This is a genomic window from Azospirillum doebereinerae, from assembly GCF_003989665.1.
GTDB classification, from domain to species: domain Bacteria; phylum Pseudomonadota; class Alphaproteobacteria; order Azospirillales; family Azospirillaceae; genus Azospirillum; species Azospirillum doebereinerae.
Genome location: NZ_RZIJ01000028.1, coordinates 1 through 55081 on the forward strand (window position 1 = coordinate 1; position 55081 = coordinate 55081).

A 55081-nucleotide genomic window follows, 5' to 3' on the forward strand; every position below is an offset into this window, starting at 1 on the left:
CTTCGTGAAGCGCCGCCCCGTCGGTGGAGCGGGTTATAGGCGCCCCAACCCAAACCGCGCAACACCTTTTTTGCGTCCCTGTTCAGTTTTTTGGTCGGTTCCGTGAAAGCGGCAATCCGGCCGGTCAAGCGCGGTCTCTACAGAAGGCCGAGCGCCCGCAGTTCGGCGGCGAGATGGGCGGGCAGTTCATCCCCTGCCCCGCCGGCTTCCGACAGATCGCGCGGCGCGGCGTCCGGGGCGAGGTAGCGCCAGCCCTGGAACGGGCGGTGGACCGTCGGCACCACCGGCACCCGCTCCTCGTCCAGTTGGAGGGTGCAGAAGCTTTGGCCTTCCCCGTCGACCCCGCTGTCGATGGCCAGGACCCGCTGGCGTGCGGCGACGCTGCCCTTGACGACCCAGTAGAGGGAGCCGCCGGCCAGGATCTCCTCGGCGCGCTTGGGAAACTGGCGAGTGTGGAGAGGAATGCGCGGGCGCCCGTCCACGAGGACGGCGCGGCGGTCCTGGACCTCCGCCAGATGGTCGAGATCGTTGACGCCGACGGCGAGCTTGATGAGATGCAGGGGCATGATCGATGCGTTGGTGAAGGAGAATCGGCCCGAACATAGCGCAGCATGCCGGGCCGGCGCAGGCCACACTTGCGGAAATCCTGACGAGCGTCGAGGCTTGCCACCCTTTCCCCGACCGCCGCCCCACGAGTGTCTTCATGCGCGCCGCCTACGCCCAGCTTGCCCTGTCCATGATTCTCGTCGGCCTGTCGCTGCCGGCGTCGAAGCTGGTGATCGGCCACATCCCGCCGCTGATGACGGCGTGGCTGCGCTTCATGCTGATCGCGATCCTGCTGGCGCCGATGGTGCTGGCCAAGCCGTTGCGCCAAGGCGGCTGGGCGGGCTGGCCACGCGGCAAGCGGGACTGGACCAGCCTGACTCTGCTGGCGCTGTTCGGGATGGTGCTGTTCAACGTCTTCCTGCTGCTCGGCCTGAAGGAGACCAGCGCGGTCGCCGCCGGCATCCTGACCAGCACGATCCCGGCGATGACCGCGCTCTGCGCCGCGCTGATCCTGCGCGAACGGATCGGCGGAGGCAGCCTCGCCGCCATCGCGCTCGCGGTGCTGGGCATCCTGTCGCTGAACCTGCAATCGGGTGGGGAGGCCGCCGCCTCGTCCAGCGATTCGGTGCTCGGCAACGCGCTGGTCTTCGGCGCCGTGGTGTCGGAGGGGCTGTACGGCGTGTTCGCGCGTCGGCTGGGCGGCCGGGTGGCGCCGCTGACCCTGACCTTTCTCGCCAACGTCATCTCCGCCGTCCTGATGGGGCCGGCGGCCTGGGCGACGGCCGGCGGGTTCGAGCCGGCGGCGGTGCCGGCGGGGATCTGGGCGCTGTTCCTGGTGTCGGGTCTGGCCGGCGGGCTGATCGCGGTGGTGCTGTGGATGCGCGGCATCGCCCATGTCCCGGCCAGCCGGGCCGGGCTGTTCACCGGCATGATTCCCGCCGCCGGGGTGCTGGCGGCGGTCGCCGTTCTCGGCGAGAGTTTCACCGTCGGCCACGCCGTGGGGCTTGCCTGCGTACTGGTCGGCATCGCGCTCGGCACCGGAGCGATCCGGTTGCCGGGTCGCAAAGCGTCGCAGACGCCTCGATAAAACGCCTCGACAACGGGAGAGAAAGATCATGACGATTTCCATCACGCTGGTCGGCGCCACCGGATGGGTGGGCAAGGAGCTGGTGCGCGCCATCGCCGCCGCGCCCGACCTGACGCTCGCCGCCGCCGTCGCACGGCAGAACGCCGGGCAGGACGCCGGCCCCGCGGTCGGCGCGGAGGCGCTGGGCGTCACGCTGGTGGCTTCGCTGGAGGAGGCGCTCGCCACGCCGAGCGATGTGGTGATCGACTACACCGCCCCGACCGTCGTGAAGGGGCACACGCTCGCCGCCATCGGCGCCGGTCGGGCGGTGGTGGTCGGCACCTCCGGCATGACCGGGGAGGATTACGCGGAGATCGACGCCGCCGCGCGGGCGGCCGGGGTCGGGGTGGTCGCGGCGGGGAACTACTCGATCACGGCGGCGCTGATGCAGCGCTTCGCCCTGCTCGCCGCGCGCCATGTGCCGGACGTCGAGGTCATCGACTACGCCTCGGCCAAGAAGCCAGACGTGCCGAGCGGCACCGCCCGCGAACTGGCCGAGCGGCTGTCCGCCATCCGCCAGGAGCCGACGAGCCGCCCCATCGGCAGCCTGATCGGCCCGCAGGAGGCGCGCGGCGCCACGGTCGGCCGCACGCAGGTCCACGCGGTGCGGCTGCCGGGCTTCGTGCTGTCCTGCGAGGTGCTGTTCGGCGCGCCGGACGAACGGCTGTCGATCCGCCACGACGCCGGGTCGAGCGCCGCGCCCTATGTGGCCGGCACGCTGCTGGCCGTGCGTCGGGTGCGGGAACAGCCGGGGCTGCGGCGCGGGCTCGACACTTTGCTGGATTGATTTTCTGGGCTGGATTGATCTTCCGGGCCGGACTGAGGCGCCGATGAACGGCGGGGGCGGATTGGAAGGCCGCCCCCGCCCCCCCGCGTCACCAGCCGCCGGTGGCGAGCCAGCGGTCCACCATCTCGAGCCGGTCCCAGCCCCAGAAGGGCTCGTCGTCGACGATGACGAAGGGGGAGCCGAAGACACCGCGCTCCACCGCCTCGTCGGTCGCGGCGCGCAGGCGGTCCTTCACCGATTGGTCCTGCAGGGCGGCGGACACGGCGGCGCGGTCGATCCCCAGGCTGCCGAGACTCCGCGCCGCGATCTCCGCCACCGTGTCGGCCGGGCCGATGTCCCGCCCCTCGGCGAAATGGGCGTGGTAGAGCGCACGGGCCAGCAGCTTGGCCTGCTCCGGGTGCTCGTCCGCCAGCCAGTAGAAGGCGCGCGAGGCGGCCACCCCGTTGACCGGGGCGGAATCGGGGAAGGTGAAGGGCGCATTGAGCAGCCGGGCAATCCGGCCGGCGTCGAGCGTCAGGTATTCGCCGCGCAACGGCTGTTCCAGGTTGGGCTTCATGCCCGTCACCTTGAACACCGCGCCGAGCAGGATCGGGCGCCATGTGACGGTGCGGCCATGCGCCGCCGCCAGCTCGTCGATGCGCAGGCTGGCGAAATAGCCGTAGGGCGATGCGAAATCGAAATAAAAGTCGATGGGGTCCGGCACGCGCGTGTCCTCCCGGCTGGTTTTCCGGAAAGGCTAACGCGCGGCGGGGATGGCGTCCAGCGGCGGGCCGTCGACCGCCCGCTTGGGACTCAGATCGCCCGGACCTTGGCGTCGAACACGTAACCGGCGCCGCGCTCGGTCTTGATGATGCGCGGCTCCTTCGGATTCGCCTCGATCTTGCGGCGCAGGCGCAGGATCAGCACGTCGATGGAGCGGTCGAACACCTCGGCCCCGTCGGCGCGGGTGAGATCGAGGAGCTGGTCGCGGGTCAGCACCCGCTGGGGACGCTTGACGAAGGCGGCGAGCAGGCCGAACTCGGCCTTGGTCAGCTCGACCTCGCGTCCTTCCTGCCCACGCAGGCGCTGGGCGGTGAGGTCGAGTTCCCAGTTGGCGAACTGGACCACCGCGCGCAGTTCGTCGGCGCCGCGCGGCGGACGCCCCTCGCCGGAGACGCGGCGCAGCACCGCCTTGATGCGCGCCAGGAGCTCGCGCGGGTTGAAGGGTTTGGTCAGGTAATCGTCGGCGCCCAGTTCCAGCCCGACGATGCGGTCGACGTCCTGGTCCTTGGAGGACAGGATGATGACGGGGATCTGCGATTCGGTGCGGATCTGGCGGACCAGCCCCAGACCGTCGCCATCGGGGAGACGCAGGTCGCACACCACCAGATCGACCGGGTCGCCGTCGAGCGCCAGCTTCGCCGCGGCCGTGTCGGGGGCCGTGGTCACGCGGTAGCCTTCGGCCGTCAGGTAGGACGCCAACAGCTCCCGTACCGGCTCGTCATCATCGACCGCGAGAATATGCATGCGTGATACCTCCCCCTTTCTTCTTAGCCCACGCGGAAACGGCACGCAATGCGTTACAACTCCGTAACAGCCGGCCCGGAACGCCTTCCCGCGTGAATCGGCTGAAATGTCCCAGCGGGTTTGTGAAACCAAACAATCCTTCCCCTGACATTAACCGGACACACGCCGTGGTTTAAATCCTCCTATCAGGGGAGCGGGCGAAAGCCCACAGCCATCCGGCCTCCCGCCATGCATGAGGGGCAAGGCGAGTCATGTCGAACGTCGATCACTGCCTGGAACGGCTGGCGCTGTTGGACCGGGCCGACCGGTTGCTGAACGAGGTGCGGGTGTACGGCCATCACGGGGCGATGCGCGACACTCTGGCGCGGCACCGGCTGCTGTTGGGGGAGGCGCGCCGCCACCTCGATTCGGCCAACTCGGTCGGCCGCGGCGGCTGACGATCCGCCGCCATGCCCCCGTCGTCCGGACTGTTGCGCAAGCCTCCCTGCGAGGCCGCGAGAGCGGAACGGCCACATCCGGAGCGGTCGCACCGTGCCGCCGATGCCGGGCGGCGCCCGCTGGCGGGTTCCTTGGCCGGGCGGGGATGCCATCCACGGCCGGAGCCCCACCATCCGATGCGGCCGTCCAGCCTGTGGCGGGACATGATGGAACTCTGGCTGCCCGAACGGGGATGATCCGGCACTGAGCAAAGTCATGTGGGGAAGCCGTGGCTGAACCCACGCCGTTTTGCCTGAACGATCCAAAAGCGAATGACCCGGCGCCAAGGTGGCGGCCGGGTCATTTTGCGTTGGGCATACAGGAGGTCAGACGGATCGAGCGGAGACGGTGTTCGGCCCCCCCTCCGGAACGCTACAATCCAATCAGGCGGCCTTCACGTCAGCCAGGAAGCCATCGACCTCGCGGTTCAGACGGCTCGATTCGGCGCCCAAGGCTTCGGCCGTCTGCTTCAACTGGGCGGCGGCGCCCCCGGTCTCCACGGCGGCGCGGGTCACGCCGGTGATGTTGCTGTTCACGTCCTCGGTGCCACGCGCCGCTTCCTGGACGTTGCGGCTGATCTCGCGGGTGGCGGCCCCCTGCTGCTCGACGGCCGAGGCGATGGTCGCGGCGATCTGGCTCATCTCGGTGATGACGCGGTCGATCTCGACGATGGCGCTCACCGCGTCGCGGGTCGCGTCCTGCACCGAGGCGATCTGCGCCGAAATGTCGCCGGTGGCCTTCGCCGTCTGGGTGGCGAGGCCCTTCACCTCGCTCGCCACCACCGCGAAGCCCTTGCCCGCCTCGCCGGCCCGCGCCGCCTCGATGGTGGCGTTCAGCGCCAGCAGATTGGTCTGCCCGGCGATGGAGTTGATGAGATCGACCACCTCGCCGATGCGGTTCGCCGCCTCGGACAGGCCGCGCACGGTGCCGCCGGCCCGGCCCGCCGCCTCGACCGCCTGTTCGGCGATGCGGGTGGATTGCTGGACCTGGTTGCCGATCTCGACGATGGAGGCGGACAGCTCTTCCGTCGCCGCCGCCACCGTCTGGACGTTGGCCGAGGCCTGCTCGGAGGCCGAGGCCACGGCGGTGCTCTGGCGGCTGGTGGCGTCCGCCGTCGCGGTCAGCGAGCCCGAGGCCGACTGAACCTCCTGCGCGGCGCCGGTCAGGGTGCGGACGACGCCGGTGATCTTGCCTTCGAAGGCGGCCATCACCTGTTCCAGGCGCTGGGCGCGGCGCGCCTTCGCGGCGTCCTCGGCGCGCTGGAGTTCGGCCAGGCGGTCGGCCTCGATGGCGTTCTGCTTGAAGACGTCGACCGCCGAAGCCATCTGGCCGACTTCATCGTGGCGGCCCAGGCCGGGAACCGTCACGGCGCGGTCGCCGCCGGCCAGACGGCGCATGCAGTCGGTCATCAGTCGGATCGGGCGGGCTATGGCGCGGGTCAGCATCCCCCCGGCGACGAGCGCGACCAGCACCGACAGCAGCGCGCCGGCGATGGTCACGGTGTAACCGGTGGTGTAGGCGGCGGACTGCTCCGCGCGGCGCTCCTCCAGCAGCGTGTTCTCGGCCTTCAGGAAATCGGTGACGACGCTGCGGACGTTGTCCATCGCCTCCTTGCCAAGCCCCTTGGCCTCCAACTCGCTGGCGCTGGCGCGAGTTTCCGGCCGCTCCATGAGGGCGATCTCCTTCTCGGCGACCTGGGTGCGCCAGGAATCGGCCGAGCGCTTCAGCTCGTCGAGGCGGCGCTGCTGTTCGGGATTTTCAGCGGTCAGGCGCTTGGCCTCGTCGAAGTTGCGGGTGAAGCGCTCCTGGCCGCGCGTGAAGGGGCCGAGAAACGCCTTGTCCCCGGCGATCAGATAACCGCGCAGACCGGTTTCCTGGTCGATCATCGCGGCCAGCGTGTTGCGTCCCGCCTCCATCACCGCGAGCGTGTGGGATGTTGCCCGGTTGCTCGCCTGGATCGTGCTGAGAGTCTGCACCGTGACACCGCTGACGATGGCAATGATCGCGATGAGACTGGCGAAGGCCAGAGCCAGCTTTCGTGCGATGGGCAGGTTCGCAAACCAAGTCATGATGCAGCAGCTCCGCAATTGATCGCACCGCGAACCATTCGATGCGGTGCGTTCCGGACGAATCTCTCTTTCGTGCCGCAGCGCACCCAATGGCCCACCCCCGTTAAATCAGGTCGGAAACCGTTCTAACAATCGCATAAGCCCAAATTGGGAGAGGAGGGAGAGTGGCGGCACCACCTTCGCCCAGGGCGGGGTCATAGGTCATAGGGGCATCCCGTGAGGGGTAATCCTTTCGTTTTTGCTCCCGTCCCCAATCCCGCCCCATTCCGGGCCTATCCAACCGCAGATGGTTCAACAAAACGGAGACACGCCGCCATGACGACCCGCACCGCCCTGCTCGCCTCCACCGCCCTGCTGCTGGCCGCCGGCCCGGCCTTCGCCCAGGATGCCCTGGTGTTGAAGCGGGTCCTGCTGTCCACCGGCGGCGTCGGGTATTTCGAGTACGAGGCGCGGGTGAGCGGCGACGCCGCCCTGAGCCTGGAGGTGCGGCGCGACCAGGTGGACGACGTGCTGAAGAGCGTCGTCGTCTACGACGACCGTGGCGGCGTCGGCACCATTGGGCTGGCCGGGGCGGAGCCGCTGGACACCGCCTTCCGCGAGTTGCCCTTTTCCCCCGGCGACCTGTCCTCGCCGGCCGCGCTGCTGAACGCCCTGAAGGGGGCGGAGGTCCGCGCCGGCGGCCCGCGCGAACTGACCGGGCGCCTGCTGTCGGTGACCGAGGAGACGGTGCAACTGCCCAACGGCGGCGGCACGACGACGCGCCACCGCGTCAGCCTGATGACCGCCGAGGGGTTGCGTCAACTGGTGCTGGAGGACGCCGACGCGCTGCGCTTCACCGATCCGCGCGTGCAGGCGCAGTTGGACGCCGCGCTGACCGCCGTCGCCGACGAGGGCCGGCGCGAGCGGCGGCGGCTGACCGTGCGCACCTCGGGCAACGGCAACGCCGGAGAGCGCACCATCCGCGTCGCCTACGTCGCCGCGACGCCGCTGTGGAAGGCGACCTACCGGCTGAGTCTTCCGGCAAAAGACGGGGCGGCGAACGGCGCGGCGAGCGGTGCCTTGCAGGGTTGGGCCGTCCTGGAGAATCTCAGCGGGGAGGAATGGCGCGACATCGACCTGACGGTGGTGTCCGGCAACCCGGTCACGCTGCGCCAAGCGCTCTACACCCCCTATTTCGTCGATCGCCCGGAGGTGCCGGTGGAGGTGCTGGGCCGTGTCCTGCCGACCGCCGACGAAGGCACGGTCGAACTCGCCCGCCAGCGCGCCGCCGTCCAGGACGAAGCCGCGCCTCCCCGCCCGGCGGCGGCCCCGGCGCCGATGGCTGAGGCGATGGCCGGCGCTATGGCGCCGCTGGCGAAGGCCGCCCCCTACGCCCCGCCCCCGCCGCCGGCCGCCTTGCAAAGCGCGGAGGCCAGCGCGGCGGAAAGCGCCCAGGTGCTGTTCCGCTACCCGCAGCCGGTCACCGTTCCCAACGGCGGCACGCTGATGATGCCCATCGCCGCCCGCGCGCTGCCGACCGAGCGCGTCGCGCTGTACCAGCCGGGCACCCAGCCGCGCCACCCGCTGGCGTCGTTGCGCCTGCGCAACGATTCGGGCACAGCGCTGCCGCCCGGCCTGCTGACCTTCTACGAGACGGTGGGCGACGCGCCCGCCTATGTCGGCGACGCCCGCATGGCGACGCTTCCGGCCGGGGAGAGCCGGCTGCTGTCCTTCGCCGTCGATCAGGCCGTCACCGTCGACCGCGCCGAGCAGCCGAGCCGGCGGCTGGCGCGCGCCAGCATCGCCGACGGCGTGCTGCTGCTCTCGGTGACCGAGCGGCAGACCACGACCTACACCGTGTCGGGGGCCGCCGATGGCGACCGCGCCCTGGTGATCGAGCACCCGCGCCGTTCCGGCTGGGATCTGGCCGAACCGGCCGGTGCCGCCGCCGACGCGACGGCCAACGCCTACCGCTTGCCGCTGGCGGTGCCCGCCGGGAAGACGGTGACCCTGACGGCGGCGCTGGAGCGTCCGCGCCAGGAGCGGATCGCCCTGTCCGACCTGACCGCCGACCAGTTGACGGTCCAGGCCGCGTCCCAGGAATTGCCGGCAAACCTGCGCGAGGCGCTGACCAAGCTGGCGGGTTTGCGCGCCGCCGTCGCCGGGAAGGAGCGCCGCATCGCCGAGGTGGAGCGCGACCGCACCGGCCAGATCGACGAGCAGAACCGCCTGCGCGCCAATTTGGCCGCCCTGCCCGCCGGCAGCGACCTGCACAAGCGGACGCTCGCCAAGATGGGCGAGGCGGAGAACCGGCTGGACGCGCTGGCCCGCGACCTGACCGTCGCCCGCGCCGAGGCGGACACCGCCCGCCAGACCTTGCGCGACGGCATCCGCGCGCTGGCGCTGTAGGGAGCCACGGTTGTCCCCTCTCCCACGAAGCGGGAGAGGGGACAACCGTGGTTGGACTTGCGTAAAGCCTCAGAGCGTCGTGGCGCTGCAATAGGCCCAGTCTTCGCCCTGCAGGCCGAAGAAGGCGGCGACCGCCTTGCCGCCCGAACGGTCGATGACCACGCGGAAACGGCTGCCGGTGCAGCTTCCCGCCGGCTGCTTGGCGAAGGGGAGCTTGACGTGCTTGGACTTCAGGCAGCTCTCGGAGAGCTTGGGCGGATTGGCCGGCCCTTCGATCGTCTTGCCGTTCAACACCATGACGTAGTTGGTGCCCTGCCCGCCCTTCACGTCGGTCTTGATCTCGATCTTGCCGAAGCGGGACTTGTAGAGCCCGGCATCCTGCTGCCCGTCCGGCCCGCCGGGGGCGATGGTGCGGAAGGAAACGGCGGCGCAGGCGGGTGGCTCCTTCGCCTGCGCCGGGGCGGCGGCGATGGCGGCGACGCCGGCAACGGCAGCGGCGGCAAGCACGGCGGACAGACGCGGCGACGGCATGATGATCCCCTTTTCCCCGATGATGCGGCCGATCATGTCGGCAGGAGGCAAATGGTGGTCTGCTGCATCAACGCACAGTCCTTTTCCACCCCGCCGTCGATCATCGCAACCTCGATCTGGCAGACCGTCAGGGTGCGCCCCGACTTCACCACGCGGGCGCGGGCGACCATCACGTCGCCCTTGGCCGGCGCCATCAGGTTGATCTTGAACTCGACGGCCAGGACCTCTGCCCCCGCCGGCATCAGCGAGTAGGCGGCGTAGCCCCCGGCGTTGTCGGCCAGCATCGACACCATGCCGGCGTGGAAGAAGCCATGCTGCTGGGTCAGGTCGGCACGGAACGGGATCCGCATCTCGCAGAACCCCGGCTCCACCCCCGTCAGCTCGATCCCGAGCGTCTTGCAGATCGGCTGCTTCTCGAAGGACGCAAGGCAGCGCGCCTCCCAGTCGGGATCGCGCGGTTCGAAGGTGGCGCTCAAGGGATGTCCTTCCGCAAGGTGTTGATATGCCGACACCTTGCGACAGGCTTACGTTCCGATCAAGCCAAGCTGCGGGCTGGAGGGTTCGGCAAAAGCGCGCACCGGCATGCGCCCGGCCCCATGGGCGCCGCGCCCGGCGGCCACCGCGTCGCGCATCGCCGCCGCCATCCGCACCGGATCGCGCGCCTTCGACACCGCCGTGTTGAGCAGCACCGCCGCGCAGCCCAGCTCCATCGCGCGGGCCGCGTCCGACGCGGTGCCGATGCCGGCGTCCAGCACCACCGGAACCGGGCTGCGGGCGCAGATCGTCTCGATGGCGTGCGGGTTGCGGATGCCCATCCCCGACCCGATGAAGGCCCCCAGCGGCATCACCGCCGCCGCTCCGAGATCGGCCAGCTTGCGGCAGGTCACGGGGTCGTCGTTGCAGTAGGGCAGCACGACGAAGCCGTCGTTCACCAGTTCCTCGGTCGCGCGCAGAAGCTCCTCCACGTCGGGGTAGAGCAGCTCACGGTCGCCGATGACCTCCAGCTTGATCCAGGGGGTGTCCAGCGCCTCGCGCGACAACTGCGCGGTCAGCACGGCCTCCTTCGCGGTCAGGCAGCCGGCGGTGTTGGGCAGCAGCGCGACGCGGTCTCCCAGCACGTCGACGAGGCTTTCGGAATAGCCGTCCAGGCTGATGCGGCGGATCGCCACGGTGGCGAGTTCGGTGCCGCTCGCCGCCAGCGAGTCCAGCATGACCTGCTGGTTCGGGTAGCCGGCGGTGCCGAGGAACAGGCGCGAGTCGAAGTCGCGCCCAGCGATGGTCAAACGGTCGGTCATGATGGGTGTGTCCTCAGCCGCCCTGGATCGGGCGGACGATTTCCAGGGAATCGCCGGGGGCGAGACCGGTCTCGGTCCAGCGGCGGCGCGGCAGCAGGGCGCCGTTCAGCGCCACGGCCACGCCGCGCGCGCCCTCCGCGATGCCCCGGCCGGCGAGAAGCTCCGCGACGGAGCCGGCGGCCAGCGGCTCCTCGCGGCCGTTGACGCGGATCGACGCGGCGCTCACGCAGCGGCTCCCTGCGGGGCGAAGCGGTCGGCGGCGAAGGGCCGCATCACCGGGTCGGTCTCCCCGGTCAGAACCAGACGGGCGATGCCGTCGGCGGTGACCGGGGTCAGAAGCACGCCGTTGCGGTGGTGGCCGGTGGCGTGGATCAGCCCCTCCACCGCCGATTCGCCGAGGATCGGCGCGTCGTCGCGGCTGCCGGGGCGGAAGCCGGCCCAGCTCTCCTCGATGGGCAGCTCGGCGATTCCGGGCAGGGCGCGCCACGCGCCCTCCAGCAGGGCGAACTGGCCGCCCGCCGTCAGCCGGTCGTCGAAGCCGCGCTCCTCGGTGGTGGCGCCGATCAGCAGGCGCCCGTCCAGGCGCGGGATCAGGTAGGTGCCGGGCGTCCACACGACGTGGCGCAGCAGCGGCAGCCGCGCGTCCATGCGCAGGCAGAGCATCTGCCCCTTCACCGGCCGCACCGGCGGCTTCGCCACGGGTGGCAAGCCCTCCACCCCGCCCGACCAGGCGCCCGCCGCCAGCACCACCCGGTCGGCGGAGACGGTGACGTCGCCGACCCGGACCCCGGCGGCGCGGCCCTGCGCGGTCACCAGGGTGGGGCGGTCGCAACGCTCGTGGATCCGCGCCCCCGCCGCCCGCGCGGCGCGGATCAGCGCGGCGGCCAGCTTGCGGTTGTCCACCTGATGGTCTTCGCGGCAGAACAACGCGCCGGCCACGCCGGGTTGCAGGTACGGCTCGCGGCGGCGCACCTCCGCCCCGCCCAGCCATTCCACCGGCAGGCCGAGGTCGCGCTGGAAACCGTGCAGGAAACGCACCTTGGCGGCGTCGTCGGCGGTCAGCGCGATGACCATGGTGCCTTCGGTCCGAAGATCGACGGACAGGCCGCTGGCCTCCTCCAGCTCTTGCGCGAAGCCGGGCCACAGCGCCTGCGAGGCGCGGGTCAGCGGCAACAGGCTCTCCTCGCCGGGTTCGGTCTCGACGCAGGCGGCGAGCATGCCGCCGGCGGCGTGCGTGGCGCCGCGCCCGGCCTCGCCGGGATCGAAGACGTCGACGGAGCAGCCGGCGGCGGCCAGCCTCCAGGCGACGGACAGGCCGATGCAGCCGGCCCCCAATATGGCGACGGACGGCAAAACGGAACGCGATGAACGCGGATGCGGTGCATGGACCATGCAACGGCTCCCTTCGCTGGCATTACCCAGACAGGTTCGATGGGTCTGATCTCAGCCGCGCGACGGTTGCGCGGCACCCCAAGCCAATGCGCGGATAGTTCCGCTCCGCTCCGGTTTTTGCAAGGAAAAATCGTTCAGCCGGCGGATCGTTTCCGCATCACAGAAGGATCGCCGAGGCCAGCCCCAGGAAGGCGAAGAAGCCGACCACGTCGGTGACCGTGGTCAGGAACACCACGCTCGCCACCGCCGGATCGACGCCGACGCGGTCCAGCCCCAGCGGGATCAGCGCCCCGCACAGCCCGGCCACCACCATGTTGATGATCATGGCGCAGGCGATCACGACGCCGATCATCGGCCCGAACCAGATCAGCGCGATCACCCCCACCATCACCGCGAAGATCGCGCCGTTGGTCAAGCCAACCAGCAGTTCCTTGCCCACCACCCGCAGGGCGTTGGCCGAGGACAGCTCGTGCGTCGCCAGCGCGCGGACGACGACGGTCAGCGTCTGCGTGCCAGCGTTGCCGCCCATCGAGGCGACGATGGGCATCAGCACCGCCAGCGCGACGATCTGCTCGATGGTGCCCTCGAACAGCGAGATGACCGCCGAGGCGAGAAAGGCCGTCGCCAGATTGACGGTCAGCCAGCCGACCCGCGCGCGGGCGATGTCGGCGATGCCGCTGAACACGCCGGTGTCGCCCGAGCCGCTGAACTTGCGCAGATCCTCCTCGGCCTCCTCGTCGATGATGTGGACGACGTCGTCGACGGTGATGACGCCGATCAGCCGCCCGGCGGAATCCACCACCGGGGCGGAGACCAGCGCGTATTGGCGGAAGAGGTTGGCGACCTCCTCCTGGTCCATGGTGGCGGGGATGGTGTCGACCTCGTCGGTCACCAGATCGGCGATGCGCACGGTGCGGCGCTGGCGCAGCATCCGCGACAACGGCACCGCGCCCACCACACGGTGCAGCGGATCGACGACGAAGATGTCGTAGAAATCCTCCGGCAGGTCGTCGGTGGCGGCGCGGATGTGGTCGATGGTCTTGCCCACCGTCCAGAATTCCGGCACCGCCACCAGATCGCGCTGCATCATGCGGCCGGCGGTGTTCTCGTCGTAGGTCAGGTTCTCCTGAACCAGCGCGCGGTCTTCGTCCGGCAGGTTCGCCAGGATCTGGGCACGGGTCTCCTCGTCGAGATCCTCGATCAGGTCGACGGCGTCGTCGGTGTCCAGTTCGGCGACGGCGGCGGCGAGTTCGCGAGGCTCGAACCGCTCGACCACCGATTCGCGCAGGTCGGGGTTCAGGTAGGACAGCACCTCGCCGTCGAACCCGGGGCGCAGGATCTCGATCAGCTCGTCGCGCTCGGCGGAATCGACCTGCTCGATCAGGTCGGCGATGTCGGCGGCGTGCAGGTCGTCCAGCAGCGCCCGCACCGCGTCCCGTTCGCGGGCGCGCAGCAGCGTGACGATCTCGTCCACGAACTCCGGTTCGACGCCGTAGCGGCGTTCGTCCTCGGCCTCGTCGCGGGTCGCCGGGGCGGGGAGCGGAAGGTTCGGCTTCTGGGGGTCGGCGCGCATGGCGACACCCTCCCTTCGGAACGATGGCAACGCCGAGGCGATGGCGCTCGTCCCCTGGCGTTGCCATGTGGACGGACGGGCGGCGTCGTCGGGGGCTGCGAGGTTGTCGGATCAAACCCGGTGGAACGTATGGACGGTCCGGCCGGAGGCGCCCACCAGATATAGGCGCCCGTTTCGTTTGTCCAGCCCGGCCCGGCATCCGCTGCTTGGATGAGCCAACAAATTTATCGGTATTCGTTGCAAATTGATGGGATCGCGGTCTTGCGCCGCCGGGAGGCTTCGTGCTCCCATCTTGGGCATTCACATGTCTTCGTTCCGGGAACCCGCATGGAGTACGCCTTCACCGACGTGGATGGACAGGACGGCATCCTGCTGTCCGGCCGCTGCACCTACGAGGACGGGCCGCGATTCCACGCCATGCTGGGCGACTGGAACTTCGCCGCGCGCCCGATCGTGCCGCTGGATCTGCGCTTCGTGACCTTCATCGATTCGGCGGCCATCGGGATGCTGTTCATCCTGGCCAACCGCTGCCGCGAGGCGAACGGGCACATCGTCGCCATCGGCGCGTCGCCGCACGTCATGAAGTCCCTGCGCCGCGCCGCGCTGGATCCCTACATCGAATTCCGCTGAACGGGCGGCGGGCGCGGCCCGGCGGCCGATGCCTGCGCGCCTCAGGCGCGAAGCTGCCGCAGCCAGTCCGGAAACTGCCCGGTGACGGTTACCGGGCCATTCCCCGGCTGCCCGATTCTCGCGGGGGCGGTCGCGGCCCCTTCACGCGTCTCCGACGGCGCGCAGCCGAAGGCACGACGGAAGCTGCGGCTGAAATGCGCCTCGCTGGTGAAGCCGAAGGCGAAGGCGATCTCGCCGATGCGCCGACGCTCGGTGGGATCGGACAGGAGGTCGCGGATCCGCAGCAACCGCCGCCCCTGGATGTAGCGCGCGATGCCCTGATGCGGCTCGAACAGCTTGTAGAGCGCCGAGCGCGACAGCCCCAACGCCAGACACAGGCGCTCCGGCGAAAGCCCCGGATCCGTCAGATGCGCGTCGATGTACCGCCGCGCCTGCATCATCAGGGTCGCGGCGATCTGCGGTCTCGCCTGCACGAGGCGGTCGTGGGTGGGGACCAGACAGGCGGTGAGCATGCCGCGAATCGCGTGCACCACATGCGGGGCGTCGGCCACCGTCGCGGCCGGCGCGGCGCGGGCCAACGCGCGCATGTGGTCGGCCAACAGTTGCCCCATGACGCCGCCCAGCCGCGTCCCGTGCAGGGCGTCGGCCCGTGGTAGCAGGCCGGTCATGACGTCGCGGGGCACGATCACGCAGGCGCCCTGAAGCCGCATCGAGGGCAGGGCGAGCGGCTGCCCCATGTCCTTGACCAGGATTTCATCCGACGCGTTGCCGGCGGCGCCGGCCCCGTCCAACCGTATGATGAAGTGGTCCATGTGGTCGGAGCGGATCTTTGCCGGCGACCGGTGATAGGCCAGCGCGTCGACGTCCATCGTGCCCACGATCAGCGGCCCGAAATGGGCGCTGGTCGCCGTGCCCGCGAAGCGCCGGCGCGCCTCGTCCTCCAGCGGAGCGATCTCGTAGACCGACGTCATGGCTTCCCGCCACGCGCCGAAACGGTCCATTTCCGGGAGAAAATCCGTCGAGAAGCGGCGGAAGGGAACCGTCTGCGCGGTCGTCGGCGTGGTCACGGGCGGAACCAAGTTCGATCAGGGTCTTAATTTTCTTGCAGACGCCGGATCGATGGTCAAGGGACGGTTGCGGCGGGCGGGCCTTGATTTTCCAGCCCACGCCGCATGGCGACGCGCCCGGCGGATCGCGGGTACGAAAAAGCCCGCTCGGTCGGAGACCTGCGGGCTTTTCGGAGTGTCCCAATCGCTTGGGATTATGGTGCGGTCAAGAAGACTCGAACTTCCACGGGTTGCCCCACAGCGACCTCAACGCTGCGCGTCTACCAATTCCGCCATGACCGCATCATTTGGTAGCCCCGACGCTCGCTCGCGCGCCTCATCGGGTGGAGCGGGTAGATATCAGCTTCCCGATGGTCGATCAAGCGTTACAATCGTCCTTATCGAAGAAAAACGACGACAGGCTGATTTTTCCCGCGATGACCACTCCGCCCTCCGCCAGCGACGCCCTCCGCCAGCCCGCCAACCCGCCGCCCGACCAACCGGCCAGCCAACCAGCCCGCCAACCGGTCGAGTGGCTCATCTCCGACGACCCGGTCCCCTACCCCGAGGCGATGGCCGCGATGGAGGCCCGCGTCGAGGCGATCCGCGCCGGCACCGCGCCCGAACTGGTCTGGCTGCTGGAACACCCGCCCCTCTACACCGCCGGCACCAGCGCGCGGGACGAGGATCTGCTCGACGCCGGCCGCTTCCCGGTCTACCGCAGCGGGCGCGGCGGACAATTCACTTACCACGGGCCGGGACAGCGCGTGGCCTACGTCATGCTGGACCTGAAGGCGCGCGGCGCCGACATCCGCGCCTATGTCCGCGACCTGGAGGCCTGGATCATCGCCACGCTGGCCTCCTTCACCATCAAGGGGGAGCGGCGCGAGGGCCGCGTCGGCATCTGGGTGGACAAGGGTCCCTACGGCGGCCTCAAGGGGCAGGAGGACAAGATCGCCGCCATCGGCGTACGGGTGCGGCGCTGGGTCAGCTTCCACGGCATCGCGATCAACGTGGAGCCGGATCTGAGCCATTTCGGCGGCATCGTGCCCTGCGGCATCAACGAGCACGGCGTGACGTCGATGGTGGCGCTCGGGCATCCGGTGACGATGGAAGACGTCGATTCGGCGCTGATCGCCGCGTGGCCCTCCGTGTTCGGCGGGCCGCTGCGGGGAGAGGAGGAGGAGGAGGTGAAGGTGGAGGTCTAGACTACTTCTTGGCGCCGCCCGCCGACGGGGCGTTGTTCAGGAGACGGGCGTCCTGGTTGGTCATCGACTGGACGGTGCAGGCGGTCGAGTTGCCGTTGCGGAACAGGTAGATCAGCGTGCGGTCGGCCTTCTTGCCGGAATCGTACAGGTTCAGGCCGTGGCCGAAGGCGACGCTCAGCACCTCGCCCTTGAAATAGGCGCGGAACCGCATCGGTATCAGCTCGCGGAAGCGACGGGCGGCGCAGTCCTTGCTGAGATCCTTCTCGAACTTCCCGGCCTTGCGCCAGTCCTCGTTGGAGCGGATCGTCATCCATTGCGGCGGCAGCGGGTAGGCGACCAGCGGCGGCGCGATGGGCAGGTCGCGGCCGGGCGGCACCGGGGACAGGTGGCCCGGCTCCGTGCGGTCCATCGGCCCGGCGGCGGCGGGGAGGGTGAGAAGAAGGGCGAGGGTTGTGAAAACGGCGCGCGCGCCTGGGAAACGTCCCCCTCTCCCCCCGGGGGAGAGGGAGAAGAAAGCGGGAAGGAAGAGGCGGATGCGGACATGGAAACCGGCCTGTTGGTTTTCAGTCTTCACCGCCTTGGCGAAGACGCCTGCTCAGCATGCCGCCCTTATGGTTAGTGGATCGCTAACGCACCCCTCACACGGTCCCGCGCTGCTCGAAGCCCCCTTCGCCGGGGTCGCTGGCGGGTTCGGCCGTCACGGCGCGCACCACCGCCGCCGAGGGGCCGCGCCGGCAGGCTTCCAGCATGCGGTCCACGGCGTCCGGCGGCCCGGCGAACAGCGCCTCGACCGAACCGTCGGAGCGGTTGCGCACCCAGCCCGACAGGCCGAGCGCACCCGCCGTCTCCACCGTCCAGCCGCGGTACCACACCCCCTGCACCTTGCCGGAGATCCAGGCGCGCACCGCCTTGCGCGGAACGGCGGCCGTCATGCCTGCCCCCCGGCGCGCTTGCGCTCCTCCTCGTCGAGCAGCGCCTTGCGCGACAGCTTGCCGATCATCGTCTTGGGCAGCTCGCCCCGGAACTCCACCTGCTTGGGCATCTCGATGGGGGACAGCTTGTCCTTGAGGAAGGCGATCAGCTCGTCGGCGGTCAGGCTCTTGCCGTCGTCCACCCGGACATAGGCCTTCACCGTCTGGCCGCGATAGTCGTCGGGAACGCCGGCCACCACGCATTCGGCGACGGCGGGGTGCAGGTAGATCGCCTCCTCGACGTTGCGCGGGTAGACGTTGAAGCCGCTGCACAGGATCATGTCCTTGATGCGGTCGACGATGGTGGTGTAGCCGTCCGCGTCCATGATGCCGACGTCGCCGGTGTGCAGGCGGCCGTCCACCAGGGCCTGCGCCGTCTCCGACGGCTTGTTCCAATAGCCTTTCATCACCTGCGGCCCGCGGATGCAGACCTCGCCCTTTTCGCCGGGCGGCAGGACGCGGCGCGGTTCCTCCAGGCTGACGATCTCGATCACGGTGCCGGGCAGCGGCAGGCCGATGGAGCCCTTCTTCGCCGGGTGCAGGACCGCCGGGTTGCAGGTGGCGACCGGCGAGGATTCCGACAGGCCGTAGCCTTCCACAAGCGTGCAGCCGGTGGTGCGCTCGAACGCCTCCTTGACCTCCAGCGGCAGCGGCGCGCCGCCCGACATGCAGAAGCGGATCGAGGACAGATCGTACTCGGCCAGCCGCTTGTGGTGGTTGATCGCGGTGTAGATCGTCGGCACGGCGGGGAACAGGGTGATGCGTTCCTTCGCCAGCGTCTCCATCACCTGGTCCAGCTCGAAGCGCGGCAGCAGGATGATCTCCGCCCCCAGCCGCAGGCCAAAGTTCATCACCGCCGTCATCGCGAAGACGTGGAACAGCGGCAGCACGCCGAGCAGCTTTTCCTGGCCGCTGTGGTCCTGACCCTGCGCGCGCTCCTTGGCCTCGTACCACGTGGCGCACTGCACCGTGTTGGCGTAGAGGTTGGCGTGGGTCAGCATGGCGCCCTTGGGCACGCCGGTGGTGCCGCCGGTGTATTGCAGCACCGCCACGTCCTGGGTCGGGTCGATGGAGACGCGGGTCGCGTGCCCGCTCCCGGCGATCAGGCTCGAGAACGACAGATGGCGGTCGTCGGACGGGATCTTGGCGATCTCCGCCCGCTTGGCGATGGGGAACAGCCAGTTCTTCGGGAAGGGCAGGATGTCGGCCATGCGGCAGACCACCAGACGCTTCAGCCGCGTCTCGGCCAGCATCCGCTCCATCTTCCCATAGAGCAGCTTGAGGTCCAGCGTGACCATCAGGTCGATGGCGCTGTCCTCGATCTGGTGGGCCAGCTCGCGCTCGGCGTAGAGCGGGTTGAAGTTCACCACCGTGCCGCCGGCCTTCAGGATCGCGAAGAAGCAGACGACGTAATAGGGCGTGTTGGGCAGGAACAGCCCCACCCGCGTGCCTTTCCCGACCCCGGCGGCCTGGAAGCCGCGCGCGGCGCGCTCCACCAACCGCCCGACCTCGCGGTAGCTGGTGGTCTTGCCCAGGAAGTTCAGGCAGGGATTGTCGCCATGCCGCGCCACCGCCTCGTCCAGCAGCGCCGGCAGGGGCAGCGCCGGGATCGGCATCGCCCAGTCGACGCCGGGCGGGTAGGACGAGATCCACGGATAATCGGGCAGTCTTCGGGCCGCTTCACCCATGCGCGTTGCTCCCATGCTCATTTTTCAGCCGGCCGCTCTCGGGCGGCACTTGCGGCAAGCCTATACCCCATGGGGCAGGCTTGTCCCCTGTCTGAGAAATGGGCACGCGACGGACATGGACAAGCGTCGACGCAATGGGCGTGGACGCAACCGGCGTCAGCGCAGGCGGTGCGCGGCCTCCACCGCCATCCACTCGGCCAGCGCCACGTCCTCGCCCACGGTGAGCACGGCGACCGACAGCGGCTGGTCCTGGGGAAAGTGATAGGCGGCGGCGCTGACACCCGGCCCGCCCCCGCTGTGCCCCCAATAGGGACCGGCCAGCGGGTCGCGCTCCACCATCAGCCCCAGCCCATAGCCCGGCTCGACCCAGGGCCGTCCGGTCATCGGCGCGTTGACCGGCAGGCCGTCGCGCATGCGGACGAGCAACTCGGCCGGCAAATAGCCCGGCATCGACAGCCCATGGACGAAGCGCGCGGCGTCCGCCGCCGTCATCGCGGCGACGCCATGCGCGACCCAGCCGGGGTGGTAGCGCTCGGCGACGGTCCGATCGGGGAATTGCGGGCTCGGCCCGAACAGCAGGCTCGCCAGATCGTCCCGCTCCTGCGGCAGCGTCGCGGAGGCCAGCCCCAGCGGACGGAACACCTCGGCTTGCAGCAGATCGGCCAGCGGCAGGCCGCCGGCCCGCTCCAGCAGCCGCTTCAGCAGCAGGTAGCCGATGTTGGAATAGGCGAAGCCACCGACCGGTCCCCCCTCGACGCCGCAGCGTGCGAGGAACTCGTCGTCGCTCCACGGCTCCAGGGCGGCGGCGACGGCCCAGTGGTAATCGTCCCGCCCGCCGTAATCCGGCAGCCCGGCCCGGTGGGCCAGGATCTGCGCGAGGGTCACCGGAACCGGACGCGCGGCCAGTTCGGGCAGCCAGCGCCCCACCGGCGCGTCCAGCTCCACCACGCCGCGCGCGGCCAGACGCAGGACGGCGGCGGCGAGGATCGTCTTGGTCAGGCTGTAGACGAGGCCGCGATGGGCCGTCGGAGGCTTCAGCACCGAGGAGCCGGACCGCGCCAGACCGACGCTCCAGCTGCGGGTCCCGCTGTGGACCGCCACCACGGCGGCGCGTACGGCGAGCTGCCCGTCCTTCGCGCCGGTGTCGTCGTTCAGAAGGCTTTTCAGCGCCTCCGTCAACACCGCGACGCGGGCCGGATCGTCCAAAACCTCGACCATCGCCTCATCCCTCTCCCATTCTCGAACACTGATGTTCCGGTTCCAACGACAAGATGGGCGAGTTTCAAAGTTGTAACATTAGGGGGAAACATAAGGTCCCGATTAACCTTTTCAAGTCGAGCCGGATAACGAAAAAGCCCTTTCCCAGCAATGGGAAAGGGCTTCTTTGCGCGTGTTGCGCACACCAGGAAATTAAAGGAAAACCCGGCGTCCGAATGTTTCAATTCCGTCATGCCCGCGCTTGGTGCGGGCATGACGGAGAGAAACGCCGCCGTCCTCAGTCCCGCTTGACCGTATCGCTGTTCAGCGCGGCCTGGGCGGCGGCGAGACGGGCGATCGGCACGCGGTAGGGCGAGCAGGACACGTAATCCAGCCCGATCGACTCGCAGAAGGAGATCGAGGCCGGGTCGCCGCCATGCTCGCCGCAGATGCCGAGCTTGATGTCCGGACGCACCGCGCGGCCGCGCTGGGCGGCGAGGTCGATCAGCTCGCCGACGCCGGTGGCGTCCAGCGTCTGGAACGGGTCGTGCTCCAGGATGCCCTGACGCTGGTACTCCGGCAGGAAGGCGCCGGCGTCGTCGCGCGACAGGCCGAAGGTGGTCTGCGTCAGGTCGTTGGTGCCGAAGGAGAAGAACTCCGCCGTCTCCGCGATGTCGCCGGCCCGCAGCGCGGCGCGCGGCAGCTCGATCATCGTGCCGACCAGATACTCGAAGCTCTGCCCGGTCGCGGCCTTGACCTCGGCGGCGGCCTTGTCGATCACGGCCTTGAGGATATCGAACTCCTTCTTGGTCATGATCAGCGGGATCATCACCTCGGGAGTCACCGTCTCGCCGCTGATCTTGGAGACCTCGGCCGCCGCCGCGAAGATCGCGCGGGCCTGCATCTCGTAGATTTCCGGGTAGGTGATGCCGAGGCGGCAGCCGCGATGCCCCAGCATCGGGTTGGCCTCGTGGAGCTGGATCGTCCGGTGGCGCACCCGCAGCGGGTCGGTGCCGGTGGCCTTGGCGACCTCGTCCATGTCCTGCTCGGTGTTGGGCAGGAACTCGTGCAGCGGCGGGTCGAGCAGGCGGATCGTCACCGGCAGCCCGGCCATGATCGTGAACAGGTCGACGAAGTCCTTCTTCTGGAAGGGCTCCAGCTTGGCCAGCGCGGTGCGGCGGCCCTCCTCGCTCTCGGCCAGGATCATCTCGCGGACGGCGAGGATGCGGGCCGGGTCGAAGAACATGTGCTCGGTGCGCGACAGGCCGATGCCCTCGGCGCCGAACTTCCGCGCGGTGCGGGCGTCGAGCGGGGTCTCGGCGTTGGTGCGGATCTTCATGCGGCGGATGCCGTCGGCCCAGCCCATCAGCGTGGCGAAGTCGCCCGACAGCTCCGGCTGGATCGTCGGCACCTCGCCCAGCATCACCTCGCCGGTCGAGCCGTCGATGGTGACGATGTCGCCTTCCTTGACGGTGACGCCGCGCACGGCCATCAGCTTGTTCTTGTAGTCGATGCGGATGTCGCCGGCGCCCGACACGCAGGCGCGGCCCATGCCGCGCGCCACGACGGCCGCGTGGCTGGTCATGCCGCCGCGGCTGGTCAGGATGCCGCGGGCGGCGTGCATGCCGTGGATGTCCTCGGGCGAGGTCTCGATGCGGCACAGGATGACGGCGTCGCCGACGCCGGCCATCTGCTCGGCCTCGTCGGCGGTGAACACCACCTTGCCCGACGCGGCGCCCGGCGAGGCCGGCAGGCCCTTGGCGATCACCTTGCGGTCGGCCTTGGGGTCGAGCGTCGGGTGGAGCAGCTGGTCGAGCGAGGCCGGGTCGATGCGCTTGATCGCCTCGTTGCGGTCGATCACGCCTTCATTGGCCAGATCGACGGCGATCTTCAGCGCCGCCGGGGCGGTGCGCTTGCCGTTGCGGGTCTGGAGCATGAACAGCTTGTTCTGCTGGACCGTGAACTCGATGTCCTGCATGTCGCGGTAGTGCAGCTCCAGCTTGAGGCGCACCTCGTTGAGCTGGTTGAACACGTCGGGCATGACCTCCTCCATGGCGGGGAGGTCGGACTTGTTGGCGATCTTGCCGGCGACGGTCAGGTGCTGCGGCGTGCGGATGCCGGCCACCACGTCCTCGCCCTGGGCGTTGACGAGGTATTCGCCGTAGAAGGCGTTCTCGCCGGTCGACGGGTTGCGGGTGAAGGCCACGCCGGTGGCGCAATCCTCGCCCATGTTGCCGAACACCATGCACTGCACGTTGACCGCCGTGCCCCAGCTGGCCGGGATGTCGTGCAGGCGGCGGTAGGTGATGGCGCGCGCGTTCATCCACGAGCCGAAGACGGCGCCGATGGCGCCCCACAGCTGCTCCTGGACGTCCTGCGGGAAGGGCGTGCCCAGCTCGCGCTCGACGGCCTTCTTGTAGTCCTCGATCACGCTCTGCCAGTCGGCGGCGGTGAGGTCGGTGTCCAGGCTGTAGTTCTTGTCGCGCTTGTGGCCGTCGAGGATGTCCTCGAAGTGATGGTGGTCCACGTCGAGCACGACGTTGGAGTACATCTGGATGAAGCGGCGGTAGCTGTCGTAGGCGAAGCGCGCGTCACCCGAGCGCAGCGCCAGGCCGCGCGCCGTGGCGTCGTTGAGGCCGAGGTTGAGGACCGTGTCCATCATGCCCGGCATCGAGGCCCGCGCGCCCGAGCGCACCGAGACCAGCAGCGGGTTGGCCGGCTCGCCGAACTTGGCGTCCATCGCGGCCTCCAGACGGGCCACGGCATCGGCGACCTGCGTCTTCAGCTCGGGCGGATAGGCCCGGCCGTTGGCATAGAAATGCGTGCAGAGTTCGGTCGTGATGGTGAAGCCGGGGGGAACCGGCAGGCCCAGATTGGCCATCTCGGCCAAGTTGGCACCCTTGCCGCCCAGCAGGTTCTTCATATCGGCCCGCCCTTCGGTGGCGCCGGCCCCGAAGGTGTAGACCCACTTGCTCTCGCCCTGGCTCGACATCGCAGACATCCTCGCTCGCCCCATGGTCGTCCGGCTCCGGTCGGGCGTGGTCAACGCTTTTGACCGGCGTGCCGCTGGTGCGCCCTTCTATCGTCCCAATCGTTGGGACACAAGACGGTCGCGTGGTCTAGGACGGCTTATCGTGCCATTAAGGACAACCGCGCTTTGCGACTATAACGGAGCGCAACCTTTGGAACCGTCCTGACGAAACCGCATAGCCGATGATTTCGCAGGCGGATCGTTAAGACAAGCGTTGGACGCCTTCTGTCCGGATCATGCCTGATATTACGCGGGCGGAATGGAAATTCGCGGAGATGGGAGGTTGGCCTGTCAATCGCGTGAAAGCGCTAACATTTGATAGGTTCTGAAGCCCCGCTCCCATTCTCATCCCCGCGCAGGTGCTGGGCATAACCCTCTCCTCCCCCGGGGAGAGGGTGGCCCGCAGGGCCGGTGAGGGGGCGTTACGCCCGGTAGGGCGGAAGAAAAACGCTGAGCGATTTCCTATGTTTGCCGGTCGCCATGCGTCCCCCTCACCCAACCCTCTCCCTGGGGGGGAGAGGGCTATGTCGGCGTCCCTGCCTCACACCGCCCCCGCCGCCTCGGCCAGACCCAGGAAGGCCGGCAGCTCGTGGGTGACGACGTAGGTCGGGATCGGCGCCAGGAAGTCGTGCATCCGCCCCTTTTCCAGGAAGCGCTTGCGGAAGCGGGAATGGGTGAACAGCGGCCCCAGCTTCGGCACCACGCCGCCCGCGATGTAGACGCCGCCATGCGCGCCCAGCGTCAGCGCCAGATTGCCGGCCACCGTGCCCAGCATGGCGCAGAACATCTCCGCCGCCTCGACACAATGCGGGTTGTTGCCGGCGATGGCCGACTCGGTGACCTGCGCCGGGGTCAGCACCGCCGGCTCCCGCCCGTCGAGGATCGACAGCGCCTCGAACAGGTTGACCAGCCCCGGACCCGACAGCACGCGCTCAGCCGAGACGTGCTGGAATCGCTTGCGGAGCTGGCCCAGCACGGCGCTCTCGCGGTCGCTGATCGGGGCCATGGTGACGTGGCCGCCCTCCCCCGACAGCGCCGACCAGCGCCCGTCCGCGCCGGGGATCAGTCCGGACATGCCCAGCCCGCTGCCCGGCCCCAGCACCGCGATCACCCCGCCCGGCCTGGGCGCGCCCTCGCCCACCTGCCGGCGGTCGTCCGCGTCCAGCCGGGGCACCGACAGCGCGACGGCGGTGAAGTCGTTGATCACCGCCAGCCCGTCCAGCCCCAGCGCGTCGCGCACCCGGCCGGTCGAGAACTCCCAGACGAGGTTGGTCATGGCGACGTGGTCGCCGGTGACCGGCCCGGCCACGGCGAAGGCGCCGCGCCGAGGGCGGCCCGGCGTCCCCGTCTCCGCCAGCCCGACCGCCGCCAGATAGGCCGAGGCGGCGGACTCCAGCGACGGATACTCGGCGCAGCGCAGGATCCGCACCTCGCGGATGACGCGCCCGTCGATCAGGCCGAAGCGGGCGTTGGTGGCGCCGATGTCGGCGACCAGGATGGGGGAGGCGCTGTCACGAGTCATGGTCTGGACGCTCTGCCTTTGCGGATCACGAATAGGGCGCGCGGGTCAGCGCGTCGACGTAGGCCTCGCGCCACCAACCGATATCATGGGACCGCAGGGTCCGCATCAGCGCGGCGTGGCGCTCCTTGCGCTCGCCCAGCGGCATGGTCAGGGCGCGTTGCAGCGCGTCGCCCACCCCCTCGACGTCGAAGGGGTTGACGATCATCGCCTCCCCCATCTCCTGGGCGGCGCCGGCGAACTGCGAGAGCACCAGCACGCCCGGATTGTCGGAGTCCTGGCAGGCGACGTATTCCTTGGCGACGAGGTTCATGCCGTCGCGCAGCGGGGTCACCAGCCCGACGTTGGCCAGCCGGTAGAACCCCGCCAGCACGCGCTGGCCGAAGCTGCGGTTCAGGTAGCGGATCGGCTGCCAGTCGAACTCGGCGAACTGGCCGTTGATGCGCCCGGCCATCTCCGACAGCTCGCGCCGGATGGCGATGTATTCGGGCACGTCCTCGCGGCTCGGCGGGGCGATCTGGAGGAAACTGACGCGGTTGCGGTGCTCCGGGTATTCGGACAGCAGCTGCTCGAAGGCGGCGAAGCGCTGCGGCAGGCCCTTGGAGTAGTCCAGCCGGTCCACGCCCACGATCAGCCGGCGCCCGACCAGGCTTTCGCGCAGCCGTTCGGTCTGGCGCGAGCGCCCGGCGGTGCGGGCGAGGCTCTCCAGCGCGGCGGTGTCGATGCTGATGGGGAAGACCTGGGCGCGCAGCGTCCGTCCGAAGGCCCGCACGGTGGCGCTGCCGTAGGCGCCGCGCTGCTCGACCGTGCCGTCGGTCTGCAGGCGGATGTAGTCGACGAAGCTGCGCAGATCGGTCTGGGTGTGGAAGCCGACCAGATCGTAGGCGCACAGTTCGCGGATCAGGTCGCGGTGGTTGGGCAGCGCGGTCAGCAGTTCCGGCGGCGGAAAGGGCGTGTGCAGGAAGAAGCCCATCCGCTGCGAGCAGCCCTTGCGCCGCAGCTCGTCGGCGAAGGGGATCAGGTGGTAGTCGTGGACCCACACCATGTCGTCGGGCTTGAGCAGCGGCTCCAGCCGGTCGGCGAAATAGGCGTTGACCCGCTCGTAGCCCTCGCGCGTGCGCCGGTTCACCGTGATCAGGCCCAGCCGGTAATGGAACAGCGGCCACAGGGTCTGGTTGGCGAAGCCGTTGTAATACTCGTCGTGGTCGCGCCGCCCGAGGTCGAGCGTGGCGTAGGTCAGCTTGCCCACCTCGGTCCGCGTCGGCTCGGCCTGGGAGTCGCCGTCCACGACGTTGCCGCTCCAGCCGAACCAGATGCCGCCGGTCTTCTTCAGCGCCGCCAGGACGGCGACGGCCAGACCGCCGGCGGCCTGCTTGCCCTCATCCACGGGCGCGACCCGGTTGGACACGACGACGAGTCTGCTCACGTTCCCATTCTCCGTTTCTCAGCCGATGGCCGGATCGTCCTTGGTCCCTGAGTCACCCTTGCCTCGGGGCGGCCCGTTCGAGGCGGCGCTGGGAACGAAACGACGGCCGGCGGGGTTGGTTCCGAAGACCGACCGCACCGCCGAAAGCGCCGCCCACCCTTGACCTTTCGGTGCATCACCTCGCCGAAACTCATGCTGCATTGCAGCATACCTATGCCGCCCCCTATACGATTCGCCGTACAACCAATGTTGTTAACACGCTGAAATGCATGAAATATATTATTAGGGCTTGAAGCCCGCTGCGCACCGGATCATATTGTGCAGTGCGGCAACGGTCGCATCCCTGATGGGGTCGTTGGCGTAACGCACTTCTTGGGCGTTTCCTCCCTAGACTTGAGGCCGCGGGTTCGCCCCGCGGCCTTTTTTCTGTGGCCGCGACGGCACGTCCGCGCGACCGCGCCGGCCATCGGCCTCTTCGGGGGTAAGCGTGAACTGTGGCATTCCGTGGGCGAAGGGACGGTTCCGCCCCCTCGGGCGCGTTCAGCGCGGCTCCAGCCCGTCGCTGGGCAGGCGCCCCAGCGTGTCGACCAGTTCGCCCATGTGGCGGGCCAGCACGTCGAGGAAGGGCAGACGGGTCAGCGCCGTCTCGTCCATGTAGAGGTTCCGGGCGATCTCGATCTGGAGCGCGTGGATGCCCTGGCGCGGACGGCCGTAATGCCGGGTGGTGTAGCCGCCGGCGTAGGGGTTGTTGCGGTTGACCTTGTAGCCCAGCCCGCGCAGGAACTGCTCGGCCGCGTTGATGACGGCGGCGGCGCAGGCGTTGCCGTAGCAGTCCCCCAGCACGATGTCGGGCCGGTTGCGCCCCCGGTCGCCGGCCGGCGCCGGCCCCGGCGAGGGCATGGAGTGGCAATCGATCAGCAGCGCATGGCCGAAGGCGGCGCGGGTCTCCTCGACCAGCCGGCGCAGCGCGGTGTGGTAGGGGGTGTAGCAGCGGTCGACCCGCTCCATCGCCTCGGCGAAGCGGAGCTTGCCCTTGTAGATGTCCTCGCCGTTGGCGACGACGCGGGCGATGGTGCCGAGCCCGGCGGCGACGCGCGGCGAGCGGGTGTTGACGTAGGCCGGCAGCGGGTCGGCGAACATCTCCGGATCCAGCTCGTAGGCCTCGCGGTTGGCGTCGAGGAAGGCGCGGGGGAACAGGGCGCGGATCAGCGGCACGCCGAGCGACGGCGCGAAGCCGAAGATCTCGTCGACGAAGCAGTCCTCCGACTTGCGCAGCGCCCGCGCGTCGAGCCGGGCGGCGGCGAGGAATTCGTCGGGGTAGTGGTTGCCGCTGTGCGGCGAGGCCAGGACGAGCGGCAGGATCCGGCGGGTGGGAGCCAGTATCTCGAAGGCCGGCATCGATCCGGCGATGGGGTCGTGCTGCGCGTCCATGCTGGGTTCTGATGTAATGGACGCAGGTCCCTCTGTCACGGACGCGCAGCCCCGGTCGGGCCGTCCGTCCAAGAAAAATGCAGGCACACGAAAAAAAGCGAACAAAGGGCTTGCCAGCCCGCCAGGATATGGGTACAACCCCGCCCACGCCGAACGGAGCGCCGCCAAACACGGCACCGAACGACGGAACAAGGATGGGCGTATAGCTCAGCGGGAGAGCACTACGTTGACATCGTAGGGGTCACAGGTTCAATCCCTGTTACGCCCACCATCCTCGAAGGCCGGAACCTCAACGGGTTTCCGGCCTTCGCCATGTCTGGGGTTCGGCAACGCCGCCGCTCCATTCCAACGACCGCCCTCCCCGACCCGTCGAGCGACCGGGACCGACAGGCCTTTTCATTTGGGGCGATCGCATCCATCATCGGAGCATGCGCATGCCCCTCCTCATCATTGCCGCCTGCCTCCTGGTCGCAGGATGCGCCGATCTTTCTGGCTACGCGACCAGCGGGCCGATCCCAAGCACGTCCTACCAAAGCGGCTACGGCATCCGTCCCAACGGCCCCCAGAGCGCCGCCGACAGCCAGATGGACTGGGGCTGGTAGGGGCGCGCGGTTCACACCCTCTTGAGCCCAGCCCCGGATACCCTCGGCCGCTTCATGCGGTGGACACGGGAGACGTTGCAGTCCCCGTCGCGATCGGCGTGCGAGACGCCGCACACGCTGCGCCGGACGGATGGGCATCGCCCGGTTGCCGATCAACGGCGTAGTGACGGGTGCATTGGGATGCGGCAAGGCAGGCGCTACCCGGCCAAGGGGAGCAATCCCGGGAGCAAAGAAAGACTGCCGACCGGGTATGGCGGGCGATCCGCTTGACGGCCCGTTGACACGCGGCGCGACCGATGAGAACGTTGCGGGAACGAATTCACCGGAGGCCGTCATGGCGAGCACCACGCACATCATCGTCCAACCTTACGTCAGCGGCGCCAAGGGTGGCCTCAAGGCCGCGCCCGCCATCGCCGTGAAGACCGCCGATGCCGGCCGGATCCGCGCGCAGCGGATGATGGACGGTGGGCGCGTGCTGGGCGTGGCCGTTGTGCAGACCGAGGTCGACGAGGATGCCGGCGACTACAGCGAGCCGGTGTTCCTGGCCCAATTCGGGAGCATCCCCGATATGGCGGCGTGAAAGGGGCGGCTGACACCTCCGGCCGGGTGACGCCGAGCGTGGCGGCCGCCTTGGTCGAGACCATGGGGGCGGGTGGTGGAGCGGATCGAGCGGATGGCCTGATCGCGCGACCGCCACCCGCAAGAAAGCCCACCGGCGGGTGCGGGCGGGCTGAGCTTGCCGACGACAAACGCCTTCGACGCTTACTGGTTCTTGGCGATGTCTTGAAGCTCGTCCGCGCGTTCAGCCGTCATCTGCAGAAAACAGCTGGACCCGATGATGCGGGCTGAACTTCCTTCGGCACCGCCTGCAAACCCACAGGTGAGATCACGATACTTCAGCCAAGCCCTCTGAACCTCTTTCAGCGTATTGGCGCGATCGCCAACCGCCTTAAGCGCCTGCTTATAAGCTGAGTTCAATCTCTTATCCTGCTTCTCATGCTCCTCTATGGTGCATTCGATCATATCGAAAGTAACGCCACCGCTGTTGTCCATGCAGTTCGTGTAGGTTGCCGATAAGTTATTTTTCTCGGCCTGCGCCGGAACCGCCATCATCGCGACGTTCAGCAGTAAGATCGCAGAAGCAACCGGAATTCGTCTCATTGTTTTCCCTCGATTTTGGCGTGTCTCACAAACTCCCCAAGATCGCTCGCCTCCATGCCCGAAATCGGCATCCCGGGCCGGTGGAGACGGCACCCTGTGGGAGATTACACCGCACCAAAGGCGAGCACCCCGCCCGCTTCGTTCGTTGCCGGCAAGGCGTCGGCCACCCGGGTCGCCGCTGTGAGCGGTGCCGCCGACCGCCCCTCGCGATACCCGGACGTGACGTAATGGGTCGCCGCCGCCAACAGGCTGGTGCCAAGCGCCTTCTGGACGTCGGGATTGCGCGCCAGATAGGCGGTCGCATTGAAGGTGGTCGATCGCCCTTCAAGCCGTCCGCTGGCAATGAAATGCTGGGTTGCCGCCGCCGTGTTGGTCCCGAACACGCCGAGCAGGTCGGGGTTGGCCGCCAGATAGGACATGGCGTTGAAGCTGGTGCTGCGCCCCTCGATCCGTCCGCTTGTGATGTAGTGCGTGGTCGCCGCGGCCGCATTGGTGCCGAAGACCGCCGCCAAGTCCGGGTTGGCCGCGATGTAGGACAATCCATCGAAGCTGGTCGGCCGGCGCTCTCGCGCGCCCGAACTCATGTAGTGGGTTACGGCAGCATCGCCGTTGGTACCGAACGCAGCGGCCAGATCACGGTTGGCTGCCAAGTAGGCAAGCGCGTCGAACCCTGCCACGGTGGCCGTTGAAACCGTCTGATCGTAGTAGCGGACGTACTCGATCCCCGCCGTCTTGTCGTATCCGACGCCATCGCCAACGTAGACATAACCGTTGTAGGCCACCGCAGTAGAGGACGACATCCGGGTGCTTCGGACCAATGTATCGGTCCCTGACCCGCCGTCGATGTCGTTGACGCCCGAACCGCCATCGATCGTATCGTTGCCGTCTCCACCATAGATGGTGTCGTTGCCGCTGTATCCATACAGCACATCCGAATATGAAGAGCCCGAAATTCTATCGGCTTTACCCAACCAAATTGTGGGGCTGACAGTCCCGATCAACGAATTCAAGGTAGGGAAATAAAGATTCAAATCCTGGAAGGCGAACGTTACGCCGCCACCTGGAGCGCTCACGATGAAGTAAGACAAAACTCCTGATGCGTTGCTGGACGTTATAGAAAATGAACCACCGAGGCTCACATCCATCACTGGCTTCCCGCCAAGCGTGAAGCGGACTGAAATTAGGTTCTGGCTTTGCGAGAGCAGAGAAGAGCCATTGAATTCCATATTTGGCGCATTGCCATTCTCAGAAAGATCGATAGCAATATTGGTGGAAAACGTCGCCATGCTCTTTGTGCTCCGGGCTTATGACATCTTCTTTGATGAAGTTTTTACAGTTTCTCTAGAATCGCCCGCCGCCGCTCGTCCGGCATAAGGCGAGAGCGTCAAGCGGCAGGAGGGGAGCCCTGGTCGACGCGGCCATCCTCGAAGCCACGCTGAAACGCCGGCCAGCCGCTGCCGTTCTCGAAGAGCGCCAGATCGAAATGCGCGTCCGCCTCGTGGCGCATGAACTGGCTGGAGTCCAGGCGCCTGCGGTGAGGTTCAGCCCATGGGCCCCGGTCCCCGGCGCCGCGAGCAGACCGCGCGTCAACAACCCAACCATCCAGGCACGACGCATCCATTCCCCCATCCTGGAGCGCGAACCGAGGCGGATCAGCGCAACTGAACTATGAGCCGATCCAGCGTTGCAAGTCGATACCCGGCTTCAGCCGTGGCCGACCGTCAACCCGGCGGAAAGAGAAAGGGCCGCCGGCTGGCTTGGGCTGATGCTGGAGACCGAGCGCGACGCGCTCGCCGAGGAACACACGCTGACAGTGATCGGGCATGGCTAAGCCACTGCACGTCCTGTGGAAGGAGCCGAGCGACGCCGGGGCCTACACCGGCGGCTCGTGAGTGGCCGGCGGCGGGCTGTCGCTCGCCAACCTGACGATGCAGGACATCATGGATTTGGCGCGCTCCAGCGCTGCAAAAGCCGCTGGAGCTCCCAAGGCGGGTTTCCCGAATGGGCTGGCGATTGCCATGCCAGTCATGAGCCGGCTGGTGATTCATGAGGCAGCTAATGATTTATAACCTTAAGTTTGTTTTCTGATTTTCCACTGATTCAATAAGCGTATTTTACGAATAATTTAAATTTTTGTCATCATCAATCGATGGTTTTTCAACTCAATGGAGAGGTGCGCAATGCCTGTTTTCATAGGAACGCCTTGGAACGATACGCTCGAGGGTAGCACCGGCGACGATACCCTGATTGGCGGCATGGGCGACGACGTCTATTTTGTGGACAGCGCGGCCGATGCTGTCTGGGAACTGGCCGACGAAGGCACCGACGAGATCCGCACCACTCTTGGCACCTACACACTCGGCGCCAACCTGGAACGGTTGACCTTCATCGGAACCGGCGATTTCACCGGCACGGGCAACGCCCTGGACAACCTGATCGTCGGAGGAAGCGGCAACGACACCCTGACCGGCGGCGACGGGGCCGACACCCTGATTGGCGGCGATGGTGACGACCAATTCTACATCGACGCCGCCGACTTCTTCGTCCAAGGGGGAGACGGCTTCGACACCGTCTTCATCCAAGGCGGCGTTGGGGTCAACCTGAGCCTTGGTTTTTGCAACGTCGAAAGAGCGTATGGCGGCTCTGGCAATGACACGTTGTGGGGAGGCGGCGGTTCCGTCGGCCTGTTCCTCGACGGTGGTGACGGCAACGACAGAATCCTGGGCAGCGAATTCAACGACACGCTGATCGGTGGCAACGGCAGCGACACTCTGATGGGCGGTGGCGGCGACGACGTGCTCTACATCGACGCGGCCGACACCGAGGTAAGCGGCGGAGATGGGTTCGACACCGTGTATGTGCAGGGAAACGGTGACCTCACCCTTGAGCTTGCCGTCAACGGCATCGAGCGGGTGTTCAGCGGGGGCGGCAACGACACGGTGAACACCGCAAGTTTTATCAGCGCCACAACAGCGGTCGAGATCCACGGTGGCGATGGCCATGACATTCTTAGCGGCGGCGCCTTCAATGACACGCTGTGTGGCGACGAGGGCGACGACACGCTGTACGGTGGAGGGGGCGACGATATCCTGGCGGGCGGCGGCGGCAGCAACACGCTGTTCGGTGGTATGGGCGACGACCTCCTGTACGTCGACACGGCGAGTGCGCTGGTGGACGGCGGCGGTGGCGACGACACCGTCCACGCACGGTATGCCGGCGGCGTGTCCCTGGACCTTTCCGACACCTCCATCGAGCACTTCATCGGCGGCATCGGCAACGACACCGTCACGGCGTCAGGTGGAGTGTTTGGTAGGATCGAGATGTTCGCTGGCGCCGGCAACGACCGGCTGACGGGCAGCGTCGGCAGTGACAGCCTGTGGGGAGAGGAGGGGGACGACACGCTGTTCGGCGGTGGCAACGGCTACAGCTATGGCGACGACCTGCTGTCCGGTGGCAACGGCAACGACAGCCTGGTCGCCAGCAACGGCCATGATTTTCTGGACGGCGGCAATGGTGACGACACCCTGGCCGGCGGCAGCGGCGAGGATTCGCTGGTCGGGGGGGCCGGGGCCGACCTGTTCGTGGTCGCCCCCTGGGACGGCAACGACGGCATCCTGGATTTCAACGCCGACCAGGGCGACCGGATCGGGCTGGCGGACGGCTTGACCTACACGCTCGGCAGCAACGCGTCCGGCGACGCGGTGCTCACCTTCGCCACCTCCGACACGCTGACCCTCTTCGGGGTCTCGTCCACGGCGGTGTCGAGTTCCTGGTTCCTGACGGTTTGAGTTCCCCACCGGGGGAGGCGGCCATCCAGCCTCCCCCGGTGCCTTCCATCGACGGGCCGCTCAGCCCTTGCCCGGCTTCCGCTTCGTCCGTCCGCCGGCGGCTTCGCCCTCCTTGCGCTGCACGAACAGGCGCCCGGCCTGCAGGGCGGCGACGCGGCTGATGTAGGTGCCGCAGTCGAAGCGCTGGCCGTCGAACGTCACCGCCAGCGTGAAGGTCCGGGGACCGGCCTCGTCGACCTGGATGGAGGAGGACGGCGGCTTCATGGCGCTGCCGTTCCGGATGCCGTGCGTGCGTGCACGCTTGTCCCGCCGGCCGGACGCGCCGGAACGTCGTCCCCCTCGCCGGCCAGCGCGGCGTTGATCTGGTCCAGCGTCCGGCCGCAGCCGGTGCAGACATCGTCGTCTATCGCGCACATGCCAAGGCAATCGGGGTCGTGGCTCATTCGGTGGGCAACCTGCGGGCTTGGAGATCGGTGCGAGGGGCGCGGGCGGATGACCGGATCATGACGAGGCAAGGCTCGGGAGTCGATGTCCGGCTTCAGCCATGGCCTTTTGACAGGCATGCGAGCATCCGCAAACATCGCAAAGCGTGTCAAGGCAGGAACGCCACGGTGATCGCCGCGAAATGGCATCCGGCGGCGGCCAGCACCAGCAGGTGCCACAGCGCGTTGTGGTAGGGCAGCCGCTCCATCAGGTGGAAGACCACGCCGACGGTGTAGAGCACGCCGCCGGTCACCAGCAGCCACAGGGACGGGGTGGGCAGTGTCGCGCGCAACGGCTCGGCGGCGGTCACGATGGCCCAGCCCAAGCCAAGATACAGCGCCAGCCCCAGCCGCTCGAAGCGCCCCGGCCAGTTCAGCTTCAGCGCGGCGCCGAAGACCGCCCCGCCCCACACCGCGCTTCCCAGGGCGACGCCTTGGCCGCCGGCCAGCGTGAAGGGCGTGTAGGTGCCGGCGATCATCACGAAGATCATGGCGTGGTCGAGCCGGCGCAGCAGCGCCTTGCGCGGGCCGGGACGGACGAGGTTGTAGGCGGCCGACGCCGTCAGCATGCCCACCAGCCCGAGCCCGTAGGCCGCCAGCGCCCAGGCGGTGCGGGCCGGGACGGCATCGGACAGGAGAGCCGTGCCCAGCATCCAGGCGAAGCCCGCGAATCCAGCGGCAACACCAAGGGCGTGGACCAGCGCATCCGCCCGCTGTTCGCCGACGCTATAATGGGGAAAGTCGCGGGTGTCTGGCATGAGCGCACCCAGAGAATGGACGGACGACCGGACGGTTTCGGGCTGCGGCGATGCGAGCGGTGTACCACCAAGCCGGGGCTAATTGTTCCCCCCTGAGTTCCCCCAGCCCCTGTCCCGACAAAAAAACCGCCGCTAACCCGTTGGATTAGCGGCGAGTTGAACAGGGAGGCTTCACGTCTGGGAGACGCTGGGTCCGGAGACCCAACCCCGGAGGGGATGCCCCCGGGACGAAACATCGAATGCTGCGTCGCAACATCCAACGATCAAAATTTGACCATTTCCCTGCCAAGTTTCCAGGCATAAAATAATAAATCTACCATGCGCGCCGCGCATGGCTTCGAGTTCCATGGAATCGCTAACAAAAATGCCGAAACCGTCCAAAGTTCCTTCGAAAGGAAGGTTGTTTGGACGATTTCGGCAATGCTGTTGCAAACAGGTCGAAAGGTGAAAAACTGAGCGGAATCTTTAGAACGAGGTTTCTGCCACTTTTTTGACCAGGAAGTCGCGGAACACCGCGATGCGCTTGGAATGGCGCAGTTCCTCGGCGTAGACGAAATAGGCGTCCACCTTCGGCCCGTCCACGTCGGGCATGATTCGCACCAAGTCCTTCGACTGGCCGTCCACCAGGAAGTCCGGCAGGGCGGCGATGCCGAGCCCGCTCTCCACCGCCCGGTAGATGGCATAGACGCTGTTCACCTGAAGGATTGGACGGCGGTTGGGCGAGGGCTCGCCCAACTCCATGATCCAGTTCACGTTGGGGATCGGCGCCCGCACATCCGGCGGATAGGTGATGATGTCGTGGTTGTCCAATTCGTTCACCGTCTTCGGCACCCCGCGCTTCTTCAGATAGGCCGGGCTGGCGTAGAGGTGGAAACGGATCGACATCAGGTGCCGCTGGATCAGGTCCGGCTGGCGCGGCGTGTTCATGCGGATGGCGATGTCCGCCTCGCGCATCGCCAGATCCAGCTCGTCGTCGTCCACCAGCAGCGTCAACTGAATATCAGGGTAGATCGACATGAACTCGTTGATGCGCGGCGTCAGCCAGGTCGACCCGAAGGCGACCGTCGCCGTCACCCGCAGCGGTCCCTTGGGATGCTCCCGGCTTTCGGTCAGCATCGCCTCGGTCATCGACAGCTTGGCGAAGACGTCGCGGGCGGTGCGGTGAAGCAGCTCCCCCTGCTCGGTCAGGATCAGGCCGCGCGCGTGCCGGTGGAACAGCGGAACGCCCAGACTTTCCTCAAGGGCGCTGATCTGCCGGCTGACGGCAGACTGGCTGAGGTTCAGGGTCTCACCGGCGTGCGTGAAGCTGCCGGCCTCGGCCACAGCGTGGAAAACCCGAAGCTTGTCCCAATCCATCATGCTGTCCCGCTCTCTCGCGCGATGACGGAGAGCCTCCCATCTTTCTTGAAGGCGACGCATGGCCGCCATGCATCTTTATAACGGGAACGCGCCTCGAACGCACGTCCTACCGCATAGGGATCGCACGAAAATTAATCATGACCGCCCGAATTAATCTCATCCGAACGGGCAGCGTTCCGCCTGGGAAGGACGGGGCGGCGAACCCCCTTAGTCACCTAGGATTGCACAATTAAGGCTTGATAAAGAATATCGGAGGCAGTCTTTCCTGCATCCTCCTCGCGCATCGGTATGCCCGCAAGCCCGCCGATACACAAATACACATCCAAGGGAGCGCGCTGCGATGTCGGTCAAGCCGTTGTCCGGGAGCATCCCATCGCTGTTCACCACCGGCACGCTGTTCGGCAAGACCGGCGAATCGGCGGAGACGAAGGCGGCCATGGCGCTGTTCAAGTCGGTTGGCAAGAAGGCGGAGCCGATGGACGAGGTCTCCTTCTCCTCCCAAGCGCTGGCGGCGTTGAAGAGCGGCGCCGGCACGGCGGCTTCCCGCCCCACCCCCACCCTGGCGGCACCCGCAGTGGCGGCTTTCAAGACCGCTGCCTCCGCTCCAGCCGCCTCCGCGCCACAGGGCTTGAGCCAGACGGCGGCCTCCCAGTCCAAGACCGCCGCCGCCGGGCACGGCGCACCGGCGTCATCGGAACCCTCTCCGCCGAGGCTCGGGGTCGAGGGGGATCGCCCCGTCTTCGATCCGAGCCGCGATGCGGAGGCGGTGAGCCACACGCGAAGCATGACGATCCACGCCTTTGCCCGCAACGAGATGCTGCGGACGACCTTCGGGTTGCCGAAGGCGGTCGAAGCGGGCGGCGGCCTGATGCTGACCGGAAACATCGAGAGCGTCATCGACCGGACCATGGAGATGGACGCCGCCGCGGCACAGGGGAAGCCGGTGTCGATGCTGGAGCGCGAGAAGATCGGCTTTGCCGAAGACCCGTCCATGCCGGAGGGCACGGCGAACACCTCCATGATCACGCTGTTCCTGCCGGGCTCCCAGGGCAGCCGCAGCGAGCAGGTCGATATCCTGTTCGACGACGCGACGATGTCGAAGCTTGCGGCGATGACACCCGACGCGGTGAAGGCCGGGCTGGTGGACATGATGGCCGACACCGACGCGGCACGGGCCGGCACCGCGGCGATGAGCGGCGGCACGCTCGGCATGTTCATCGCGGAGAACGGCGACCGTCATCCGGAATACGCGTCACCCAAGGCGCGCTACGGCCTGTTCGACCCCGAACAGGGGGAAGGCGGCCAGCCGATGCTGATGATCCAGTCGAAGAGCCGACCGGATTATGTCCACGAGCACGCGGACGATCTCGTGGACGCGTTGATGGGGCTGCTGCGCAGCTTGGCGCCGCCCGGCGGCGGTGCGGCGGCGTCGGCAGGCGCGACGACCACCGCCTGAGCGGCACCGCGATCAATCGGCGGCGTCGGACAGCGAGGCGACCTTGTGGGCGGCGTCCCGCGCCGCCACCGCTTCCACCGCCACCGCTCCCCGGCGGTGGCCGCTGATCTCCGATCCGGCGTCGGCGGGCAGCCCCAGGAAGAACAGGCTCGACGCGCAGGCCATCAGCCCCACCGTCAGGAAGGCCGGGACGAAGTCGGTCGCGGTCAGCGCCCCGCCGGTCCATTGCGTGGTCAGGTGCAGCGCCGTGGCGCCGACCGCGACGCCCAGGCTCAGCGAGAGCTGCTGCATGACGTTGGCCAGCGTGTTGGCGCGGCTGGTCGCCGGCTGCGGCACCTCGGCGTAGGCGAGGCTGTTCAGCCCGGTGAACTGGAGCGAGCGGAAGAAGCCGCCCAGCAGCAGCGCCCCCAGGATCAGCGCGTGCGGCGTGTCGGGGCGGAAGGCGCCGTAGCCGGCCAGCACCGCCCCGCTGACCAGCGCGTTGATCGCCAGCACCCGGCGGAACCCGGCCCGGCGCAGGATCGGCCCGGCCAGCGCCTTCATGGTCAGGGCGCCGGCGGCGCCGGCGAAGGTCAGGGCGCCGGATTCGAAGGCGGTCAAGCCGAAGCCGATCTGCAGCATCACCGGCATCAGGAAGGGCACGGCGCCGATGCCGATGCGGAACAGCGTCCCGCCCAGCACCGAGGCCCGGTAGGTCGGCAGCCGGAACAGCGACGGGTCCAGCACCGGCCTCGTCATCCCCCGGATGTGGCGCAGGTACAGCCACGTCGCCCCCAGCGCGACGCCCAGCAAGGCGGCCACCGCCAGCGGCGGCATCAGGTCGCGCCCGGCGTTCTCGAAGCCGAACATGAAGGCGGCGAGCGCCACCGCGCTCAGCATGAAACCGGTGCCGTCGAAGGGGTCGCGCTGCTCCTCGCGCAGGTTGGGGATCAGCTTCAGCACCAGGGCGATGCCGATCAGCCCGATCGGCACGTTGATGAGGAAGATCCAGCGCCACGAGGCGTAGGTGGTGATCGCCCCGCCGACCAGCGGCCCCAGCGCCGGCCCGATCAGCGCCGGCAGGGTCATCCGCGCCATGGCCTGGACCAGTTGGTCCTTGGGCACGGTGCGCAGCAGGATCAGGCGCCCGACCGGGACCATCATCGACCCGCCGATGCCCTGGACGATGCGGGCGCCGACCAGTTCGGGCAAGCCGTTGGACAGCCCGCACAGCACCGAGCCCACGGTGAAGACCCCGATGGCCGAGGCGAAGACCGTCCGCGCCCCGAAGCGGTCCGCCGCCCAGCCGCTGACCGGCAGGAACACCGCCAGCGCCAGCATGTAGGAGGTCATGGCGAGGCTGAGCCGGAGGGGATCCTCGCCCATCGACCGCGCGATGCTGGGCAGGGCGGTGGAGATCACCGTCGCGTCCAGATTCTCCATGAACAGGGCGCAGGCGATGATGAGCGGAACGATTCGGGAAAAGCTTGGGGGCATGGGGACCGCGGGCTGGGGGATCGGACCGGACGCAAGACGGGACCGCCTCCCGAATGTGAGGCGATTCGCCGCGTTGACCACCGCCGATCCGAAAACCCAGTCATGCGCGCGCCGGCCGGCGCGCCCTCACCCCTGCGGGGCGGCGAAGGCCACGGCGGCGGCCGTGTGCAGGCCGGTGGTGTCGAAGAACGGGAAGTCCGGCCGGTCTGGCTGTTCGATCAGCAGGAAGATCTCGGTGCAGCCGAGGATCACGCCCTGGGCGCCCCGGTCGCGCAGCCCGTCGACGATGCGCAGGTATTCGGCCTTGGAGTCGGGGCGCAGGTCGCGGCGGACCAGCTCGTCGAAGATGATGCGGTCGACGACGGTCTGATCGGCCTCGTCCGGCGTCAGCAGGGACACGCCGAAACGGTCCTGGAACCGGCGGCGCAGCGTGTCCGATTGCATGGTCGCCCGCGTGCCGAGCAAGGCCACTTGCGTCAACCCGGCGGCGCGGATCGCTTCGCCGGTGGGGTCGGCGATGTGGATGAAGGGGGTGTTGCGCGTCGCCATGATCGGCTCCACCACCTTGTGCATGGTGTTGGACATGCACAGGATCACGTCGGCCCCGGCGCGCTCCAGCGCGTCCACCTTGCCGGCGAGGTAGCGCTCGGCGCTCTCCCAGTCGCCCTGGCGGATGAAGTGCTGGATGTTGCCGAAATTGACGCTGACGATGACGATCTCGCCGTTGTCCCAGCCGCCGTAGCGGGCGTTCAGCCCGGCGTTGAGCAGGCGGTAATACTCGGCGGTGGCCTGGTCGCTCATGCCGCCGAGGATGCCGATGGTCTTCTGCGGCAGGGGGCGGGCCAGGGGAGAGGGGGTGTCCGTCATGGTCAGTGGCCCTTGAAGATCGGGGTGCGCTTGTCGAGGAAGGCGCGGTAGCCCTCGCGGAAATCCTCGGTGCCGAAGCAGCGGTAGCATTCGGCGATCTCGGCCTCGGTCAGCGGAGCCGGGTCGGACAGGCGGCGGACGAAGCGCTTGTGCAGCGTGGCCGCCAGCGGCGCCCCGGCGGCGATCCGCTCGCAGGTCGCGGCGATCTCGGCGGGGAAGGCCTCCTCGGGCACGACGCGGTGGACGAGGCGCTTCTCCTTCGCCTCCCCGGCGCCGAAGACGCGCCCCTCCAGCAGGATCTCCAGCGCCGCCGGGCCGCCCGCGACCTCGTGGACCAGCTTCAGCTCCGGCAGCGCCATGGAGATGCCGAGCCGGCTGACCGGCACGCCGAAGCGGCTGTCGGCGGTGCAGACCCTCAGGTCGCAGGCCAGCGCCACCGCCAGCCCGATGCCGCAGCACGGCCCTTGGATCGCGGCCAGCGTGGGATGGCGCAGGGCGCGCAGGCCGTTCAGACCCTCGTCCATCAGCAGCCCGTAGGCGGCGCCCTGCTCCGGGCTGTTGCGCTCGCTCGCGAATTCGGAGATGTCGGCGCCAGGGCTGAAGGACCGTCCGCCGGCCCCGCGCAGCACGACGACGCGCACCGAAGGGTCGGCCTCCAGCGTCTCCAGATGGCCGATCAGATCGTGCCACATCGGCTTGTCGAAGGCGTTCAGCTTGTCCGGGTTGGACAGGGTCAGCGTCGCGACGACGCCCTCGACGTCCAGGGTGACGGTGCCGGGCATGCGGTCTCTCTCCTGCGTTTCGGTGCTGGGGGGCTGCGGCTAGCCGGCCGACACGCTGTTGTCCTTGCGGCGGGAGAGCTGCACCTGACCGTCCAGGCATTTGACGTAGCCGGTCTTGCCCGGCTTCAGCCCGTCGAGGATCGTCACCAGCGCGCGCGGGATCGCGGCGAACTCCTTGGAGCCGCGCGACTGGCCGTTGTAATGGGCGACGTGCTGGCGCAGCGCCTCCTTGGACACCGGCTTCCCGTCGTTTCCGATCATGGCTGAGTTCCCTGTGGCTGGCGTGGCGTCGGTCGCCAGGAGTTACGCCGGTTGCGCGGTTTCCGCAACCGGCAGCCGCCCGACCCGTGACGCCGGAAACAGGACCGTCACGGTGGTTCCCCGCCCCGGCTCGCTAACGACGTTCAGCGATCCGCCATGCAGCCCGACCAGCTCGCGGCTGATCGACAGGCCGAGCCCGGTGCCGCCGAAGCGCCGCGCGATGGAGCTGTCAGCCTGATGGAAAGGCTGGGCGATGGTCGCCAGCGCCTCCGGGGCGATGCCGATGCCGGTGTCGCGCACGGCGATGAAGAACTCTCTCCCGCCCTCCTCGCCGGAAGCGCGCAGACCGGCGGTCACCTCGACCCGTCCGCCCGGCGGAGTGAACTTCACGGCGTTGGAGAGCAGGTTCAGCAGCACCTGCCGCAGCGCGCGTTCGTCGCCGAACAGCATCGGTGGGTCGAACGGCGTCGCCACCGTCAGGAACACCTCGCCGCGCTCCGCCGACAGGGCCGAGAGCGCGCGGCAGCTTTCCAGCGTGCCGGCCACGTCGATCCAGCCCTCCTCCAACGTCATCCGCCCGGCCTCCAGCTTCGACATGTCGAGCACGTCGTTGATCAGGTCGAGCAGATGGCGCCCGCTGTTCTGCACATGGCGGGCGTATTCGTGGTAGCGCGGGCTGCCCAGCGGGCCGAACAGTTCGTGCAGCATGATCTCCGAGAAGCCGATGATGGCGTTCAGCGGGGTGCGCAGCTCGTGGCTCATGGTCGCCAGGAAGGCGCCCTTGGCCTGGTTGGCGGCCTCCGCCAGCTCCTTGGCGGCGGCCAGCCGCTCGGCGGCCTCGACCCGGTCGGTGATGTCGCGCGACAGCAGCAGCACCATCGGCCGGTCGCCGAAATCGGGGGCCAACGTCCGGGTGCGCCCCTCGAACCAGTGCGGCCCACCGGCCAGCGTCAGCGGGTACTCGACCCGTTGCGGCTGGCCGCTTTCCAGGGTCTGCCGCAGCGCGGCGAGCAGGATGCCGGCGGCCTCGGCCGGCAGCACCTCGTCCAGCCGGCGGCCGAGCATCTCCTCGATCGGGCAGGCCAGCAGATGGGCGGCGCTGGCGACGGTCTCGCGGTAGCGCCCCTCGTCGTCGAGGATGAAGACCAAGTCGGGCAGCGCGTCGACCAGCGCCGACAGGCGGCTGGTGCTGGCGCGCAGCGCCTCCTCGGCCAGACGGCGCTTGGTCACGTCGCGGGTGACGCCGAGATACAGACCGTTGTCGAGCCGCACCGCGTTGACCTCGGCGCGGACGATGGCGCCGTCCTTCCGGCGCAGCGCCATCTCGCCCCGGAACAGGCCGGTGGCCTCGACCGCGCGGAAGCCGGCGAGGCTGGCCGCGCTCAGCGGGTGGTCGCGGGCGACCAGATCGGACACCCGCATCGCCAGGATCTCGGCCTGCGAGAAGCCCAGGGCCCGGCAGGCGGCCGGGTTGACGTCGATGAAATGGCCGCGCTCGCCGCTGATGAAGAACCCCTCCATCGCCGCGTCGAGGTAGGAGCGCAGCCGCGCCTCGCTGTCGCGCAGGCTGTCCTCGGCGCGCTTGCGCTCGGTGATGTCGCGCGCCTCGATCACCATCAGCGTGACGGCGCCGGCCTCGTCGAAGATCGGCTTGATCGACACGTCCATGACGCGGACGCCGTCCTCGGTGACGATGTCGGTCTCGTAGCGCACGAAGCGGCCCGACGCGGCGGTCTCGATGGATTGGCGGAACTGCGCGGCGATCCCGTCGTCGCGCGCCCAGCCCCGGAACTCCCAGGCCGGGCGCCCGATCACCAGGGCGGGCGGCAGCCCGGCCAGCGCGCAGGCCGGCTGGTTCAGCGCCACCACCGTGCCGTCGGGCGCCAGCAGCCCCATGACTTGGAAGCTGCTGTTGAACAGCGCCTGGGACTGGCGCTCGCTGGCGCGCAGAGCCTTGGTGGCGTGCTCCAGCCGGCCCAGATGGCGCAGCAGCAGGACGGCCAGCAGGATCAGCACGGCCGACAGCGCCGCCGTTTCCAGCCCGCGCTGCCACAGGCCGGCCCGCCAATCCGCCAGATAGTCGTCGGCACCCAGCCGGACCAGGACGAAGAGCGGCAGCCCCTCGACCCGCCGCACGGTGCCGGTGCGGTTCCGGCCGTCGAAGGGCGAGAGGCCGGTCAGCGTGTGAGCGCGCAGGGCGGGGTCGAAGCGCGGGATGTCGGCCGCCATGGCGTAGGGATCCGCTTCCAGCCTCTCGGAACGCCGCGACGTGGCCAGGACCGCGCCGTCGTTGCGCCACAGCGTGATGAAGCCATGGGCGCCGACGTCGAGCGACGCGTAGAAGCCGGCGAAGCGCCGCAGGTCGATCACGGCCGCCGCGACGCCGCCGAAACCGCCGCCCGGCTCGTTCAGCCGCCGGCTGACCGCGATCCGCCAGCCGCCATCCGGGCCGTCGCGGAAAGGCGTGGACAAGTGGACCCCCCCGTTTCCGCCGTCGCGGTGGGCCTCGAACAGGTCGAACCCCGCGACCGAGGCCAGCGACAGGGTGCCCGAGGCGTAGCGCACCAGCCCGGTGGCGTCGGCGACCAGCAGGCTGCGCACGGCGGGCAGCGCGTCGGCCGGGTGGGTCTCCCCCAGCGCCGGCTGGCCGTTCGGCGGCGTCGCGGCCATCGGTTCCCCGACGCTGTCCATCAGGGCCAGCACCGCCTGGTCGGCCGAGCGCACGGTGTTGGCCGCGTCGGCCTCCAGGGTCAGGGCCAGATTGCGGGTCTGGCGCAGGGCGTCCTCGACCGCGCGGGTGCGGGCGCGCTCCAAATCCTGGTAGGCGACGGCCGCGAAGCCGCCGATCACCGCCGCGAGCAGGGCGATCCGCAACCCGACGGCCCGGCCCGGCAGGCCGAACGGTCGCCGTCCGGACCGCGGCGGTCCGCCGGAGGCTCCAATCCCGTGTTCGGGCCCGTGTTCAGGGGTGTCCGCCAAGAAAATTCCACCACCGATGGCGCCGGGTTCCGGCCCGGATCGCTTGCGCGGGGAGTGTAGCACGCGTCCCCGCCCGATCCAGCCGTTCCGCCCGGAATCGGGGATTCCCCCAGGCGGCGGAAGCTCGGGCCGGACGGTTGGGAATGCAAACTTTGCCTCGACAAACGCCGGTGGGCGCGCTTCTCTCGCGCGGTGTCCTTGGGCCGGGGTCGGCCGCGCAGGTGGAGAGGGTTCGTTGCCGGAGTTCCTTCAGGAGATCGTCGCCAGCCCGCTGTTCGGGCTTCTGCTGTTCGATCTGGCCATCGTCTGGCCGCTGTGGCGCATCCTGCGCCGGGCCGGGCTGTCGCCCTGGTGGGCGCTGCTGGCGCTGATCCCCTTCGGGCTGGTACCGGTGATCGGCGTGCTGGCCCACAGCCGCTGGCCGGTGCTGCCGGAGCGCCGGAAGCCCGTCGTCAAAGCCCGCAGGAGCGTGTGATGGCCTTCATCAACGATCTGGAGCCCTGGCAGTTCTACCTCATCATCTCGCTGGTCATGACCTACAGCATGGTCGCGGGCGGCTGGGTGCTGGCCAAGGCGGGGCGCAGCCCGCTGTGGGTGCTGCTGCTGCTGGTCCCCTACGTGAACGTCCTCGCCTTCTGGGTCTTCGCCTACATGCGCTGGCCCTTCGTGGATCCGGCCGAAGGCAAGGACTGAAACCGGGCCTCGGATGCGGGTGCGGGACTTGAAGGCGGGTGGGAAAGGCCGTACGGTCGCGGCCTCACTCCCTTTATCCGTAATGAGCAGTCCCATGAGCGGCGCGTCCAAGAAGCAGGTCAAGAAAGTGGTGCTCGCCTATTCGGGCGGCCTCGACACCTCGGTCATCCTGAAGTGGCTTCAGGAAACCTACGCCTGCGAGGTGGTGACCTTCACCGCCGACCTCGGCCAGGGCGAGGAGCTGGAGCCGGCCCGCAAGAAGGCCGAGCTGCTGGGCATCAAGCCGGAAAACATCTTCATCGACGATCTGCGCGAGGAGTTCGTCCGCGATTTCGTCTTCCCGATGTTCCGCGCCAACACGCTGTACGAGGGCACCTACCTGCTCGGCACCTCGATCGCCCGGCCGCTGATCGCCAAGCGCCAGATCGAGATCGCCAACATGGTCGGCGCCGACGCCGTGTCGCACGGCGCCACCGGCAAGGGCAACGACCAGGTCCGCTTCGAGCTGGGCTACTACGCGCTGCGTCCGGACATCACCATCATCGCGCCGTGGCGCGAGTGGGACCTGAACAGCCGCACCACGCTGCTGGACTACGCCGAGAAGAACCAGATTCCGATCGCCAAGGACAAGCGCGGCGAGGCGCCCTATTCGACCGACGCCAACCTGCTGCACATCTCGTACGAGGGCAAGGCGCTGGAAGACCCGTGGGTCGAGCCGGACGAGGACATGTTCACCCGCTCGGTCTCCCCGGAGAAGGCGCCGGAGACCCCGACCTACATCGAGGTCGATTTCCAGAACGGCAACGCGGTGGCGATCAACGGCGTCGGCATGACGCCGGCGCAGATCCTGACCGAGCTGAACCGGCTGGGTGGCGAGAACGGCATCGGCCGCCTCGATCTGGTCGAGAACCGCTATGTCGGCATGAAGTCGCGCGGCATCTACGAGACGCCGGGCGGCAGCATCCTGCTGGTGGCGCACCGCGCGATGGAGAGCATCACGCTCGATCGCGGCGCCGGGCACCTCAAGGACGAGCTGATGCCGCGCTACGCCGAGCTGATCTACTGCGGCTACTGGTGGAGCCCGGAGCGTCTGGCGCTCCAGGCGCTGATCGACCAGACCCAGGACGTGGTGAACGGCACGGTCCGGCTGAAGCTCTACAAGGGCGTGGTGTCGGTGGTCGGCCGCAAGTCGCCGAACTCGCTCTACCGCATGGACTACGTGACCTTCGAGCAGGACAGCGTCTACAACCAGAAGGACGCGGAAGGCTTCATCAAGCTGAACGCGCTCCGCCTGCGCCTGGGCGCGATGGCCAAGCAGAAGCTGGGTTGATGTAAAGCCCTCTCCCGTCCCGGGAGAGGGAGGGGACCCGCGAAGCGGGGAGGGTGAGGGGCTATCGGGCGTGGGACTTAATCCATGTCCCTCTAGCCCCTCACCCTTCCCACGGCATCCGCCGTGGGCCCCTTCCCTCTCCCGGGGCGGGAGAGGGAGTATAAGCCCGAAAAAGCGAAGGGCCGGTGCGCTGATGCGCCCGGCCCTTTGTGCTTCGCTGTGCTGTCCCGCGACTTGGAGCGGGCGAAGGGATTCGAACCCTCGACCCCAACCTTGGCAAGGTTGTGCTCTACCCCTGAGCTACGCCCGCGTTCCCGTCGTCGGTGAGCGGCTTTTTACGGAGAAACGGCCAAGCTTGCAAGAGAAATAAGAGGCCTGCCAACACGAAAGACAGAACGTCGCCGGAAGCCCGAAAAAGCGAAGGGCCGGTGCGCTGTTGCGCCCGGCCCTTTGTGCTTCGCTGTGCTGTCCCGCGACTTGGAGCGGGCGAAGGGATTCGAACCCTCGACCCCAACCTTGGCAAGGTTGTGCTCTACCCCTGAGCTACGCCCGCGTTCCCGTCGTCCGGGAGCGGCTTTCTACGGAAAACCGGCCGCTCCCGCAAGAGGAAAAAGGCAGCCGCCCGCATTTTCCTCGAAAGCCGTCCTCACCAGTCGGTCGGGCAACCCCGGCAGCCGTCCATCAGCGCGCCCTGGAAGATGGCGAAGCGGATCTTGGTGCCCTCCATCACCGCGTTGGACAGGTTGGTGCTGGCAAGCTTGGCCTCCTGGAGATCGGCCCCTTCCAGGTTGGCACCGGTCAGGTCGGCCTTGTCGGCCTTGATCGCCTCCAGATTGGCGGCGGTCAGGTCGCTGCCGGTGAAATCGGCGCCGGTCGCCCGCGCCTGCTCCAGATTGGCGCCGCGCAGCCGGGCGCCCCCCAGCTTGGCGTTCTGAAGGAAGGCGGTGCTCAGGTCGGCCCCGTCCATGATGGCGCCGCGCAGGTCCGCGCCGCGCAGGTTGGCGTGGCGCAGGTCGGCCCGCATCAGGTTGGCCCCGCGCAGGTCGGCCCCGCCCAGGTCGATGCTGCGCAGGTTGCGGTGGCGCAGGTCGAGGTTCGGGCAGACGGCCTTGGGAACCAGCTTGCAGCCGGCCACCTCGGTCGGGCGCTCCTCCTCCCCGCCGCCGACCAGGGCCTCGGTCGATTCGCTGTCCGCCGCCAGCGCCAGCACGCCGGTGACGGGCGGGATCACGGGCAGGACCAAGGCGGTCATCAGGCACAGCGCGCGCAGGCTCGCGTTCATGAGAGGCTCTCCACAATTCCGGCAGGATGGGCGGGACGGCGACTAGCCGCCCCACCCGCTGGTCAGCGCGTCACTTGGCGCTGGACACCTTCACGTCCGACAGCTTGAACACCCAGAAGGACCCGCCCTGGGTCACGCGGGTGGTCAGGTCGGCCAGATCGCCGCCCCACAGCGGCACCGCGCCGCCGTAGCCGGTGGTGATGCCGACATACTGCACCCCCTCCTGCTCCCAGGTGACGGGGGAGGAGATGATGCCCGAGCCGGTCTGGAACTTCCAAAGCTCCTCGCCCGTCTTGGCGTTGAACGCCTTGACGTAGCCGTCGCCGGTGCCGGTGAAGACCAGATTGCCGGCGGTCGCCAGCGTGCCGGCCCACAACGGCAGCTCCTCCTTGTGTTCCCAGGCGATCTTGCCGGTCGAGGGGTCGAGCGCGCGCAGCGTCCCGACATGGTCGTTGAACAACTTGTGGATGCGGAAGCCCATGCCCAGATAGGCCGAGCCGGGGTTGTAGCCGACGTGCTCGGTCCAGTAGTCCTCCTTCCAATGGTTGGCGGCGATGTAGAACAGCTTGGTGTCCTCGCTGTAGGACATCGGGTTCCAGTTCTTGCCGCCCAGGAAGGGCGGGGAGACCTCGACCGCCTTGCCGCGCTTCTCCTCGCCCTCGGGCAGCGGCGGACGCTGGCCCTCGTTCTCGATGGGGCGGCCGGTCTTCAGGTCGATGCCCTTGGCCCAGGTGATGCCGTCGACGAAGGGATAGGCGGCCAGCACGCTGTTCGGCTTGTTGGGCTCGCCGCCGGCCGTCGCCAGCTTGGTGCGGTCGGTGACGTAGAAGAAGCCGTTGCGGTCGGCGTGGGCCGTCGCCTTGATCACCTTGCCCGTGGCGTCGGTGTAGTCGAACAGCACCAGCTCGTTGTTGCCGGAGAAGTCCCAGGCGTCGTTGGGGGTGTGCTGGTAGAAGCCCTTCAGTTCGCCCGTGGCTGGATCGACGTAGGCCTGCCCCGAGGTGTAGAGGCTGTCGCCCGGCCAGCGCGCCCAGCCGTTCCACGGCGCCGGGTTGCCGGTGCCGATGACGATGGTGTTGGTCTCCACGTCGAAGGTCGCGCTCTGCCAGGGCGCGCCGCCGCCGTGGTTCCACGCCTCGACCAGCTTGCCCTCCTTGTCGCGCGGCCAGGACGGGGCTTCCTTGTTGCCGGTGATGGTGCTGTCCTTGCCGTTCAGCCGGCCCATGTGCCCCTCGACCATGGGGCGCATCCAGATCTCCTCGCCGGTGTCGGGATCGCGGGCGAACAGCCGCCCGACCACGCCGAACTCGTCGCCCGAGGAGCCGTGGATCAGCAGCACCTTGCCGGTCTTCTGGTCCTTCACGATGGTGGGGGCGCCGGTCATCGTGTAGCCGACCTTGTGGTCGGCGAATTTCTGCTTCCACACCACCTTGCCGGTGTTCTTGTTCAGCGCGACGATCGAGGCGTCGAGCGTGCCCATGAACACCTTGTCGCCGTAGATCGCCGCGCCGCGGTTGACCACGTCGCAGCAGGGGCGGATGTCGTCGGGCAGGCGGTGGGCGTAGGACCACAGCCGCTTGCCGGTCTTGGCGTCCAGCGCGAACATGCGCGAGTAGGAGCCGGTGACGTAGATGATGCCGTCGTGCACCAGCGCCTGCGTCTCCTGCCCACGCTGCTTCTCGTCGCCGAAGGAGAAGGACCAGGCCGGGACCAGACGCGACACGCTGGCGGTGTCGATCTGCTTGAGGGTGCTGAAACGCTTGCCCTCGACGCCCATGCCGTACATCAGGACGTCGGTGTTCGTCTTGCCGTCCTTGGCGATGTCGTCCCAGGTGACGTCGGCGGCCACGGCCGGGGCGGCCAGGGTGGCGGCGCCCAGCAGCCCTGCGACGATGGCGGCGACGCTGGCGCCGAGCGAGAGGCGCGAGCGCGCCTTATGAGACCAAGGTGTCATGCGTTTCCCCCAAGAGGTTGGCCCGTTGTGTCCGGGCGATGGGCACGGGCGGGAACCCGCGCGCCGTCCGGCCAATCGACGCGAAGCATCGATGCACGGGCCGGCGCGCCGATGCGCTCGGGCGTCAAGAAATGGCGCTGTGCGGACAAGTCTTCGTCAGTGAAGATCGCGTCGAAATCCCGCATGATCCGACGCCGTTGTCTTGCAGGACCCATTGTTGGGAAACACCACAATCACCGCAATGCGACGTTGGGAGGATGAGGAATTGCCCGGCATGGGCGGGAAAGCGATCATGGGATCGACGGGAAGTTTTCCCGGCCACTGCAACCATGGTCGGACGATGGACCAATGGCGCCCGATCGCTTCGCGGCACTAACATTCCGACAAGTGGGATTATCCAGCCATGGTTGGCCCCCTCCCCATCCCTCCCCCGCCTTCGGCGGGAGAGGGTGCCGGATCCTTGATGGTGTTCGGCGGAGTTTCCTCTCCCGCGCAGCGGGGGAGGGTTAGGGAGGGGGCAAGCGCAGCCGCAACCGACACACCCCACCGGAGGATCGCCATGCACGCGAGCGTTCTCGTCCTGGACGACCGGCCCGTCATCCGTGCCGGCTGCCGCGTCCTGCTGGCCGAGGCCGGCTTCGGTCCGGTGCAGGAGGCGGAGCACGGCGAGCCCGGCCTGTCCCGCTGGCGCCGCGACCGCCCCGCCGCCACCGTGATCGGCCTTCCCGATCAGGACGGGTTCGAGACCGCCCAGGCCATCCTCGCGGAGGATCCGGCCACGGCGGTGGTGCTGTTCGGCGCCGGGACCGATCCCGCCCTCGCGGCGCGGGCGCTAAGGGCCGGGGTGCGCGGCTGCGTCGGCGACCGCGACCCCGCCGGCACGCTGGCGGCGGCGGTGGAGAGCGCGCTGGCCGGGACGGTGTTCCTGGGGCCACGGCTGGCGCAAGCCCTCGCCCTGCAGGCGCTGCTGCCGGCCGCCGACCCGCTGGCCCTGCTGACCCGGCGCGAGCGCGAAATCCTGGCCCAGATCGGGCATGGCCGGACGGCGGCGGTCATCGCGGGCGCGCTGGGCCTCAGCCACAAGACGGTCGCCAACGTCTGCACCCAGATCAAGGACAAGCTGGGCGCCGACAGCCCGCGCGCCTTGATCCGCATCGCCATCGAGGCCGGGCTGGCCGGGTAGCCCAGCCCCTTACGACACCTTCAGTCCAGCGGGCGCCAGGGCAGGTCGCCGCCCACCAGCTTGCCGGCGGCCTCCGGTGCCAACGGCCGGGCGAAGTGGTAGCCCTGCCCGTAGTCGCAGGCGAGCGCGCGCAGCAGGTTGGCGTCGGCGCTGGTCTCGATGCCCTCGGCGATCACGTCGAAGCCGAGCAGCCGCGCCAGATCCATGATGATGCGGACGATGGCGCGGTTCTCCTCCGACTGGTGCATGGCCGAGACGAAGGAGCGGTCCACCTTCAAGCTGTCGATCGGCAGCTTGTGCAGGTAGGACAGCGAGGAATAGCCGGTGCCGAAATCGTCGATGGACAGCTTGATCCCCAGCGTCCGCAAGTCCTGCAACAGGCGGATCGACTGCTCCGCCTTGTCCATCACCGCGCTCTCGGTCAGCTCCAGCTTCAGCCAGGACGGCTCCACCCCGGTCTCGCGCAGCACGTCGCGCACGACGTCGACGAGGTTGGGGTCGGAAAGCTGCCGGGTGGACAGGTTGACGCTCATGAACAACGGCGCCGATCCCGGCTCGCGCTGGTCCTGCCAGGCGGCGATCTGCTTGCAGGCCTCGCGCAGCACCCAGGTGCCGAGCGTCACCACCAGCCCGGTGCTCTCGGCGATGGGGATGAAGACGCCGGGGGGGATGTTGCCGCGCTCCGGGTGGTTCCAGCGGACCAGCGCCTCGAAGCCGGCCAAGCCACCGGTCACCATCTCGACGATGGGCTGGTAGGCGACCCACAGGTCGGTGCCGCCCTGGAGCGCGCCGCGCAGGTCGTGCTCCATCCGCACCTGCTCGACCACATGGGCGTGCATCGCCGGGTCGAACCAGGATTGCCGTCCGCCGCCCTGCTCGCGGGCGCGGCCGGTGGCGATCTCGGCGTCGCGCAGCACGTCCTCGGGCCGTTCGTGGGCGGGCAGCGCCACCGCCACGCCGATGCTGGCCGACAGGAACACCGTGCCCCCCGACCCGGAGCGCGCCGAGCGCACCACCCCGGACAACTCCTCCAGCGCCCGCTCCACCGCCGGTCGGTCGCAGGGACCGGCGACCAGCAGCGCGAAGGCGTGGTCGCTGACCCGCGCGATCAGGTCGAAGGCGGCGCCCTGCGCGCCCATCCGGTGGGCCAGATCCTCCAGCAGGTCGTTGGCGAAGGCTTGGCCCAGGCTGGTGCGGATGTCGGCGAAGCGGTCGATGTCCATGATGACGAGCGTGAACGGCTCGCCCATGCTGCGGTAATCCGCCATGTGCTTGAGCAGCATCAGGCGGTTGGCCATCCCGGTCACCGGGTCGTAGTAGGCGAGCCGGAACAGGTCGTCCTGTACCTGCCGCCGCTCCGTCATGTCCTGGATGATGACGAAATAGCCGGCGACGGCGCCGTCGGGCATGCGGTGCGGCGCGTGCAGGCGCAGGATGTAGCGCTGCTGCCCGTCGGCCTGCGTCAGCCAGCCTTCCGAGGACACCGTCTCCCCGTTCATCGCGCGCTTGGCGAGGCCCATGGTGCTGCGCTGCACCTCCGGCCCCAGCAGGTCGCCGATGGTGCAACCCAGCGCCCGCTCCAGCGTCGCGCCCATCATCTCCAGATACGCGCGGTTGGCGTAGATGTGGCGGCGGTCGCGATCGAAGAGGCCCACCTTGACCGGCATCGCGTCGAGAATCTGGCGCAGGGTATCGAGTGCCGGCGCACCGCTGGCGGTGCCGGACAACGCTTCGACCAGCGCGGAGATGTGGGGATCCGGATTCATGGCGAACAAAGATCGAGGGACTCGGCAGAAAATCGTTGCCCAACACTTACGCGATGTGTCGGTGGCGCGTCAAAACCAAAGCCGCCCGAAAAGACGGCAACTTGGCTGTTTCCACGAGATTGTTGCTGAACACAACGCTTCATACTCTAGTACTCACGCAAGCCGGGGTTGCGGTTGACCGCAATGCTCGGCCGTTTTCGCGGTCATTCTTCCTCAATGCCTTGCGAAAGACATCCTCCAGTGTGCCGGACGCCCTGAACCCGGAGTTGTCCCCTTTTATCCCACCGGTCGCGTTTGGGGAAAGTCGCGCAACCTCGGAATGCCAGCGCTTCCCATTCGGACGGTCGCGGCCACGCTGGGCGCGTCCTATACTGCCAACTCCGGTGGGGGTGTCGGCCCAGACCAAGCTCCCGCCCAACGACCGTTCAGGGGAGAACAACGCCATGGCACTCAAGGATCTGCTGGTGGTCGTCGACGACGGCGCGGCTTCGGCGGCGCGACTCGATCTGGCCGCCCGGCTGGCGGCCCGCGACGACGCCCATCTGACCGCGCTCTACGCCTACACCGACGTGTCCCTGCCCGGTTACATCCAGGCCGAGATTCCAGCGGACCTGCGCGCCGGCCGCCGCAAGGATCTCGACGCGCGGGTCGCGCGGGCCGCGCAGCGATTCGACGACGCGATGCGCCGGCACGGCCGGACCGAACGGTCGGAGTGGCTGGCGGTGGAGCGCGATCCGACCACCGCCGCCGCCGTCCACGGCCGCTACGCCGACCTGATCGTCGTCGGCCAGCCCGATCCGGACCGCGACCGCGACGAACTGGTCGCCCAGCCCGCCGACCTGCTGTTCGAGAGCGGCCGCCCGCTGCTGGTGGTTCCCTACGCCGGCACCTTCGCCACCATCGGCGAGCGGGTGCTGGTCGGCTGGAACGGCAGCCGCGAGGCCGCCCGCGCCATCGGCGACGCCCTGCCGCTGCTGCGCGGCGCCAAGCGGGTGGTGGTGATGGCCGCCAACCCCAAGCCCGGCCCGAAGGGCCTGGGCGACGAGCCCTGCGCCGACATCGCCCGCCACCTGTCCCGCCACGGCTGTAGGGTCGAGGCGACCCACGTCGCCACCGACGTGGTGGAGCCGGGCGACACGATCCTGAACACGGCGGCGGACGAGGGCTGCGACCTGCTGGTGATGGGCGCCTACGGCCGCTCGCGGCTGCGCGAGTTGGTGCTGGGCGGCATGACCCGCTACATGCTCCAGCACATGACCGTGCCGGTGCTGATGAGCCACTGAAGACCGAACAGGGCGGGGCGCCGGACGGCCACCGGCGGCTCAGCTCGGGTCCGCCTCCTCGCACCAGGAGCGGCGGCGTTCGCCGTGGTAGGGGCGGACCAGTCCGGTGCGCAGCAGCGCCTCGGTCAGGTCGCCGCCCCCGGCCACGTGGATCCGGGCGCGGACCCGGCCGCCGTATTTGTCGGGCTGCACGTCGAGCAGATGGACCAGCCCGGCGCCGACCAGCCCGCGCACCGCCTCGCGCGCGGATTCGGCCAGCGCCTTCTCCCGCGGGCAGTGGGCGCGCATCTCGGGCGCGTCGACGCCGTCCAGCCGGACGTTGGTCTCCACCGATTGACCGAGCCAGATGATCGCGCGGACGGTCAGCGTGTCGCCGTCCACCACCGCGACCACCTCCGCCGGGATCGGTCCGGGCAGCGTGGCGGGAGCGCCGCCCGCTTCCACCGCCCACAGGGCCGTGCCCAAGACCCCGCAGACCGCCACGGCAAGGCCGGACAGCGCGGCGGGTGACATCCGGCGGCGAAGCGCGTGCATGGGGAAAGCCTTGAGCCAAACCGGGCAGCGTGCCCGGACCACGACACAAGGCTACCCCGCCGCTTCCGTCAGGACAAGCTTAAACTAGGCTTATAGTCCTGAATACTTTTGTATTCCATTTGGTTTCTCAGCTTTTCAAGGCTGAAAGTCCTAAGCCTTGAGATCTCAGAAATCGGAGCAGCGGCCTTTGAACTCCCAGTCGCCGTAGCGGGTGGGTTCCGGGCCGTTCGGACCGCCGATCTCGCCGGGCTTCTGCTCCGGTCCCTTTCCGGGCGTGCCGCCTTCGGGAACGGTCTCGGCGGACGGCGGGGCGGCGGCTTCGGCGGTGGTGTCGGCACCGGTCTCTTCCGGGGCGGCGGCGGGGGTGTTTTCGGTCATGGCAACCTGCTTGCAACCATCTTGAAGGGGGGCTTCGGCCAAACCCATATCTGCCGGGAAACGGGACGGACACATCCCGCATCCCCATCCTGAACCGATGGAACGACCATGGCCAGCACTCTGAAGACCACCATCCTCCTGGCCGCGCTGACGGCCTTGTTCATGACGGTCGGCTTTCTGCTGGGCGGCAAGACCGGCCTGATCGTCGCCTTCGTCGCGGCGCTGGGCATGAACCTGTTCAGCTACTGGAACTCCGGCGACATGGTCCTGTCCATGTACGGCGCCCGCGAGGTGGATGCCTGGTCGGCGCCCGAGTTCCACGGCATCGTCGCCCGGTTGGCCGAACGCGCCGGCCTGCCGATGCCGCGCGTGTACGTCATCGAGAACGACCAGCCCAACGCGTTTGCCACCGGCCGCGACCCGGAGCACGCCGCCGTCGCCGCGACCACCGGCCTGCTGCGGATGCTGAGCCCGGAGGAGATCGCCGGGGTGATGGCGCACGAGCTGGCGCATGTGAAGAACCGCGACACCCTGATCATGACGGTCACCGCGACCATCGCCGGCGCGCTGTCGATGCTGGCGAATTTCGGGCTGTTCTTCGGCGGTTCCCATGGCAACGACGAACGCGGCGGCAATCCGCTGGGCCTGGTCGGCGGCCTCCTGGCGGCGATCCTGGCCCCCATCGCGGCCTCGCTGGTGCAGATGGCGATCAGCCGCACCCGCGAGTACGAGGCCGACCGCCTGGGCGCCGAGATCTGCGGGCGCCCGCTGTGGCTGGCCGACGCGCTGACCAACATCCACAACGCCGCCAACCACATCCCCAATCACCCGGCGCAGGCCAACCCGGCGACCGCCCACCTGTTCATCGCC

The 55081-nt window shown here is 68.6% G+C and carries 54 protein-coding genes, 4 tRNA genes and 1 riboswitch (1 of these 59 cut by a window edge); of the genes, 19 read left to right on the top strand and 39 right to left on the bottom strand.

The window, feature by feature from the left end:
• Window positions 1-137 precede the first annotated feature (137 nt).
• Window positions 138-566 (bottom strand): DUF1489 family protein, encoded by a 429-nt coding sequence (locus tag EJ913_RS25895; RefSeq protein WP_127003391.1) that lies wholly within the window; start codon window positions 564-566, stop codon window positions 138-140.
• A gap of 137 nt (window positions 567-703) precedes the next feature.
• Here EJ913_RS25895 and EJ913_RS25900 point away from each other — a divergent pair, with 137 nt between their 5' ends.
• Both EJ913_RS25900 and dapB read left to right on the top strand, forming a co-directional pair.
• The gene (locus EJ913_RS25900) at window positions 704-1633 is read left to right on the top strand and encodes a DMT family transporter (protein WP_127003393.1); all 930 of its coding nucleotides are present in this window, start codon (window positions 704-706) and stop codon (window positions 1631-1633) included.
• A gap of 28 nt (window positions 1634-1661) precedes the next feature.
• Window positions 1662-2459 carry a 4-hydroxy-tetrahydrodipicolinate reductase gene (gene dapB, locus EJ913_RS25905; RefSeq protein WP_127003395.1) on the top strand — a complete coding sequence of 266 codons (798 nt, stop codon included), beginning with the start codon at window positions 1662-1664 and terminating at the stop codon, window positions 2457-2459.
• Window positions 2460-2547: 88 nt separating this feature from the next.
• On the opposite strand, the gene EJ913_RS25910 is transcribed toward dapB, so the two are convergent.
• On the bottom strand, window positions 2548-3162 hold the full coding sequence (locus EJ913_RS25910) for a 2-hydroxychromene-2-carboxylate isomerase (RefSeq protein WP_127003397.1): 615 nt from the start codon (window positions 3160-3162) through the stop codon (window positions 2548-2550).
• Between the two features lie 89 nt (window positions 3163-3251).
• Window positions 3252-3965: a response regulator gene (locus EJ913_RS25915; protein ID WP_127003399.1), complete on the bottom strand. Its 714-nt coding sequence runs from the start codon at window positions 3963-3965 to the stop codon at window positions 3252-3254.
• Between the two features lie 251 nt (window positions 3966-4216).
• On the opposite strand from EJ913_RS25915, the gene EJ913_RS25920 reads away from it, so the two are divergent.
• Window positions 4217-4402: a hypothetical protein gene (locus EJ913_RS25920; protein WP_127003401.1), complete on the top strand. Its 186-nt coding sequence runs from the start codon at window positions 4217-4219 to the stop codon at window positions 4400-4402.
• A 423-nt stretch (window positions 4403-4825) separates the two neighbouring features.
• Here EJ913_RS25920 and EJ913_RS25930 read toward each other — a convergent pair whose 3' ends face one another.
• A complete protein-coding gene (locus EJ913_RS25930; RefSeq protein ID WP_127003403.1) occupies window positions 4826-6511 on the bottom strand; it encodes a methyl-accepting chemotaxis protein in 1686 nt (561 codons plus the stop codon).
• A gap of 315 nt (window positions 6512-6826) precedes the next feature.
• Here EJ913_RS25930 and EJ913_RS25935 point away from each other — a divergent pair, with 315 nt between their 5' ends.
• The gene (locus EJ913_RS25935) at window positions 6827-8899 is read left to right on the top strand and encodes a hypothetical protein (protein WP_127003405.1); all 2073 of its coding nucleotides are present in this window, start codon (window positions 6827-6829) and stop codon (window positions 8897-8899) included.
• 69 nt (window positions 8900-8968) lie between these two features.
• On the opposite strand, the gene EJ913_RS25940 is transcribed toward EJ913_RS25935, so the two are convergent.
• The 6 genes from EJ913_RS25940 to mgtE all read right to left on the bottom strand — a co-directional run bounded on the left by EJ913_RS25940 (window position 8969) and on the right by mgtE (window position 13690).
• Window positions 8969-9430, bottom strand: coding sequence for a hypothetical protein (locus tag EJ913_RS25940; protein WP_127003407.1), 462 nt, complete (start codon window positions 9428-9430; stop codon window positions 8969-8971).
• A gap of 32 nt (window positions 9431-9462) precedes the next feature.
• Window positions 9463-9906, bottom strand: coding sequence for a PaaI family thioesterase (locus tag EJ913_RS25945; protein WP_127003409.1), 444 nt, complete (start codon window positions 9904-9906; stop codon window positions 9463-9465).
• 48 nt (window positions 9907-9954) lie between these two features.
• Window positions 9955-10725, bottom strand: a complete 771-nt coding sequence (gene thiG, locus EJ913_RS25950) for a thiazole synthase (protein WP_127003411.1) — start codon at window positions 10723-10725, stop codon at window positions 9955-9957.
• Between the two features lie 13 nt (window positions 10726-10738).
• A complete protein-coding gene (gene thiS, locus EJ913_RS25955; protein WP_127003413.1) occupies window positions 10739-10951 on the bottom strand; it encodes a sulfur carrier protein ThiS in 213 nt (70 codons plus the stop codon).
• Window positions 10948-12117, bottom strand: a complete 1170-nt coding sequence (thiO, locus tag EJ913_RS25960) for a glycine oxidase ThiO (protein WP_127003415.1) — start codon at window positions 12115-12117, stop codon at window positions 10948-10950. Before thiO ends, thiS begins: the two co-directional genes overlap by 4 nt.
• Window positions 12110-12208, bottom strand: a riboswitch (TPP riboswitch). (Overlaps the previous gene by 8 nt.)
• Window positions 12209-12274: 66 nt before the next feature.
• Window positions 12275-13690: a magnesium transporter gene (mgtE, locus tag EJ913_RS25965; protein ID WP_127003417.1), complete on the bottom strand. Its 1416-nt coding sequence runs from the start codon at window positions 13688-13690 to the stop codon at window positions 12275-12277.
• Window positions 13691-14017: 327 nt separating this feature from the next.
• On the opposite strand from mgtE, the gene EJ913_RS25970 reads away from it, so the two are divergent.
• Window positions 14018-14320, top strand: coding sequence for an STAS domain-containing protein (locus EJ913_RS25970; protein ID WP_127003419.1), 303 nt, complete (start codon window positions 14018-14020; stop codon window positions 14318-14320).
• A 41-nt stretch (window positions 14321-14361) separates the two neighbouring features.
• Here the strand turns inward: EJ913_RS25970 and EJ913_RS25975 are convergent, their stop codons facing one another.
• Window positions 14362-15387 carry a helix-turn-helix domain-containing protein gene (locus EJ913_RS25975; RefSeq protein ID WP_127003421.1) on the bottom strand — a complete coding sequence of 342 codons (1026 nt, stop codon included), beginning with the start codon at window positions 15385-15387 and terminating at the stop codon, window positions 14362-14364.
• Window positions 15388-15584: 197 nt separating this feature from the next.
• Window positions 15585-15669 (bottom strand) — tRNA-Leu (locus EJ913_RS25980).
• Window positions 15670-15803: 134 nt separating this feature from the next.
• Here EJ913_RS25980 and lipB point away from each other — a divergent pair.
• Window positions 15804-16574: a lipoyl(octanoyl) transferase LipB gene (gene lipB / locus EJ913_RS25985; protein WP_127003423.1), complete on the top strand. Its 771-nt coding sequence runs from the start codon at window positions 15804-15806 to the stop codon at window positions 16572-16574.
• A 1-nt stretch (window position 16575) separates the two neighbouring features.
• Here the strand turns inward: lipB and EJ913_RS25990 are convergent, their stop codons facing one another.
• The 8 genes from EJ913_RS25990 to EJ913_RS26025 form a co-directional block, all read right to left on the bottom strand.
• On the bottom strand, window positions 16576-16983 hold the full coding sequence (locus EJ913_RS25990; protein ID WP_238521684.1) for a hypothetical protein: 408 nt from the start codon (window positions 16981-16983) through the stop codon (window positions 16576-16578).
• Between the two features lie 229 nt (window positions 16984-17212).
• Complete coding sequence (locus EJ913_RS25995) at window positions 17213-17506, bottom strand: acylphosphatase (protein ID WP_127003425.1); 294 nt, start codon at window positions 17504-17506, stop codon at window positions 17213-17215.
• Complete coding sequence (locus EJ913_RS26000) at window positions 17503-19233, bottom strand: long-chain-fatty-acid--CoA ligase (protein ID WP_127003427.1); 1731 nt, start codon at window positions 19231-19233, stop codon at window positions 17503-17505. Before EJ913_RS26000 ends, EJ913_RS25995 begins: the two co-directional genes overlap by 4 nt.
• 156 nt (window positions 19234-19389) lie before the next feature.
• Complete coding sequence (locus EJ913_RS26005; protein ID WP_127003429.1) at window positions 19390-20451, bottom strand: serine hydrolase domain-containing protein; 1062 nt, start codon at window positions 20449-20451, stop codon at window positions 19390-19392.
• 277 nt (window positions 20452-20728) lie between these two features.
• Window positions 20729-23422 (bottom strand): pyruvate, phosphate dikinase, encoded by a 2694-nt coding sequence (gene ppdK, locus EJ913_RS26010; RefSeq protein ID WP_127003431.1) that lies wholly within the window; start codon window positions 23420-23422, stop codon window positions 20729-20731.
• A 580-nt stretch (window positions 23423-24002) separates the two neighbouring features.
• Complete coding sequence (locus EJ913_RS26015; RefSeq protein ID WP_127003433.1) at window positions 24003-24983, bottom strand: glucokinase; 981 nt, start codon at window positions 24981-24983, stop codon at window positions 24003-24005.
• A 25-nt stretch (window positions 24984-25008) separates the two neighbouring features.
• Window positions 25009-26406, bottom strand: coding sequence for an alpha,alpha-trehalose-phosphate synthase (UDP-forming) (gene otsA, locus EJ913_RS26020; protein WP_127003435.1), 1398 nt, complete (start codon window positions 26404-26406; stop codon window positions 25009-25011).
• A 540-nt stretch (window positions 26407-26946) separates the two neighbouring features.
• Window positions 26947-27837: an N-formylglutamate amidohydrolase gene (locus EJ913_RS26025; RefSeq protein WP_127003437.1), complete on the bottom strand. Its 891-nt coding sequence runs from the start codon at window positions 27835-27837 to the stop codon at window positions 26947-26949.
• A gap of 196 nt (window positions 27838-28033) precedes the next feature.
• On the opposite strand from EJ913_RS26025, the gene EJ913_RS26030 reads away from it, so the two are divergent.
• The 3 genes from EJ913_RS26030 to EJ913_RS26035 all read left to right on the top strand — a co-directional run bounded on the left by EJ913_RS26030 (window position 28034) and on the right by EJ913_RS26035 (window position 29019).
• A tRNA-Val gene (locus EJ913_RS26030) sits at window positions 28034-28108 on the top strand.
• Between the two features lie 163 nt (window positions 28109-28271).
• Window positions 28272-28439: a hypothetical protein gene (locus tag EJ913_RS31890; protein ID WP_185909936.1), complete on the top strand. Its 168-nt coding sequence runs from the start codon at window positions 28272-28274 to the stop codon at window positions 28437-28439.
• 334 nt (window positions 28440-28773) lie between these two features.
• Window positions 28774-29019: a hypothetical protein gene (locus tag EJ913_RS26035; RefSeq protein WP_127003439.1), complete on the top strand. Its 246-nt coding sequence runs from the start codon at window positions 28774-28776 to the stop codon at window positions 29017-29019.
• Between the two features lie 182 nt (window positions 29020-29201).
• Here the strand turns inward: EJ913_RS26035 and EJ913_RS26040 are convergent, their stop codons facing one another.
• From EJ913_RS26040 to EJ913_RS33110, 3 genes are all read right to left on the bottom strand, one after another.
• Window positions 29202-29600, bottom strand: a complete 399-nt coding sequence (locus EJ913_RS26040; protein WP_127003441.1) for a lysozyme inhibitor LprI family protein — start codon at window positions 29598-29600, stop codon at window positions 29202-29204.
• A 104-nt stretch (window positions 29601-29704) separates the two neighbouring features.
• Window positions 29705-30886 carry a hypothetical protein gene (locus EJ913_RS26045; RefSeq protein WP_127003443.1) on the bottom strand — a complete coding sequence of 394 codons (1182 nt, stop codon included), beginning with the start codon at window positions 30884-30886 and terminating at the stop codon, window positions 29705-29707.
• 98 nt (window positions 30887-30984) lie between these two features.
• Window positions 30985-31107: a hypothetical protein gene (locus EJ913_RS33110; RefSeq protein ID WP_274390048.1), complete on the bottom strand. Its 123-nt coding sequence runs from the start codon at window positions 31105-31107 to the stop codon at window positions 30985-30987.
• Between the two features lie 177 nt (window positions 31108-31284).
• Between EJ913_RS33110 and EJ913_RS31895 the strand changes: the two genes are divergently transcribed.
• The 3 genes from EJ913_RS31895 to EJ913_RS26050 all read left to right on the top strand — a co-directional run bounded on the left by EJ913_RS31895 (window position 31285) and on the right by EJ913_RS26050 (window position 33388).
• Window positions 31285-31431: a hypothetical protein gene (locus EJ913_RS31895; RefSeq protein WP_185909937.1), complete on the top strand. Its 147-nt coding sequence runs from the start codon at window positions 31285-31287 to the stop codon at window positions 31429-31431.
• A gap of 61 nt (window positions 31432-31492) precedes the next feature.
• Window positions 31493-31669, top strand: a complete 177-nt coding sequence (locus EJ913_RS31900; protein WP_185909938.1) for a hypothetical protein — start codon at window positions 31493-31495, stop codon at window positions 31667-31669.
• 111 nt (window positions 31670-31780) lie between these two features.
• Window positions 31781-33388, top strand: a complete 1608-nt coding sequence (locus tag EJ913_RS26050; protein WP_185909939.1) for a calcium-binding protein — start codon at window positions 31781-31783, stop codon at window positions 33386-33388.
• 60 nt (window positions 33389-33448) lie between these two features.
• Here the strand turns inward: EJ913_RS26050 and EJ913_RS26055 are convergent, their stop codons facing one another.
• From EJ913_RS26055 to EJ913_RS26070, 4 genes are all read right to left on the bottom strand, one after another.
• A complete protein-coding gene (locus EJ913_RS26055; protein WP_127003447.1) occupies window positions 33449-33652 on the bottom strand; it encodes a hypothetical protein in 204 nt (67 codons plus the stop codon).
• Window positions 33649-33831 carry a DUF1289 domain-containing protein gene (locus EJ913_RS31905; protein ID WP_185909940.1) on the bottom strand — a complete coding sequence of 61 codons (183 nt, stop codon included), beginning with the start codon at window positions 33829-33831 and terminating at the stop codon, window positions 33649-33651. The genes EJ913_RS26055 and EJ913_RS31905 overlap by 4 nt, the downstream gene beginning before the upstream one ends.
• Window positions 33832-33980: 149 nt before the next feature.
• Entirely contained in the window at window positions 33981-34628 is a 648-nt protein-coding gene (trhA, locus tag EJ913_RS26065) for a PAQR family membrane homeostasis protein TrhA (protein WP_127003451.1), read from the bottom strand.
• 465 nt (window positions 34629-35093) lie between these two features.
• Window positions 35094-35984 (bottom strand): LysR family transcriptional regulator, encoded by an 891-nt coding sequence (locus EJ913_RS26070; protein WP_127003528.1) that lies wholly within the window; start codon window positions 35982-35984, stop codon window positions 35094-35096.
• A gap of 343 nt (window positions 35985-36327) precedes the next feature.
• Here EJ913_RS26070 and EJ913_RS26075 point away from each other — a divergent pair, with 343 nt between their 5' ends.
• Window positions 36328-37443 carry a hypothetical protein gene (locus tag EJ913_RS26075; protein WP_127003454.1) on the top strand — a complete coding sequence of 372 codons (1116 nt, stop codon included), beginning with the start codon at window positions 36328-36330 and terminating at the stop codon, window positions 37441-37443.
• Window positions 37444-37455: 12 nt separating this feature from the next.
• Here EJ913_RS26075 and EJ913_RS26080 read toward each other — a convergent pair whose 3' ends face one another.
• From EJ913_RS26080 to EJ913_RS26100, 5 genes are all read right to left on the bottom strand, one after another.
• On the bottom strand, window positions 37456-38919 hold the full coding sequence (locus tag EJ913_RS26080; protein ID WP_127003456.1) for a DHA2 family efflux MFS transporter permease subunit: 1464 nt from the start codon (window positions 38917-38919) through the stop codon (window positions 37456-37458).
• A gap of 126 nt (window positions 38920-39045) precedes the next feature.
• On the bottom strand, window positions 39046-39786 hold the full coding sequence (locus EJ913_RS26085) for an aspartate/glutamate racemase family protein (protein ID WP_127003458.1): 741 nt from the start codon (window positions 39784-39786) through the stop codon (window positions 39046-39048).
• A 2-nt stretch (window positions 39787-39788) separates the two neighbouring features.
• Window positions 39789-40568 carry an enoyl-CoA hydratase/isomerase family protein gene (locus tag EJ913_RS26090; protein WP_127003460.1) on the bottom strand — a complete coding sequence of 260 codons (780 nt, stop codon included), beginning with the start codon at window positions 40566-40568 and terminating at the stop codon, window positions 39789-39791.
• 39 nt (window positions 40569-40607) lie between these two features.
• Window positions 40608-40829 carry a hypothetical protein gene (locus EJ913_RS26095; RefSeq protein ID WP_127003462.1) on the bottom strand — a complete coding sequence of 74 codons (222 nt, stop codon included), beginning with the start codon at window positions 40827-40829 and terminating at the stop codon, window positions 40608-40610.
• 42 nt (window positions 40830-40871) lie between these two features.
• On the bottom strand, window positions 40872-43703 hold the full coding sequence (locus EJ913_RS26100; protein WP_127003464.1) for a PAS domain S-box protein: 2832 nt from the start codon (window positions 43701-43703) through the stop codon (window positions 40872-40874).
• Window positions 43704-44043: 340 nt separating this feature from the next.
• Between EJ913_RS26100 and EJ913_RS26105 the strand changes: the two genes are divergently transcribed.
• The 3 genes from EJ913_RS26105 to EJ913_RS26115 all read left to right on the top strand — a co-directional run bounded on the left by EJ913_RS26105 (window position 44044) and on the right by EJ913_RS26115 (window position 45831).
• Complete coding sequence (locus tag EJ913_RS26105; RefSeq protein WP_127003466.1) at window positions 44044-44283, top strand: hypothetical protein; 240 nt, start codon at window positions 44044-44046, stop codon at window positions 44281-44283.
• On the top strand, window positions 44283-44501 hold the full coding sequence (locus EJ913_RS26110) for a hypothetical protein (protein ID WP_127003468.1): 219 nt from the start codon (window positions 44283-44285) through the stop codon (window positions 44499-44501). The genes EJ913_RS26105 and EJ913_RS26110 overlap by 1 nt, the downstream gene beginning before the upstream one ends.
• Window positions 44502-44595: 94 nt before the next feature.
• Window positions 44596-45831, top strand: coding sequence for an argininosuccinate synthase (locus EJ913_RS26115; protein WP_127003470.1), 1236 nt, complete (start codon window positions 44596-44598; stop codon window positions 45829-45831).
• A 235-nt stretch (window positions 45832-46066) separates the two neighbouring features.
• Here EJ913_RS26115 and EJ913_RS26120 read toward each other — a convergent pair.
• The 4 genes from EJ913_RS26120 to EJ913_RS26135 all read right to left on the bottom strand — a co-directional run bounded on the left by EJ913_RS26120 (window position 46067) and on the right by EJ913_RS26135 (window position 49067).
• Window positions 46067-46141, bottom strand: a tRNA-Gly gene (locus EJ913_RS26120).
• 168 nt (window positions 46142-46309) lie between these two features.
• A tRNA-Gly gene (locus tag EJ913_RS26125) sits at window positions 46310-46384 on the bottom strand.
• Between the two features lie 93 nt (window positions 46385-46477).
• Window positions 46478-47113, bottom strand: coding sequence for a pentapeptide repeat-containing protein (locus EJ913_RS26130; protein WP_238521116.1), 636 nt, complete (start codon window positions 47111-47113; stop codon window positions 46478-46480).
• 70 nt (window positions 47114-47183) lie between these two features.
• On the bottom strand, window positions 47184-49067 hold the full coding sequence (locus EJ913_RS26135) for a methanol/ethanol family PQQ-dependent dehydrogenase (RefSeq protein ID WP_127003472.1): 1884 nt from the start codon (window positions 49065-49067) through the stop codon (window positions 47184-47186).
• Window positions 49068-49626: 559 nt separating this feature from the next.
• Between EJ913_RS26135 and EJ913_RS26140 the strand changes: the two genes are divergently transcribed.
• A complete protein-coding gene (locus EJ913_RS26140; RefSeq protein ID WP_127003474.1) occupies window positions 49627-50250 on the top strand; it encodes a response regulator transcription factor in 624 nt (207 codons plus the stop codon).
• Between the two features lie 20 nt (window positions 50251-50270).
• On the opposite strand, the gene EJ913_RS26145 is transcribed toward EJ913_RS26140, so the two are convergent.
• Window positions 50271-52016, bottom strand: coding sequence for a putative bifunctional diguanylate cyclase/phosphodiesterase (locus tag EJ913_RS26145; protein ID WP_127003476.1), 1746 nt, complete (start codon window positions 52014-52016; stop codon window positions 50271-50273).
• Window positions 52017-52459: 443 nt separating this feature from the next.
• Between EJ913_RS26145 and EJ913_RS26150 the strand changes: the two genes are divergently transcribed.
• Complete coding sequence (locus tag EJ913_RS26150; protein WP_127003478.1) at window positions 52460-53299, top strand: universal stress protein; 840 nt, start codon at window positions 52460-52462, stop codon at window positions 53297-53299.
• A gap of 39 nt (window positions 53300-53338) precedes the next feature.
• Here the strand turns inward: EJ913_RS26150 and EJ913_RS26155 are convergent, their stop codons facing one another.
• Both EJ913_RS26155 and EJ913_RS26160 read right to left on the bottom strand, forming a co-directional pair.
• The gene (locus EJ913_RS26155) at window positions 53339-53833 is read right to left on the bottom strand and encodes a thermonuclease family protein (protein WP_244939492.1); all 495 of its coding nucleotides are present in this window, start codon (window positions 53831-53833) and stop codon (window positions 53339-53341) included.
• 165 nt (window positions 53834-53998) lie between these two features.
• Window positions 53999-54211: a DUF1674 domain-containing protein gene (locus EJ913_RS26160; RefSeq protein WP_127003480.1), complete on the bottom strand. Its 213-nt coding sequence runs from the start codon at window positions 54209-54211 to the stop codon at window positions 53999-54001.
• Window positions 54212-54319: 108 nt separating this feature from the next.
• Between EJ913_RS26160 and htpX the strand changes: the two genes are divergently transcribed.
• Window positions 54320-55081, top strand: the 5' portion of a protein-coding gene (gene htpX, locus EJ913_RS26165; protein WP_127003482.1) for a zinc metalloprotease HtpX. It continues 180 nt past the right edge of the window; 762 of the gene's 942 nt are visible here — the first part of the coding sequence; the start codon lies at window positions 54320-54322; its stop codon lies off the right edge, out of view.

What these genes read in the sequence shown, in the direction of transcription:
- EJ913_RS31890 (WP_185909936.1), top strand. Translation starts at nt 28,272, where the DNA reads ATGCCCCTCCTCATCATTGCCGCCTGCCTCCTGGTCGCAGGATGCGCC.
- EJ913_RS26115 (WP_127003470.1), top strand. Translation starts at nt 44,596, where the DNA reads ATGAGCGGCGCGTCCAAGAAGCAGGTCAAGAAAGTGGTGCTCGCCTAT.
- EJ913_RS25935 (WP_127003405.1), top strand. Translation starts at nt 6,827, where the DNA reads ATGACGACCCGCACCGCCCTGCTCGCCTCCACCGCCCTGCTGCTGGCC.
- EJ913_RS25895 (WP_127003391.1), bottom strand. Translation starts at nt 566, where the DNA reads ATGCCCCTGCATCTCATCAAGCTCGCCGTCGGCGTCAACGATCTCGAC.
- EJ913_RS26005 (WP_127003429.1), bottom strand. Translation starts at nt 20,451, where the DNA reads ATGGTCGAGGTTTTGGACGATCCGGCCCGCGTCGCGGTGTTGACGGAG.
- EJ913_RS25990 (WP_238521684.1), bottom strand. Translation starts at nt 16,983, where the DNA reads ATGGACCGCACGGAGCCGGGCCACCTGTCCCCGGTGCCGCCCGGCCGC.
- EJ913_RS26085 (WP_127003458.1), bottom strand. Translation starts at nt 39,786, where the DNA reads ATGACGGACACCCCCTCTCCCCTGGCCCGCCCCCTGCCGCAGAAGACC.
- EJ913_RS26140 (WP_127003474.1), top strand. Translation starts at nt 49,627, where the DNA reads ATGCACGCGAGCGTTCTCGTCCTGGACGACCGGCCCGTCATCCGTGCC.
- lipB (WP_127003423.1), top strand. Translation starts at nt 15,804, where the DNA reads ATGACCACTCCGCCCTCCGCCAGCGACGCCCTCCGCCAGCCCGCCAAC.
- EJ913_RS26095 (WP_127003462.1), bottom strand. Translation starts at nt 40,829, where the DNA reads ATGATCGGAAACGACGGGAAGCCGGTGTCCAAGGAGGCGCTGCGCCAG.
- EJ913_RS26070 (WP_127003528.1), bottom strand. Translation starts at nt 35,984, where the DNA reads ATGGATTGGGACAAGCTTCGGGTTTTCCACGCTGTGGCCGAGGCCGGC.
- dapB (WP_127003395.1), top strand. Translation starts at nt 1,662, where the DNA reads ATGACGATTTCCATCACGCTGGTCGGCGCCACCGGATGGGTGGGCAAG.
- EJ913_RS26025 (WP_127003437.1), bottom strand. Translation starts at nt 27,837, where the DNA reads ATGGACGCGCAGCACGACCCCATCGCCGGATCGATGCCGGCCTTCGAG.
- EJ913_RS26130 (WP_238521116.1), bottom strand. Translation starts at nt 47,113, where the DNA reads ATGAACGCGAGCCTGCGCGCGCTGTGCCTGATGACCGCCTTGGTCCTG.
- ppdK (WP_127003431.1), bottom strand. Translation starts at nt 23,422, where the DNA reads ATGTCGAGCCAGGGCGAGAGCAAGTGGGTCTACACCTTCGGGGCCGGC.
- EJ913_RS33110 (WP_274390048.1), bottom strand. Translation starts at nt 31,107, where the DNA reads ATGCGCCACGAGGCGGACGCGCATTTCGATCTGGCGCTCTTCGAGAAC.
- EJ913_RS26055 (WP_127003447.1), bottom strand. Translation starts at nt 33,652, where the DNA reads ATGAAGCCGCCGTCCTCCTCCATCCAGGTCGACGAGGCCGGTCCCCGG.
- EJ913_RS26040 (WP_127003441.1), bottom strand. Translation starts at nt 29,600, where the DNA reads ATGAGACGAATTCCGGTTGCTTCTGCGATCTTACTGCTGAACGTCGCG.
- EJ913_RS26160 (WP_127003480.1), bottom strand. Translation starts at nt 54,211, where the DNA reads ATGACCGAAAACACCCCCGCCGCCGCCCCGGAAGAGACCGGTGCCGAC.
- EJ913_RS26150 (WP_127003478.1), top strand. Translation starts at nt 52,460, where the DNA reads ATGGCACTCAAGGATCTGCTGGTGGTCGTCGACGACGGCGCGGCTTCG.
- EJ913_RS26110 (WP_127003468.1), top strand. Translation starts at nt 44,283, where the DNA reads ATGGCCTTCATCAACGATCTGGAGCCCTGGCAGTTCTACCTCATCATC.
- EJ913_RS26050 (WP_185909939.1), top strand. Translation starts at nt 31,781, where the DNA reads ATGCCTGTTTTCATAGGAACGCCTTGGAACGATACGCTCGAGGGTAGC.
- thiG (WP_127003411.1), bottom strand. Translation starts at nt 10,725, where the DNA reads ATGACCGACCGTTTGACCATCGCTGGGCGCGACTTCGACTCGCGCCTG.
- EJ913_RS26045 (WP_127003443.1), bottom strand. Translation starts at nt 30,886, where the DNA reads ATGGCGACGTTTTCCACCAATATTGCTATCGATCTTTCTGAGAATGGC.
- EJ913_RS25970 (WP_127003419.1), top strand. Translation starts at nt 14,018, where the DNA reads ATGGAGTACGCCTTCACCGACGTGGATGGACAGGACGGCATCCTGCTG.
- EJ913_RS26090 (WP_127003460.1), bottom strand. Translation starts at nt 40,568, where the DNA reads ATGCCCGGCACCGTCACCCTGGACGTCGAGGGCGTCGTCGCGACGCTG.
- EJ913_RS26035 (WP_127003439.1), top strand. Translation starts at nt 28,774, where the DNA reads ATGGCGAGCACCACGCACATCATCGTCCAACCTTACGTCAGCGGCGCC.
- EJ913_RS26075 (WP_127003454.1), top strand. Translation starts at nt 36,328, where the DNA reads ATGTCGGTCAAGCCGTTGTCCGGGAGCATCCCATCGCTGTTCACCACC.
- EJ913_RS31905 (WP_185909940.1), bottom strand. Translation starts at nt 33,831, where the DNA reads ATGAGCCACGACCCCGATTGCCTTGGCATGTGCGCGATAGACGACGAT.
- EJ913_RS25930 (WP_127003403.1), bottom strand. Translation starts at nt 6,511, where the DNA reads ATGACTTGGTTTGCGAACCTGCCCATCGCACGAAAGCTGGCTCTGGCC.
- EJ913_RS26145 (WP_127003476.1), bottom strand. Translation starts at nt 52,016, where the DNA reads ATGAATCCGGATCCCCACATCTCCGCGCTGGTCGAAGCGTTGTCCGGC.
- EJ913_RS26135 (WP_127003472.1), bottom strand. Translation starts at nt 49,067, where the DNA reads ATGACACCTTGGTCTCATAAGGCGCGCTCGCGCCTCTCGCTCGGCGCC.
- EJ913_RS26000 (WP_127003427.1), bottom strand. Translation starts at nt 19,233, where the DNA reads ATGGGTGAAGCGGCCCGAAGACTGCCCGATTATCCGTGGATCTCGTCC.
- thiO (WP_127003415.1), bottom strand. Translation starts at nt 12,117, where the DNA reads ATGGTCCATGCACCGCATCCGCGTTCATCGCGTTCCGTTTTGCCGTCC.
- EJ913_RS26080 (WP_127003456.1), bottom strand. Translation starts at nt 38,919, where the DNA reads ATGCCCCCAAGCTTTTCCCGAATCGTTCCGCTCATCATCGCCTGCGCC.
- EJ913_RS25940 (WP_127003407.1), bottom strand. Translation starts at nt 9,430, where the DNA reads ATGCCGTCGCCGCGTCTGTCCGCCGTGCTTGCCGCCGCTGCCGTTGCC.
- mgtE (WP_127003417.1), bottom strand. Translation starts at nt 13,690, where the DNA reads ATGCGCGCCGACCCCCAGAAGCCGAACCTTCCGCTCCCCGCCCCGGCG.
- EJ913_RS25920 (WP_127003401.1), top strand. Translation starts at nt 4,217, where the DNA reads ATGTCGAACGTCGATCACTGCCTGGAACGGCTGGCGCTGTTGGACCGG.
- EJ913_RS25995 (WP_127003425.1), bottom strand. Translation starts at nt 17,506, where the DNA reads ATGACGGCCGCCGTTCCGCGCAAGGCGGTGCGCGCCTGGATCTCCGGC.
- EJ913_RS26015 (WP_127003433.1), bottom strand. Translation starts at nt 24,983, where the DNA reads ATGACTCGTGACAGCGCCTCCCCCATCCTGGTCGCCGACATCGGCGCC.
- trhA (WP_127003451.1), bottom strand. Translation starts at nt 34,628, where the DNA reads ATGCCAGACACCCGCGACTTTCCCCATTATAGCGTCGGCGAACAGCGG.
- EJ913_RS25915 (WP_127003399.1), bottom strand. Translation starts at nt 3,965, where the DNA reads ATGCATATTCTCGCGGTCGATGATGACGAGCCGGTACGGGAGCTGTTG.
- EJ913_RS25900 (WP_127003393.1), top strand. Translation starts at nt 704, where the DNA reads ATGCGCGCCGCCTACGCCCAGCTTGCCCTGTCCATGATTCTCGTCGGC.
- EJ913_RS26155 (WP_244939492.1), bottom strand. Translation starts at nt 53,833, where the DNA reads ATGCACGCGCTTCGCCGCCGGATGTCACCCGCCGCGCTGTCCGGCCTT.